We start from the raw sequence: 56,479 nt of genomic DNA on the forward strand, positions 1-56,479 counted from the left end.
AACACGAAGGTCACCCACCCGGTCGGGAGCTGGATTCGTGCCGCCATGCGTCGAACCTCCGCCCGTGACGTCGGGTTCATGCTGCCTGAAGCGGAGCGATCACACATCGTGAGAACGGCCGGCCAGGCTCGGACTCAAAGTGCCACTCAGCCTCGCCTGGGGCAAGGCCGGCCCGCCGCTCGGCGGGTTGCGCGACGAACCTGACGGGTTGTCCGTCGGTCTCGCGGGCCGTCCGTCGATCCTGGCGGGTTGTCCGTCGAGCGTGGTGGGTCCGCGGGGGGATGACCGGGTGCGGCGCCGGCCGCGGTGGACCCGACGCCGGGGTGCGGCGGGTCAGCAGCCGCAGCCGCCACCGCAGCAGCCACCACCGGTGGGAGCCGACGCGCCGGTGGCGGCGCCGGTTCCGCCCCGGCCGGTGACCGCGACGGTGGAGAGGAGCTTGACCGTGTCGCCGTGGCCCTGCGGGCAGGCAGCCGGCTCACCGGCCTGCGCCATCGGGCGGTTGACCTCGAAGGTGTCGCCGCAGGCGCGGCAGCGGAACTCGTACCGGGGCATGGCATCAGGGTACGTCCGGGCCTGACGTTCGGCGGGGCATGGGTGATACTCGACGGGTGGCGGACGGCGAGGACAGATCGACCCTTCGGCCCCTACGACCGGCGGCGCCGCTCGACGGGCCGCTCGCCGAGTCCGGCGCGGCGCCGGAACCGGGGCCGCGGCAGGTGCCCCGGCCCCGCCGACCCTGGCTGCGCGCCAACTCCCCGACCGAGCCGGACAGCGCGTCGAGCGACGCTTCGGCCGGTACCGCGACGACCGGCTCGGCGACAGCCGGCGCTGCCGAGGGCACGGGCGGCGCGACCGACCAGCCGACGGCGGAGAGCGCGGCCAACTCGGCCGAGCCCGGCGCCGGGGACCCGGCGACCGAGACGGCGACCGAGGCCGGCACGGCCACCAGTGAGGCGAAGACCGAGTCCAGCGCGGGCACCACCGACCCGAAGGCCGAGGCCGGCGCGAGCACCGGCGACCCGACGAACGCCTCGGGCGGTCCGAAGACCGAGACCGACGCCGCGACCACCGACCCGAAGACCGAAGCCGGGGCGGGCAGCGCCGGCGCCAAGACGGAAGCCGCCGCGGACAGCGCCGGCGCCAAGGCCGACGCCGGCACGACCGCCGCACCGAAGGCCGACGCCGACCCGGCCGGCACGAGCCCGAAGGCCGCCCCGGACGGGGCGACGGCGGAGCCGGCCACCGGGAAGGCCACCGTGGACGGTCCCGCCGGGCGTACCCGCCGGCACCGGGTTCCGTTCGCGCACGCCGTACGGCTGGGCCCGCGCCGGGCGGCGGTGAGCGCGGCCCGGGCGACCCGGGCCTGGTCCCGACGGCCCAGCGGACGGCTCACCCTGCCCGGGCTGTTCCTGCTGGTACTGGTCGCGGCGACCGCGGCGGCCGGCGCGCTGCTGGTCCCCGCGGCGGTCCGGGCTCCTCGCCCGGTCGCGGTCGACGGCACCACCGCGCCGACCGTTCCGCCGGCCGGGGTGGCGCCGACCGCGGTGCCGTCCGGCCTGCCGGGCGGGGTCCTGCCCACGACGCCCCTGCCCACCGGCGTGGTGCCGCCCACCGGGCCGGTGATCGGGGTGGGTGGCCGGCCGGCCGACGCGCTGGCCGCCTGGGCCCAGCAGGTCGGCCCGAAGGTCGGCATCTCGCCGGTCGCCATGCAGGCGTACGGCTACGCCGAGCTGGTGCTCGCCCAGACCAACCGCAGTTGCGCGCTGAGCTGGACCACGCTGGCCGCCATCGGGTTCGTCGAGTCCTCACACGGCCAGGCCAACGGCGCCCAGCTGGGTCAGGACGGGCGGGCCGTGCCGGAGATCATCGGGCTCCCCCTGGACGGGCGCGACGGCCGGATGCGGATCGTCGACACCGACCGGGGGCAGCTCGACCGCGACACCACCTTCGACCGGGCGATCGGGCCGATGCAGTTCATCCCGACCACCTGGCAGGAGATCGGCGCGGACGCCGACAACGACGGCCGCAAGGACCCGCACGACCTGGACGACGCGGCGCTGGCCGCGGGCAACTACCTCTGCAAGAACGGCCGCAACCTGAGCATCCCCGGCGACTGGTGGAACGCGATCCTGTCGTACAACGATGTGCGCCGTTACGCCCAGGACGTCTACAACACCGCCAACCGGTACGGACAGACGAGCCGTACGTGAAGTGATCGTCCGCATACATTTGGAGAGCTGGACACTTCCCCCGGGCTGCGGTTAGCGGCAAGCTAGACAGGTGATGGTGCGCGAGTGGGACCCCAGGACCGCGTCGTCCGCCGAGATCTCGTCGCTGCTGGAGACGCTCAACGCGGTTCTCGCGGCCGATCTGCCACAGGATCCGCCGTGGCAGGAGAGTTCCCTGCGGGAATACCTCACCGAGGTGATGCCGGGCGAGCGCCGGATCTCCTGGGTCGGGCAGGAGGAGCCGGCCGCCAACGGGGCACCGGGTGCCATCCTCGGCCAGGTGCACGTGCTGCTCCTCGGCGACATCGGCGTGCTGGAGGTGCTGGTGCACCCCTCCGCCCGGCGCACCGGCCTCGGGCGTGACCTGGTCCGGGTCGCCGCCCGCCGGGTCTACCAGGAGGGCTTCTCCTCGATCGGCGTCGAGGTCGTCGGCGACACCCCGGCGGTCGCGTTCTACGAGTCGCTCGGCTTCACCCGGGAATACGTCGAGACCCGCAGCGTGCTCGACCTCGCCGCGGTCGACTTCACCGAGCTCGCCGAGATGTCCACCGGCGTCGGCGCGGGCTACCACGTGGAGTTCCACCCGGGCGGGCCACCGGACGAGTTGATCGAGGCCTACGCCCGGGCCAAGTCCGAGGTGCGCGACGTCGACGACGGTGAGCTGCGGCCCAGCTCCTACGACCCGCAGCGACTGCGCGACAGCCTGGACTGCCTGCACCGGCGGGGCATGAAGCCCTACATCGTGCTCGCCCAGCACGAGCAGTCCGGTGAGGTGGCCGGCCTGACCGAGGTGGTGGTGCCGGCGCAGCACCCGACCCGGGCCGACCAGTACGACACGATCGTCGTGCAGGATCACCGGGGCTACGGCATCGACCGGGCGATCAAGGCGCGGATGCTGCTGGAGCTGCGCTCGGCCGAGCCCCAGCTGGCCGAGGTTCAGACCTGGAACGCCCAGGCCAACGAGGCGATGTTGAAGGTCAACGCCGAGCTGGGCTACCGGCCCGACCGCGACTGGTGCGAATACAGCGTGGACGTGGCCGAGCTGGTGCACCGCCTCGATCCGCCACGCTGACCAGCTGTTCACGAAACGGTCCCGCGGGGGATGGACGCTGGCCACTGTGTGCCCTTAACGTGCGTTAGTTCACCGTCCACCCATCGTGGAGGCTTCATGCGCCCGCGCCGCACTCTCGCCGCGCTCGCGACCGCCGCCGCCGTCACCACCACGGCCATCGGCGTCGCACCAACCGCGGCCAGCGCCGCGCCCACCGATTTGTTCATTTCCGAGTACGTCGAAGGCTCGTCGAACAACAAGGCGATCGAGCTGTTCAACGGCACCGGAAGCGCGGTCGACCTGGCCGCCGGCGGCTACCAGCTCCAGCTCTACTTCAACGGCTCCACCACGGCCACCAACCTCGCGCTGACCGGAACGGTGGCCGCCGGCGACGTGTTCGTCTTCGCCGCCACCTCGGCGGGGCCGGCGATCCTCGCCCAGGCCGACCAGACCACCGGCGCCAGCCTCTTCAACGGCGACGACGCGATCGTGCTGCGCCGCGGCGGAACCGTACTGGATTCGCTCGGCCAGGTCGGCGTCGACCCGGGCACCGAGTGGGGCAGCGGCGTCACCAGCACCGCGGACAACACCCTGCGCCGGCTCGGCACGGTGACCGCCGGCGACACCGACCCGTCAGACGCGTTCGACCCGGCCGGCCAGTGGGCCGGTTTCGCGACCGACACCTTCGACGGTCTCGGCGCACACACCGTCGACGGCGGCGGCCCGGTCGACGCGCCGGCCACCCTGACCTGCGGAGCCGCGCTGGTCACCCCGGCCGGCACCGCGGCGACCCGGGAGGTCACCGCGACCGACCCGGACGACACGATCGTCGACCTGGCGGTCAGCGCGGTCAGCCCGACGCCGAGCACCGGCTCGATCAGCCGCACCGCCCTCACCCCGGCCGACGGGGTGGGCGGGACCGCCCGGGCAACGGTGAGCGCCAGCGCCGACCTGGCCGCCGGGGCGTACACCGTCACGCTGACCAGCACCGACGCCGGCGGCGGCACCGCGACCTGCACCCTGTCCGTGCAGGTGACCCGGGAGCTGACGGTCGGCGAGGTGCAGGGCCCGACCACCGAAGGCGAGTCCGGCCCGGCCGATCGCTCGCCGCTCGCGCCCGCCAGCGGCAACGGCACCAGCAGCAACCTCTACGACGTCCGCGGCGTGATCACCCAGCTCACCCTGGCCCGTACCTCGGCCGGGGCGGAGCAGCGCGGCTTCTTCCTGCAGAGCCGCCGGGACGCCACCGACGGTGACCCGACCAGCTCGGACGGCATCTTCGTCTTCATGGGCGCCTTCACCTCGTTGATCGGCGGCTACGTGCCGACGGTCGGCGACGAGGTGGTGCTCCGGGCCCGGGTGTCGGAGTACTTCACCATGACGCAGCTCTCCGGCGCCTCGCTGGTCCGCAAGCTGGACTCGGGGCTGGATGTCGACGCCGTCGTCGAGGTGACCGACGCGGTGCCGCCGACCGAGCTCGCCGACGCCGCCCGCTTCTGGGAGCGGCACGAGGGAGCCCGGCTGCGGGTCCGGGCCGGCAGCGGCGCGGTGAGCGGGCGGGACGTCTTCGCCTCCACCGCCGACGCGGAGATCTGGGTGGTGGACCGGGACGATCCGCTGCTGGATCGTGCCGACCCGTACGCCCGCCGGGTCTTCCGGGACTCGCACCCGCTGGACAACGACCCGACCCGGCGCTTCGACGACGGCAACGGGCAGCGGATCATGCTGGGCAGCATGGGCGTGAAGGGCACCAGCGGGGACAGCACCACGCTCCTCCCGCCGGCGCACACCTTCGACACCCTCGACCAGGACGCCATCGGCGGGCTGTACTACTCGTTCGAGAAGTACGGGGTGCAGGTCGAGCGGGCCGAGTTCTCGGCCGGCGCGGACCCGTCGAAGAACAACCCGCCGAAGCCGGCCGACCGGTCCGAAGAGGTCGCCGTCGCGACCTACAACGTGGAGAACCTCTACGACTACCGCGACGACCCCTTCGACGGCTGCGACTTCACCGGCAACTCCGGCTGCCCCGGGGTCAGCCCGCCGTTCGACTACGTGCCGGCCAGCGAGTCCGAGTACCGCGAGCAGCTCACCTCGCTCGCCGACCAGATCGTCACCGACCTGCACGCCCCGGACCTGATCCTGGTGCAGGAGGCCGAGGACCAGGACATCTGCACGGTCGCCGGCGCGACCCTGAGCTGCGGCAGCACCGACAACGCCGACGGCGCGCCGGACACCATCCAGGAGTTGGCGCTCGCCGTGGCGGCGGCCGGCGGCCCGGCGTACGCCGCAGCGTACGACCGCACCGGTGCGGACGCCCGCGGCATCACGGCGGCGTTCCTCTACCGCACCGACCGGGTCCGGCTCGCCGAGGCGACCGCCGGTGATCCGGTGCTCGGCTCGGCGCCGACCGTGCAGTACCGGGCGGCCGGGCTACCGGCGAACGCGGACGTGCAGAACCCGAAGGCGCTCAACGCCCTGCTCCCGTCCGACGTGGACACGTCGACCGGGCGCGACGGCGACAACGTCTTCACCCGGGCCCCGCAGGTCGGCCGGTTCAGTGTGGCCGCCGCGCCGGGCTCGGCCGAGCGCTACACCCTCTGGGCGGTCAGCAACCACTACTCGTCCGGCCCGGACAGCCGGGTTGGGCAGCGCCGGGAGCAGGCCGCGTACGGGGCCGCGATCGTGACCGCGATCGAGGCCGCCGACCCGAACGCCCGGGTGGTCTACGGCGGGGACCTGAACGTCTTCCCCCGCCCCGACGACCCGATCGCCACCGCCGCCCAGCCCACCCCGTCCGACCAGTTGGCCCCGCTCTACGCGGCCGGGCTGCACAACCTCTGGGACGACCTGGTCGCCGAGGTGCCGGCGTCGGCCTACTCGTACAGCTTCGAGGGGCAGGCGCAGACGCTGGACCACCTGTTCGTCAACGACGCGATGCACCGGGACCTGGTGCAGGTGCGGGCGGCGCACATCAACGCCGACTGGCCCGCCGAACACGCCGGTGACGGTTCCCGCGGGTCCAGCGACCACGACCCGCAGGTGGCCCGGTTCAGCTCCCGCGCGGCGCTGAGCGTCGCCGACGCCACCGTGGCCGAGGGCGACAAGGGCACCCGGCAGCTCACCTTCACCGCCACCGTGTCGCGGCCGCTGTCGCAGCCGGTGCTGCTCTGCGCCGCCACCTACGGCACCACGGCGCAGGCCGGCTCGGACTACGACCCGTACGTGGGCTGCAAGGTTCTGCCCGCCGGCCGGACGTCGGTGGCGTTCCCGGTGACCGTCAACGGTGACCGGCGACGTGAGGCCGACGAGAAGCTGACCCTGCTGGTCGCCGGCGTGCCCGGCCTCCGGCTGGCCGACCCGCTCGCGGTGGGCACCATCAGCAACGACGACTGACCCCGAACCGGTCGTTGACGGCCCCGTCACCCCGCCACCGCGGGTTGGCGGGGCCGTCAGTCATAGCCACGCGGATCGGGCGGCGGCGGAACGTTGCGGTACTTGCCCACCCGTACCTCCCACTGGCTGCGGCGGCGGCGCACCTCGCGGTCGTACTGCGAGCGGTGGAAGGTCTCCGGCGGGCGGGCCAGCCCGTAGCTCGGCGTCATCGTCCCGGCCTCGACCTTGCCCACGGTCGACGGCGCGACCTTGGCGAACCGGGCCATCTGCCGCTGGCCGAGCCCGGTCATCCGCCGGGCCCGGCGAACAAGGCCGGAGATCGGGAACGGGCCGACGGTCGGCCCGGTGGGCACAGGGTCGAGTGCGGAAGCCATGGCCCGACCCTCCCGGGCCGGCGACCACCCGGGCAACCCCTGTGGACAAACCTGTGGACAGAACCGGCGGGAGCGTTCGCCAGCGATGAAGGCCGCCGGCGCGGGAGGTACCCACGCGGGTCCTTTGCTCTGCTTCAGCCGAGGCAACAGATCATGGTGCTGAGTGTTGCCGGGAGTGAAGCAGAGCAAAGGACGCGAAGCATGCCCGTCCCCGGGACGGGAGCCGGAGGCACGGAAGTCCGGGGCGCGGGAGCCGAGGCACGGAAGCCCGAGGTGCGGGAGTCCGAGGCGCGGGGGCGGTCAGTAGCGCTGGCGGAGGAGCTGCGCGGCCTCGACAGCCCAGTAGGAGAGGATGATCTGGGCGCCGGCGCGCCGGATCGAGGTCAGCGTCTCCAGCATCACCTGCTCCCGGTCGATCCAGCCGTTCGCGGCGGCCGCCTCGACCATCGCGTACTCCCCGGAGACCTGGTAGGCGGCGACCGGGACGTTCACGGCGGCGCGGACCGCGGCGACCACGTCGAGGTACGGCAGGGCCGGCTTGACCATCACCACGTCGGCGCCCTCGGCGACGTCGAGCGCGACCTCGCGGAGCGACTCCCGCAGGTTGGCCGGGTCCTGCTGGTAGGTGCGGCGGTCGCCCTCCAGCGCGGACTCCACCGCGTCCCGGAACGGGCCGAAGAACGCCGAGGCGTACTTGACCGCGTAGGCCAGCACGGCGACGTCCTGGTGACCGGCCGCGTCGAGCGCCCGGCGGACCACCCCGACCTGGCCGTCCATCATCCCGGACGGCCCGACCATCCCGACCCCGGCGTCGGCCTGGGCCACCGCCATCTCGGCGTACGCCGCGAGGGTCGCGTCGTTGTCCACCTCGCCGTTCGGGGTGAGCAGGCCGCAGTGCCCGTGCGAGGTGAACTCGTCCAGGCAGAGGTCGCTCATCACCACGGTGGCGTCGCCGACCTCGGCGACGACGTCCCGGATGGCCACGTTGAGGATGCCGTCCGGGTCGATCCCGCCGGAGCCGGTGGCGTCCCGCGAGGACGGCACCCCGAAGAGCATGATCCCGCCGACCCCGGCCTGCACCGCCTCCACCGCGGCCTTGCGCAGCGAGTCCCGGGAGTGCTGGAGCACCCCCGGGAGCGAGGCGATCGCCCGGGGCTCGGTCAGCCCCTCCTTGACGAACATCGGCACGACCAGCTCGGCCGGGTCGACGCGCGTCTCGGAGACCAGCCGCCGCACCGCCGGGGTACGGCGCAGCCGGCGGGGCCGGATCTCGGGGTACGACATGGAGTGCCTCCTGACGACTACCGGAACCTCAGGGCGGTCGGCCCCTGCACCTTCGAGCCACGGCGCTGCTTGGCCGGCATGGCGGCGAGCTTCTCGCGCAGCTCGACGGCGTAGGCGGCGAGCGCCTCCACCAGGTCGGGCACCGAGGCGTGCGGCGGCTGGACGTCGACCCGCAGGCCGAACTCCGTCGCGGTCTCCGCCGTCTTCGGGCCGATGACGGCTACAACGGTACGCGCGTGCGGCTTCCCGGCGATGCCGACCAGGTTCCGGACCGTCGAGGACGAGGTGAAGAGCACCGCGTCGAACCCGCCCGACTTGATCGCGTCGCGGATCTCGGCGGGCGGCGGCGCGGCCCGGACGGTCCGGTACGCGGTCACGTCGTCGACCTCCCAGCCGCGCTCGGTGAGCCCGGCGGCGAGCGTCTCGGTGGCGATGTCGGCGCGCGGCAGCAGCACCCGGCCCACCGGGTCGAGGATCTCGTCGTGCGGCGAGAACTCGGCCAGCAGCCCCTCGGAGGACTGCTCCCCGGCGGGGATCAACTCCGGCTGGATGCCGAACGCGCGGACCGCGTCGGCGGTCGCCTCGCCGATGCAGGCGATCTTCACACCGCCGAAGTGGCGGGCGTCCAGGCCGTGCTCGGCGAACTTCTCCCAGACCGCGCGGACCGCGTTCACCGAGGTGAAGATCACCCAGGCGTACCGGCCGTCGACGAGGCCCTTGACCGCCCGCTCCATCTGCGCCGGGGTGCGCGGCGGCTCGACCGCGATGGTCGGCACCTCGCACGGGATGGCCCCGTACGCGCGCAGCCGGGCGCTCATCACGCCGGCCTGCTCCTTGGTCCGCGGCACGAGCACCTTCCAGCCGTACAGCGGCCGGTTCTCCCACCAGCTGAGCTTGTCGCGCTGGCCGACACCGACGCCGATGGTGAGCACCACCCGGCCGGTGAAGCCGAGCGCGGCGGCGACGAAGCTGTCCACCGTCGAGGTGGTGGTGTACTGGGTCTCGCCGGTGCCGTCGCCGGTCACCGCGACCGAGGTCGCGCCGTCCACGCCGGCGGCCAGCAGGCCGTCCCGGACGGCGGCGAGGTCGCCGGCGTCCACCGCGACCGCGAGCGAGCCCCGGCCGACGGCCGCGGCCAGCGCCTCGAAGTCCAGCGTGCTGACGTCCTCCACGTCGGCCGCGGTCCGTACGCCCGGCAGCGGCACGCCGGCGTAGGTGGCCACGCCCTCGGCCTGGCCGACACCCGGCACCACCTCGAAGTGGGCGGCGGTGCGGGCCACCGCCTGCACCTCCTTGACCACCGAGTCGTGGCCGAACGGATCACCGGCAACCAGGTGCACGGCGTTCTGCCCGGCGCGGGCCGCGGAGATCAGCACCTTCGCCACGTCCCCGGGCGCACCTTCGGCCGGGGTGAACTCGGCATCCTCGCGGGCCTCGGCACGCACGGCGGCGAGCAACGACTCGGGTACTCCCCGGTCGTACACCACCTGGTCGGCGTCGACCAGGGCGTCGTGCGCCCGGCGGGTCAGCAGGCCCGGGTCGCCGGGACCGGCCCCGACGAACGCGATACGGCCTACGGGCTTACGGGTGCGGGTCATTCTGTGCTCCCAAATTGCTGGGTCCCCGGGCCGGCGTGTCCTTCTTGGCCGAGGATCGAGTCGGCGCCGAGTTCGAGGAGTTCGGCGGCGAGTGCCTTACCGATCTCCGCCGCGTCGGCGGGCGTTCCGGTGCGGGACAGCCGGAGGTCTCGGGAACCGTCCGGGCTGATCACCGCCCCGCGCAGGTAGATCTCATCACCGGCGTCGCCCTCGGCGACCTCGGCAAAGGCGGCGACGGGTGCGCTGCACCCGGCCTCCAGGGTGGCCAGCAACGCCCGCTCCGCGGTGACCGCGGCGCGGGACGGTGCGTGGTCGAGCACTGCGAGCAGCTCGACCAGGTCCGGGTCGTCGATCCGGCACTCCACCGCCAGCGCACCCTGAGCGGGCGCGGGCAGCATCAGCATCGGGTCGAGCGTCTCGGTGATCTCGCCGGCCCGTCCGAGCCGGGCCAGCCCGGCCCGGGCCAGGACGACCGCGTCGAGGTCGGCGTCCGGGCCGAGCACCCGACGGAGGCGGGTGTCGACGTTGCCGCGGATCGGGGTGACCTCCAGCTGCAGCCCGAGCGCGTGCAGCTGGGCGATGCGGCGCAGCGCGCCGGTGCCGACCGTCGCACCGGGCGGCAGCTCGGCGAGGGTACGGCCGTCCCGGGCGACCAGCGCGTCGCGCGGATCCTCCCGGTGCGGCACCGCCGCGATGTGCAGCCCGGCGGCGGTCGCCGTGGGCAGGTCCTTGTACGAGTGGACCGCGAGGTCGATGGTGCGGGCGGTCAGCGCGTCGCGCAGCGCGGAGACGAAGACACCCACCCCGAGCCGGTGCACCGGCGCGTTGGAGCGGTCGCCGGCGGTGACCACCTCGACCAGCTCGACGGGGCGACCGGTGGCCGCGGTGAGGGCCTCGGCGATCTGGCCGGACTGGGCCATCGCCAGGGCGCTGCCTCGGGTACCGAGACGCAGGGGGGCGGTCATCGCTCACCTCCGGTGGACGGGGTGGGGTCGCTCTCCACGACCTCGGGGACGGTGTCGACCGGGGAGGTCTGTGGCACCTGGAGGTCGAACAGCTCGCGCAGCAGGGCGGCGTACTGGTCGCCGCCGGGCTCCGCGGCGAGCTGGCGGACCCGCACCGTCGGCTGGTGCAGCAGCCGCTGCACCACCCGGTGCACCGTCCGGGCCACCTCGGCCCGCTGGTCGTCGCTCAGGTCGGGCCGCCGCTGAGCCAGTCGGCGCAGTTCGGCGGTGACCACGTCGTCGGCGCGGCCGCGCAGGGCGGCCACGGTGGGCGCCACGTCGGCGCCGCGCAGCCAGGTGAGGAAGGCCTCGACCTCGGTGTTGACGATCCGCTCGACGGCGGCGGCGTCGTCGGCGGCGGGGCCGTCGGCGAGCAGCGCGGCCATCCGGTCGATGTCGATGACCTCGACCCCGGGCAGCTCGGCCACGCCGGCCTCGACGTCGCGCGGAACGGCCAGGTCGAGCAGGACCAGCGGCCCTCGGGCCGGGTCCCGCTCGGCGAGCGCCCGGGCCACCACCGGTCGGGTGAGGACCGGTTCGGTGGCCGCGGTGGCGGCCACTACGATGTCCACTGTGGAGAGCGCGGCGGTCAGCTCGGCCATCGGGACGGCGCTGGCCCCGTACGACTCGGCCAGCCGGACGGCCCGGTCGGCCCCCCGGTTGGTCACGGTGAGCGGCCCGGCGCCGAGCCGGGAGAGCGTCGCGACTCCGAGTGAGCCCATCGCGCCGGCCCCGATCACCAGGGCGGGCCGGCCGGTCAAGTCGCCGTCGAGGTGACCGGCGGCCAGCTCCAGCGCGGCGGTGACCACGCTCTGGCCGGCCCGGTCGATGCCGGTCTCGGCGTGCGCCCGCTTGCCGACCCGCAGCGCCTGCTGCATCAGCTCGTGCAGCAGCCGGCTCGCCGAGTCGGCGCCGGTGGCCCAGTGGTACGCGTCACGGAGCTGGCCGAGGATCTGCGCCTCGCCGACCACCATCGAGTCGAGCCCGGTGGCGACGCGGAAGACGTGGTCCACGGCCGCGGCGTCGTAGTGCACGTAAAGGTGGTTGGCGAGCGCCGCCGGCGCGCAGTCGGCCTGCTCGGCCAGGACGGCGCAGACGTCGCCGAGACCGCCGTGGAAACCGGACACGGCGGCGTAGACCTCCACCCGGTTGCAGGTGGAGACGAGCACGGCCTCGCTCACGTAGGGCTGGGCGACCAGGCGGTCCAGGGTCCGGGTGAGCTCGGCGGTGGGCACCGCCAGCTGCTCCAGCGTGGCTACCGGGGCGGTGCGGTAGGACGCGCCGACGACGAGCAGTTTCACGTGCCGATCGCCTCCTGGGTGTCGGTGGCCGCGAGCCCACCGGGCAGAGCGGTGAGGGCGGACCCGCCGGTGGCGGGCAGCGCGGTCAGCGACGCCTTGCGGTGCTCGTGGAAGGACAGGATCTGCAGCTCGATGGCGAGGTCGACCTTGCGCACGTCGACCCCCTCCGGAACCGAGAGTACGCACGGCGCGAAGTTCAGAATGCTGGTCACGCCGACCGCGACCAGTTGGTCGGCCACCCCCTGGGCGGCGCCGGCCGGGGTGGCGATCACGCCGATGGCGATGGACTCCTCGGCGACGACCTGGGGCAGCTCGTCGACGTGTCGGACGATCATGCCGTTGATCTCCTCGCCGACCCGGGCCGGATCAGCGTCGAGGAGCGCGGCGATCCGGAATCCGCGGCTGGCGAACCCGTCGTAGCCGGCCAGGGCGTGACCGAGATTACCCACGCCGACCAGGGCGACGGCCCGACGCTGGGTGAGCCCGAGCACGTACTCGATCTGCTCGATCAGCAGCGCCACGTCGTAGCCGACCCCGCGGGTGCCGTACGAGCCGAGGTGGGAGAGGTCCTTGCGCAGCTTGGCCGAGTTGACCCCGGCGGCGCTGGCCAGCCCCTCGCTGGAGACCGTCTCGTGGCCGCTGTCGGCGACGTTGTGCAGCGCGCGCAGGTATTCCGGGAGCCGCGCGACGGTCGCCTCGGGCAGGTCCGGGAGCGCCGGTACGGCACCGGCGCGGCCGGGCGCGCCAGGGTGACGATGCTGACTCATGAGACTCCGTGCGGTGCGATCCTCGGCCAACTCCGCTGGTCGGCCGCTTCGGGACTCCCGCTGGCGACCGAGATTGCCGGCTGTGCTAGCAGGGCGCGTCGGAATCACAGAGTAGGCGCTTGTGAAGACGTGCACAAATCGCGATCTTGTCAGCTCGCGACGCGGCTTCACCTGGCCCTCCATTCCGCAAGATCGATCCGGCGGCCTTCGCCGGCGCCGCCCGGCAATTATTGCTCAATCCCGACTTCTCTGACCAATCCCGCGCCGGTGGCCAAGACGGGTACGGGCAGCGGTAGGGCCAGCCCTACGACGGAGAGGCTGGCCGACGGGATGGGCCGACAGTTCCCCGCTGCCTAGCCTTTGAGGCATGACCGCCGTTCCCGCCGCCGCCAACCAGCCGACCCTGGCGCCGAGCATCCCCCGCCAGCTCTTCCTCGACTCCGGCTACGTGCTGCTCGGATTTCCGCTGGCGCTGACCAGCTTCGTCGTCCTGCTGGTCGGCCTCTCGCTCGGCGTCGGCCTGGTGGTGACGGTGATCGGGCTGCCGATCCTCAGCGGCACCCTCTACGCCGCCCGGGGCTTCGCCGACATCGAACGGCTGCGGCTGCCGGCCGTGCTGCGCCAGCCGCGGGTCCGCCCGCGCTACCGGCTGGCCGAGCCGGGGGCCAGCGCCTGGCGACGGATCTTCATCCCGATGGGCGACGCGCAGTCCTGGCTCGACCTGGCGCACGGCGTCCTCAAGCTGATCGTGGCGGTTGTCACCTTCGTCCTGACGCTGTCCTGGTGGGCGGGGGCGATCACCGGCACGCTCTACTGGGCGTACGACTGGGCGCTGCCGCGCGGCGGCGACGACAGCGACCTGGCGCAGCTGCTCGGCCTGGGCGACTCAGCCCTGGCCCGGGTCGGCCTGAACACCGCGATCGGGCTCTTCTTCCTGATCACCCTGCCGATCGTGGCCCGCGGCTGCGCGCTGCTGCAGGCCAGCTTCGGCCGGGCGATGCTGACCGGGGTCGCCGAGATGCGCAACCGGATCACCGTGCTGGAGGAGCAGAAGCGGGCCGCGGTCTCCGCCGAGGCCTCCGCGCTGCGCCGGCTCGAGCGGGACATCCACGACGGCCCCCAGCAGCGGCTGGTCCGGCTGGCGATGGACCTCAGCCGGGCCCGTCAGCAGCTCGCCACCGACCCGGAGGCGGCCGGACGGACGCTGGACGAGGCGGTCACCCAGACCCGGGACACCCTGGCCGAGCTGCGCGCGCTCTCCCGCGGTATCGCCCCGCCGATCCTGGTCGACCGGGGCCTGCCCAGCGCCCTGGCCGCGCTGGCCGGGCGCGGGCTGATCCCGATCGAGCTGCGGGTCGACCCCGAGCTGGGCACCCCGGACGGCCGGCTCGACGCGTCGGTGGAGAACACGGCGTACTTCGTCGTCGCGGAGGCGCTGACCAACGTGGCGAAGCACAGCCGGGCGGCCGCGTGCCAGGTCAGCGTGCTCCAGTCGGGGCAGCGGCTGACCGTGAGCGTGGGCGACGACGGCCAGGGCGGCGCGCACCTGGCGAAGGGGCACGGGCTGGTGGGCATCGCCGACCGGGTCCGGGCCGCAGGCGGCGAACTGGTGGTGGTCAGCCCAACCGGCGGGCCCACCGAGATCCGTGCCGACCTCCCGCTCTGAGCCCGCCGTGATAGACAACACCATCATGCAGATCGTCATCGCGGACGACGCCGTCCTGCTCCGGGAGGGGCTGGTCCGGCTACTGACCGAACACGGGCACCAGGTGGTGGCCGTGGTCGGGGACGGCGACGCCCTGGTCGAGGCGGTGGTGGCCCACCGGCCGGACGTGTCGATCGTCGACGTGCGGATGCCGCCGTCGCACACCGACGAGGGGCTGCGGGCGGCGGTGGAGGCGCGACGTCTCGTGCCGCGCAGCCCGATCCTGGTCCTCTCCCAGTACGTCGAGGTCTCGTACGCCGACGACCTGTTGGCCACCACCGGGGGCGCCGGCGGTGGGATCGGCTACCTGCTCAAGGACCGGGTGGCGGCGATCGACGAGTTCCTCGACGCGCTGGCCCGGGTGGCCGCCGGGGGCACCGTGCTCGACCCGGAGGTGGTCGGCCAGCTCTTCGCCCGACGCCGTCGGGACGACCCGCTGCGCGAGCTGACCCCGCGCGAGCGGGAGGTGCTCGCCCTGATGGCCGAGGGGCGCTCCAACACGGCCATCGCGCGCACCCTCGTGGTCAGCGACGGCGCGGTGGAGAAGCACGTCCGCAACATCTTCACCAAGCTCAACCTGCCGCCCGACACCGAGCAGCACCGCCGGGTCCTCGCCGTGCTCGCCTATCTGCGCAACTGACCCCGGCTCAGGAGAGGGCGCGGGCGAGGGTGACGGCCTCGGTGAGGGTGTCGGCGACCGGGTGGCCGGAGGCGCGCAGCCGGGCCGGGTCGGTGAACCCGCCGGTGTAGAGCACGGCCCGGCCGCCCACCGCGGCGGCGGCGTCGGCGTCGTCGATCGAGTCGCCGATCAGCACCACCGAGCCGCCGTCCACGCCCAGCTCGGCGAGGTGCAGCCGGAGAGACTCCGCCTTCCGGTCACCGCCGACCGTGCCGCGCAGCCCGTCCACCCGCACGAAGTGCTCGGTGAGGCCGTAGGTGTGCACGGTCGGCACCAGCTCCTCGTGGAACCACATGGAGAGCAGGGACTGCTCTCCCGGCCACGCCGCCATCGCGTCCCGGGCGTCGGCGGCCAGCTCGCAGGTGGTCAGCCCGCTGCGGTACGCGTCGTGGAAGATCCGGTCCAGCTTGCCGAACTGCTCGTCGTCGACGGCCTGCCCGAGCACCTCGGCGTAGTAGTCGGCGACCGGCCGGCGGAACCGCACCCGGTGCTCGTCGGCGGTGACCGTCGGGCCGCCGACGGTGGCGAAGACGGCGTTGGTGGAGGCCACCACCAGGCTGAGGTCGTTGAGCAGCGTGCCGTTCCAGTCCCACACCAGGTGCGGTCGTACAGGGGTCATCGCCGCACCTTATCGCCCCCGCTCAGAGCTGCGGCGTGGTCAGGTCGCGCAGCAGCCGGTCCTCCTCGACCCGCCAGTAGCCGTGCTCCTTGCCGTCCAGCAGCACCACCGGGAGCCGGTCACCGTACTCGCGCTCCAGCTCCAGGTCGTCGGTGACGTCCCACTCGACCCACTGGTCGCCGGTGACCGCGACCACCCGCCCCAGCGCGTCCCGGGCCTCGTCGCACAGGTGGCAGCCGGGCCGGGTGATGAGGGTCAGCCGAGGGTCAGTGGACATCGGGTACCTCCGTGCGCGGGTCGATCGGGGCGGTCGCCGGGCGGAGCTGGGTCTTGCGGACCTTGCCGATCACCGAGTGTGGCAGGGCGTCGACGAACTCGACGCCGGTGGGGCACTTGAACCGGGCCAGGTTCCGCGCGCAGTGGGCGAGCAGGTCCTCCGCGGTCACCGGCTCACCGGGCGTCCGCACCACGTACGCCCGGACAGTCTCGCCGGTCCGTGGGTGCGGCACACCCAGTACCGCCGACTCGGCCACCCCCGGGTGCGCCCCGAGCGCCAGCTCCACCTCGTGCGGATAGACGTTGAAGCCGTTGACCAGGATCAACTCGCCGAGCCGGTCGACCAGGAAGAGATCGCCGTCGTCGTCGGCGTAGGCCACGTCGCCGGTCGCCCACCAGCCGGCGGCGTCCGGGCCACCCCGGCCGTCCGGCCAGTAGCCGGCGAACAGGTTCGCGCCCCGGACCACGATCTGCCCCGGGTCGGTGCCCGGCGCGACGTCGCTGAGATCCAGCTCGTCCGGGTCGTCGTCCGGCTCCACCGCGCCGTCGCGCCACAGGTCCGTGCCGTCCGCCCCGACGAGGCGCAGTTCCACGCCGGGCAGCGGCCGGCCGATCGAGCCGGTCTTGGGCACCCCACCGACCAGGGTGGAGGTGAGCACCGGCGCCGTCTCGGTGAGGCCGTAGCCGACGTGCACCGGCCGGCCGGCGACCTCGGCGAAGCGGGCCGCGACGGCGGGCTCCAGCGGCGCCGCGCCGCAGACCACCGTCCGGACCGACGCCATCGCCGCGGCGAGCGCGTCGCCGTCCGCCGCGCACCAGGCCAGCACCATCGACGGTACGCCGACAAGCACGCTCGCCCGGTGCCGGGCGATCTCGGCGAGCCCGGCGTCGGGGCCGAGGTCGTCCACGAGCACCCCGGTCGCGCCATGGTGGACCACCGCACCGAGCCCCGAGTTGAGCCCGTACGCGTGAAAGAGCGGTAGTGCCAGCAGCACGGTGTCGGACGGACCGACCACCGGCGGGTCGATGCGGCCGATCTGCTCGTGGTTGGCCAGCAGCACGGCGTGCGAGAGCATCGCCCCCTTGGGCCGGCCCTCGGTACCCGAGGTGTAGAGCAGTACGGCCAGGTCGTCGCCCCCGCGGGCGGGCAACCCGGCGGCGTCGGGCACCGCGACCGTCGGCGGGCTGCCGTGTACGGCGGTGAGCGCCGGCAGCTCTCCGGCCACCGCGGCGACCAGGTCACGGACCCGGTCGGTGGCGATCAGCACCGACGCGCCCGAGTCGGCGAGCACGTGCCGTAGCTCGGGGGTGGTGAAGCCGGGATTGACCGGCACCGCGATCAGGCCGGCGCGCAGGGCGCCGAGGTAGCTGACCACGAAGTCGGGCGAGTTGGGCAGGGCGATGGCCACCCGGGCCGGATGGCCGGCGGCGTCCGTGGCCGGCGTGGCGGCGGCCAGGGCAACGGCCACCCCGCTCACCAGGTCGTCCAGTTCGGACCAGTCGATCGTCCGGTCGCGCCAGTGCAGCGCGGGTCGGTCGCCGTGGGCGACGGCCGCCTGGCGGACCCGGTCGGCGAGGTTCGGCGCGGGGCTGCTCGCTGCGTCCTGCACGGTCGCTGAGTCTGGCACAGCGGACGGCCGACGGCCATGCCCCACCGTCGGCCGCCGTCCGGCCGGACGGTCCCGTACACGGGACACATTGGTGTGCCGCCGGTGGTGCAATCAGGTCTCGTCGATGGGACGTGCGACACGCCGGGGGACGGCCCTCTTCAGTGCTGTCGGCTAGCTGACCGATCCGCCCGGGCCACGCCCGCCATCGCGGCACTGACCTGGCCTTCCATTGCAGACCACCGGAACCGTCGAAAGTCAACCATCCGCGACGGACAACCGGTCCGCCATCGGTGCGACACAGCGGGAAATACTTCCGCCCTGTGTAACGGACTTGCCACGCGCGGGTGACGTTGGCCCTATCATCACTCGGGTCGGCTCACCCCATTTTGCCGTGAGTCGACACCCCTCAGCCCGAGGAGGCCCCCGTGCCCGTGAGCGCATTGGACCAGCACCTCCAGGGGAAATGCCGCCCGTCGGCATACCCCGGAACCGCCCTGCCCGACCGCGGTGTACCCGCTCGGGCCGCCCGCGCGGCGTGTCGACCGGCTCGGCCGGCGACCAGCGGGACGGAGGCGGCGCGGTGACCACCTTCGGCTACGCGGAACGACCGCTCGGCCTGACCGGCCCGACGGTTCGCGCCACGGTCAACGAACGACCGGCGCCGGAAGACCCGGGCGGCACCGCCGTACGGAGCGACGCGGGCAAGCGCCTCCGCAGCCGGCCGCACCACAACGAGCCGCCGGCCCGCCCCGCGGTGCCCGGCGGGAACGCCATGCCGACCGGCGGACGGGTGGCGGTGCCGGCCCGGCCGACCATGCCGGCCCAGAGCCGCCGGGTCGGCGACTCACCAGCCGTGACCGACCCGTCCGCGAGCGAGACCGCCGTGCTGCCCGCGGTGCCGGCCGCCGCCGCGCCGGTGACCGCCACGCCCGCCGGGACCGGCAGCACCACCGGCTACCCGAGCCGCCCCGACCCGTCCGACCCGGCGACCGAGGTCTGGGGGCTGGTCGAGCGCGCCCAGGCCGGCGAGGCCGAGGCGTTCGGCCTGATCTACGACCGCTACGTCGACACCGTCTTCCGGTTCGTCTACTTCCGGGTCGGCAACCGGCAACTGGCCGAGGACCTGACCTCCGACACCTTCCTGCGGGCGCTCAAGCGGATCGGCAGCTTTACCTGGCAGGGCCGCGACCTGGGAGCCTGGCTGGTCACCATCGCCCGCAACCTGGTCGCCGACCACTTCAAGTCCGGCCGGTACCGGCTGGAGGTGACCACCGGCGACGTGCTCGACGCCGACCGCGAGGATCGCGGTCCGGAGGGCAGCCCGGAAGCCGCGGTGGTCGAGCACATCACCAACGTCGCCCTGCTCACCGCCGTCAAGCAGCTCAACCCGGAACAGCAGGAGTGCATCGTGCTCCGGTTCCTGCAGGGCTTCTCGGTCGCCGAGACGGCGCGGGCGATGGGCAAGAACGAGGGCGCGATCAAGGCGCTGCAGTACCGGGCGGTCCGGGCGCTGGCCCGGCTCCTGCCGGACGGTTTCCAGCCGTAGTCCCGTAGCCGGGACCGGTGACGAGGCTCGATTTTGCGAAATCGCAGGTCAGGCCCTGTCACGTGGGGTGACGCCGGTCACTTTCTGTGATTTCCGCCCCGCCGGCCCCGTAACCCGTGCCCGGCAAGGACCGTTTCTCCGGGTGCGACCGGTGGTTGCCCCGGCATCCCCCCGGGCTCCCGAGGTCGACGGCGCACCCGCGCCGCGACCTCGCCTCCCGCGGCGTCACGTTGCCGCCGGTCGCTGGCTACGACGGCGGCCGACCGGCCGTGACCAGCGAGAGGAGGTGCCCGCGGTGGATAACATCCTCTTCTCCCGCCGGCGCGCCGAGCGCTTCGCGCAGCTGCTCGACGAGGCCAACGGCGGCCGGCGGCATCACGTCCGGTCCCGGGTCGACGACCAGCTCGCCCCGCTCGTCGCGGTTGGGCAGCGGCTCAGCGCCGAGCGCCCCAGCGTCGAGGTGGACCCGGAGTTCCGCACCGGCCTACGGGCGATGCTCCTGGCCACCGCGGAGCGCGAGGGCCTCGGCACACCGGCGGCCAGCACGGCGGCCGACCCGGACGGCAAGCGCACCACGGGGAGCACCCGTGGCTCGTTGGTGCCCGCGGTCACCGCGCGTCGGGCTCGGGCCCGGGGCGCCATCCTGGTCGGCATCGCGGCCGGTGCCGTCGCCGTCTCCGGCATCTCCGCGGCCAGCGAGAACGCGGTGCCGGGTGACGCCCTCTACGGGATGAAGCGCTCCACCGAACGCGCCCAGCTCGCCCTGGCCAGCTCGGACATCAGCCGCGGCCAGCTCTTCCTCGACTTCGCCCGGACCCGCCTCGGCGAGGCCGCCGAGCTGCGCGGCGACCAGGTCGGGTTCAGTGCCGTGCTCGACGACATGGACGCCGACACCCGTCAGGGCGTACGGCTGCTGACCACCACCGCCGTGCAGCGTTCCGACGCGGCCGGCCTGGACGCGGTCAACACCTTCGTCACCGGGCAGCGGCGTGCGGTGAGCGATCTGCTCGACGGCGCCGGCCGGGCCGACCGGGAACGCACCCGCCGTTCGCTGACCCTGCTCGACGCGGTCCGCGAACGCTCCGACGCGCTGCGCGCCGCCATCGGCTGCGGCCTCCCCGCGCCGGTGGCCAGCGACACCCTGGGTCCGGCCCCGGCCAGCTGCCCCGCCGACCGCTGAGCCGCCGGCTCGCCCGGACTTCCCGCCCCCACCGCGAGGTCCGGCTACCCTCGATCGAGGCGCAGGTCGCGCCGGTCGAGGGAGGGTGGTCGCGTGGCCCGCAGCCGCAAGGTGACGGTGAGCACCGACGCCCACGGTCACACCGCCGGCTGGGCCGAGGCCGGGCCGGCGGCGACACCGCCGGAGCCCGACCCGACCGCGGCGGCCTTCTTCGACGTGGACAACACGATGATGCGGGGCGCCTCGATCTACTGGTTCGCCCGCGGGCTCGCCGCCCGCGACTACTTCACCACCGGCGACCTGGCCCGGTTCGGCTGGCAGCAGCTCCGGTTCCGCCTGCTGGCGCGGGAGCACGTCGGCGACATGTCACAGGCCAAGCAGGCCGCGCTCGCCTTCATCGAGGGTTGGCGGGTGGACGACGTGGAGCGGCTCGCCGAGGAGATCTTCGACGAGTTGATGGCGCCGCGGATCTGGGCCGGCACCCGTGGGCTCGCCCAACGCCACCTGGACTCCGGTGAGCGGGTCTGGCTGGTCAGCGCCGCCCCGGTGGAGATCGGCCGGGTCATCGCGACGCGGCTCGGGCTGACCGGCGCGATCGGCACGGTCGCGGAGATCGTCGACGGCGCCTACACCGGCCGGCTGGTCGGCGATCTCATGCACGGGCCGGCGAAGGCCGAAGCGGTGGCCCAGCTCGCCGCGGTGGAAGGGCTCGACCTTGCCCGGTGCGCCGCCTACAGCGACTCCGCCAACGATTTGCCGCTGCTCTCCACCGTCGGCCGGGCGGTCGCGGTGAACCCCGACGGCGTGCTGCTGCGGCGGGCCCGGGAGCACGGCTGGGAGGTACGCGACTTCCGCACCGGGCGGCGGGCGGTCAAGGTCGCCGTCCCGTCGACCGCGGCGGCCGGGCTGCTGGCCGGTGCGGTCAGCGCCGGCCTGGCGCTGCACCGCCGTCGCCGCGCCGACTGAGCCGGCTCACGGGCCGAACGGGTCCGGGCGCCGCTCCAGCAGCCGGTGCAGCGTCTGCTGGATGGTCTCCCGCACCTGGTCGGCGAGGTTGAACACGACCAGCGGGTCGTCGGCCGAGTCGGTCAGGTGCGCCGTCGGGATCGGCGGGCAGAACTCGATCAGCCACTTGCTCGGCAGCGGGACCATGCCCAGCGGCCCGAGCCAGGGGAAGGTCGGGGTGACCGGGAAGTAGGGCAGCTTCAGCAGCCGCGCGAGGGGCTTGATGTCGGCGAGCATCGGATAGATCTCCTCGCCCCCGACGATCGCCACCGGCACGATCGGGGTGCCGGTACGCAGCGCGGCCGAGACGAACCCGCCCCGGCCGAAGCGTTGCAGCTTGTAGCGCTCGGAGTAGAGCTTGCCGATGCCCTTGAAGCCCTCGGGGAAGACGCCGACCAGCTCGCCGGTGCCGAGCAGGCGCTCGGCGTCCGGGTTGCAGGCCACCGTGCCACCCGACTTGCGCGCCAGCTCGGAGACGATCGGCATCCGGAAGACCAGGTCCGCGCCGAGCAGCCGGAGGAAGCGGTGTGCGGGGTGCTGGTCGTGCAGGGCGGCCGAGAGGATCAGCGCGTCCAGCGCCACGGTGCCCGAGTGATTGCCGACGATCAGGCCGGCGCCGTCGGCGGGCACATGTTCGATGCCGGTGACCTCCGTGCGGAACCAGTCCCGGTAGAGCAGCCGCAGCACGGGGTGGAAGACGGACTCGGTCAGCTCCGGGTCGAAGCCGAACTCGTCGACCTCGTAGTCGCCGGCGAGCCGGCGGCGCAGGAACGCCAGGCCGCTCGCCACCTTGCGGTCCCAGGGGTCCCCCGGCCGGTCGGCCACCGCCGGTCCGTCCGGCCGCGACGCCGCGCCGGAGGCGGCCGGGCCGGCGTGCCGGTGCCCGTTGCGCCGCGCCGGCTCCGCGTCCGGGCCGGGCGGGTTCGGCGGTACGTCGAACCGGCCGCCGAGCTCGGCGCCGTCGCGCCCCGGCCCGTTCACGACCGCTCCCGTACGGCGGCCCGCACCTGCCGGAGGCCGTCCAGCACCAGTTGCTCGGCGATGGCCAGGTGACCGCGGGTCACCACCGCGCCGCCGTGGTGCGCTCGAATGAAGTCGTCGAACGCGGCGGCGGTGGAGCGCGGGGTGAAGCCGTACTCGCGCTCCAGCCGGCTGGTGTCGACCACCCGGCCGTGCACGAAGAGGTCGACCTGGTCGAGGCCGTAGCGGCCGAAGCCGAGGTTGCGGGCGAGCGCGGCGGCCCCGGAGAGGCCGGGCTCCAGCACCGGCAGGGTCACCCGGCCGGCCCGCCGGATCGCCTGGGTGAGGTTGAGTACGCCGGGGCCGGCCACGTTGTAGGTGCCCGGGTGCTCCTCGACGACCGACCGGTGCAGCACCTCGAGCGCGTCGTCGAAGTGCAGGAACTGCAGCCGCGGGTCACGGCCGAAGACGGTGGGCACCACCGGTTGGGAGAAGTAGCGGGTCAGCGTGGTGTCGGCGGTCGAGCCGATGAACGGCGCGAAGCGCAGCACCGTCGCGGTGACGTCGGGCCGGCGCCGGCGGAAGCCGCGGACGTACCCCTCGATGTCGAGGATGTCGCGGCCGAAGCCGCCGCGCGGCACCTCGCGCGGCTCGGTCTCCTCGGTGAAAACGGCCGGGTCGCGGAAGGACGCCCCGTACGCGGCGGTCGAGGAGCGGACGACCAGCTTGCGCAGCCGGGGCGCGCGCTGACAGGCGGCGAGCAGCTGCATGGTGCCGATGACGTTCTGGTCCTTCATGGCGGACCGGCCGCCGTGCTGCTGGTCGGGGGCGGTGACCAGCGCGAGGTGCACCACCGCGTCGACCTCGAGGTCGGCGAGGAGGCCGCCGAGCGAGCCGGGGTCGATCCGGATCCGCTCGACCCCGTCGAGCAGCTCGGCGAACTCGTTGCCGGACTCGGCCGGGTCGATGCCGATCACCCGCTCGATCCGCTCGTCGCCGGCGAGCCGCGCGGCCACGTGCGCGCCGAGGTAGCGGCCCACCCCGGTCACGACGACGACCCCCGGGGCACCTGGGGTGCCACCGGGGGTCATCCTCCGCACCTTCCCCGGCAGGCGTGATCGAGCCGGGACATCCGCGGCCTGATCACCTGAGCCTCCGAGGGTCGACAGTTGGCAAGTGACGCCGTTGCCGGGCCGTGGGCCCGGCGTGGGTCACTTGCCGAGACGGCGACGCTGGACGCGGGTCTTGCGCAGCAGCTTGCGGTGCTTCTTCTTAGCCATGCGCTTGCGGCGCTTCTTGACCACCGAGCCCATACGACAGCCTTTCGATACAACGTGCGGGGCGGACCGGGTGACGCCACGCGGGTGGCATCGGCGACCGCTTGCGGACAACGGACCGGACCAGGTCGGGCGGCAGGGCGCACGGGGTGCGGTCACGGTCGGGGTCCAGGGTAGCGGGAGAGCCTCATCAGGACCAACGCGCCCCCGTCGATGCACCCGCCGGAGCGATCCCGCATTCAGGGCCGTGGGCCCGCGCGGTCACTCCTCGCGCTCATCGGAGCCTGCGTGGCTCGCGACTGCGGGGCTCGCAAGCTCACTCCTCGCGCTCGCGGGGAGCCGGCCTGGCTCGCGACTGCGGGGGCCCGTCAGGTTGGGGGCGAGGGGCTGTCCGGTGGCTCAGGCGGTTTCCTGAAAGGCGCCCCGGAGATATTCGTGCACCGCGTGTTCAGGCACCCGGAACGACCGGCCGACCCGCACCGCGGTGAGTTCACCGCTGTGCACCAGGCGGTAGACCGTCATCTTCGACACCCGCATGACCGTCGCCACCTCGGCGACGGTCAGGAACTTGACCTCCGACAGCCGACCGTCGGACTGCGACCCGGCCATGGCTCACCGACCCATCCCATGCCCGGCGCGTGCCAATCCGACGGTTGCTCCCGCTCGCACCGGCGACGCGCGTGTTACCAGTACGGTAGCGGGGCCGCTGTTACCGGCGCGATCCCTTCGTACAACTGATCATGAATCGGGCCTCGGTTCACCCGTTCTGAGCTGCCGATACCTCCCTTCCTGCGTCGTGCGTCCCGTTGCCGGAACCGCTGGCCCGGGACACGGAGCGCGACCGGCGGGCGTCTCCCGCTCGACGCGGCTGGGGCTTCACTCGGCGCGAAGCGCGACCACCGGGTCGAGCTTTCCAGCCCGCTGCGCCGGGACCACCCCGAAGATGATCCCCACCGCCGCGGACACCCCGAAGGCGAGCGCCAGCGACCACCAGGTGATCGCCGCCGGGATCGGCGACACTGCGTCCACCAGCAACGCGGTGCCGACCCCGAGCGCCATGCCGGTGAGCCCGCCGATCGAGGTGAGCAGCACCGCCTCCAGCAGGAACTGCACGCCGATGTCCCGTGGTCGGGCGCCGACCGCCTTGCGCAGCCCGATCTCCCGGGTCCGTTCCCGGACGCCGACCAGCATGATGTTGGAGACGCCGACCCCGCCGACCAGCAGCGAGATGCCCGCGATGGCGGCCAGCACGCCGGTCAGCACACCGAGGATGTCGCCCAGCACGCCGAGGATCTGCTCCTGGGTGACCGCGCTGAACTCGGTGCCCGGATGCCGGCGGGCCAGCTCGGCCACGATCCGGTCGCCCAGCTCGTCGATCCGCTCCCGGTCCGGCGCCTTCACCGCGATCCCGTCGACCCGCTGGGTGCCGTAGAGCCGCTGCGCCGCGGTGACCGGGATGTGCACCTCGTCGTCGCGGTCCACGCCGAGGCTCTGACCGAGCGGCGCGAAGACGCCGACGACCCGGAACCGCACCCCGGCCACGGCGATCTGCTGGCCCAGCGGGTCCCGGTCGGGAAAGAGCGCGCCGGCCACGGCGGCCCCGAGCACCGCCACCCGGCGGCCGGTGTCCACATCGGATCCGCTCAGGTAGCGGCCCCGGGCCAGCTCCCGGGTGAAGACCTGCGGGGTGGTCTCCAGCACCCCCTGCACCGTGCTGAAGTCGCTGCGGTTCCCGGCGCGCACGGTGGCGCCGGAGGCGACGGTGACCGCGACCCGGTTCGGGTCGCCGACCACCCGGGTGACCGCGTCGACGTCGGCGAGGGTGAGCGGGGAGACCGCCGGGGCGGCGCCGACATCCAGCCGGCCGGGAACCACCAGGAGCAGGTTCGAGCCGAGCCCCTCGACCTGCCGCTCGACCTGCTCCTTGGTGCCGGTGCCGATGGCCACCAGCACCACCACCGAGGCGACGCCGATGATCACCCCGAGCATGGTGAGCGCGCTGCGCAGCCGGTTCGCGCGCAGCGCGTCCAGCGCCACCCGCCACGCCTCGGCCAGCCTCACCGGTCGTCCCCGTCCGGTACGTCGGCCCTGGCGGCGGTCGGTCGCGGAAGGCGCCCGGTGGCTCCGGTGGCGCCACCGGAGCCACCGGGCGGGCACCCCGAGCCGCTTCCGGACGCGGACCGGGGCTCCGCGCTGGGAGCGGGGACCAGTGTCTCAGGTACGCCGGAGCCGCCGGACAGCGGTGGATCATGAAGGTCGGATCGGGCACTGTCGGCGACCACCACGCCGTCGCGCAGGGTTATCCGTCGCCGGGCCCGGGCCGCGACCTCCTGATCGTGGGTCACCATCACCAGGGCGACGCCGGAGTCGGTGTTCAGCTCCTCCAGCAACTCCAGCACCGCCGCGCCGGTCACGCTGTCCAGGTTGCCGGTCGGCTCGTCGGCGAGCAGCACAGCCGGGTCGGTGACCAGCGCGCGGGCGATGGCGACCCGCTGCTGCTCGCCGCCGGAGAGCTGGTTGGGCCGGTGGTCGAGCCGGTGCCCGAGCCCGACCCGGCCCAGCATGGCCGCCGCCCGCTGCCGCCGCTGCCGGGCGCCGACGCCCCGGTAGACCAGCGGCAGCGCGACATTGTCCACCGCGGACGTCCGGGGCAGCAGGTGGAACGCCTGGAAGACGAAGCCGATGGTCTCGTTGCGCAGGGTGGCCAGCTCCGGCGCGCTGAGGCCGGCCACCTCCCGGCCGCCGATCGCCAACCGGCCGCCGGTCGGCCGGTCCAACCCGCCGAGCAGGTGCATCAGCGTCGACTTGCCGGAACCGGACGGCCCGACCAGAGCCACGTAGTCGCCGGACGCGACGGTCAGCGTCACCGCGCGCAGCGCGGGCACCGACACCCCGTCGAGCTGGTACGTCCGGGACACGTCGACCGCCTCGATCGCCGGCACCGTCGAGCTCATCCGACTTCCTGGCCCTCGCGGACCTGGTCGGCGCCGCGGACCACGATCCGGTCGCCGGCCTGCACCCCGCTGACGATCTGCACGAGGTCCTGCCCCTGCACGCCCACCGTCACCGCCGCCCGGTCGGCCCGGCCCTCCCGGACCACCCACACCGCGTCCCGGCCGTCCACCGAGAAGACCGCCGAGGCGGGTACGGTCACCGCGTCGGTGGCCTCACGGACCCGCAGGTGGACCACGGCGTTCATGCCGGGGCGGGGCGTCGGGGCGGCTTCACCCTCGCCGAGCCGACCCGCGCCGAGGGTGAGCCGCACCCGGTAGGACACTCCGCCGCGGGCCGAGTTGGTCGGCAGGACGTCCACCGAGCGCACCGTCGCGTCGTACGTCGCACCGGTCACCGCGTCCAACTCGACCTCGGCGGTGAGCCCGGCCCGGACCAGCAGCACGTCGGTCTCGTCCACCTCGGCGAGCAGGCCCAGCTCGCCGAGGTCCACCACGGTCAGGACCGGCGTGCCGGCGGTGACCCGCCCGCCGACGGGGACCGCGCCGTCCACGCCGGGCGGCGGCCCGGTCGGCGCGGGGGCGAGTGCCCCGGGGGCGAGGCCGGCCGGCACGCCACCGGCACCGAGCAGCCCGGCCAGCGCGTCGGCCGAGCTGCCGCCACCGCTCGTCCCGCCGGGCTGCACCACGCCGCCGATCGGGGCGCGCAGGGTGAGCGCGTCGACGGTCGCCTTCGCCAGGTCGTACGCCTGCTGGGCTTGCAGCCGTTGCGCGGCGGAGAGCGCGCCGACCGCGGAGTTCAACCCGCTGATGCCCTGCTGCACCGCCCGGACCGCCTGGTCCGCGGTGCGCGCGGCGGCGGCGTACTGCCGCTGGGCGGCCTCGACCTGGCGCAGCAGCGCGTCGCGCAGACGCGGGTCGCCGACCTTTCCGGCGGCGGTCCGCGCCGCGTCGAACGCCTCGGCGGCGGCCCGGTCGGTGCCGCGCCGGCTGCCACCCAGCTCGCCGACCCCGACGCCGCGCCCGGCCCGCTTCGCGGCGGTCAGTGCCGCCCGGGCCTGCCGGAGCCGGTCCTGAGCGGACGGGGAGCTGATGACGGCCAGCACCTGACCCTTGCGGACCCGCTGGCCGGGCTGGACACGCAGGCTGGTGAGCGTGCCGTCGGCGGGCGCGGTGAGGGTGGCCGCCGCCCGTGCGGTGACGGTCGCCGGAGCATCCACCACCTCGGTGACGGCGGACCGGCCGACCGCGGCGAGCGCGAAGGGCGGCGGATCGTCGCCGCAGGACGCGGCGGTGGTGCCGGTGAGGACGACCGTGGCGAGCAGGGCGACGAGCAGGCGGGGCCGCATGGCTGCGCGCAGCCGCGGCGGATCGGTGCGGCGCACGCGGCCCATGCTACGAGCCGAGGTCGACGCCCGCCGATGTGGCCGCCTCGGCGGGCACCAGCTGAGGCGGCAGGCCGCCGGATCAGGTGACGAGGGCCCGGATGTACGCGACGCACTCGTCGTGCAGGGCGGGCCAGGGCTCGCCGAGGGCTCGCTCGGCGGCCTGCTCTATCGGCCTGCCCTCGTGCACCACGGCGGCGAAGAAGGCGAGTACCCGCTGCTCACCGAACCGGTCGACGAGGTGCCGGACGGCCAGATAGCCCAGGCCGTAGCTGCTGGCGACCCGCTCGGCGGACGCGTCGTCGGCGGGCGCGATCCCGTCCAGCTTCCCGTTCCAGCCGCTCCGGACCAGCTGCCGCACCTCGGTCAGCCCGCTGTACCGGCCGACCGGCTCGCCGTCCGCCCCGGCGTACTCGGCCAGCCCCTCCACCAGCCACCAGTCGTCCGCGCCCGGGTAACCCCGCTCGGGCAGGGACGAGGCGTGGGTCAGCTCGTGCCGGAGGAGGTCGTCCGTGCCGGCGGGGGTCAGCCCGTCGGCGTTGAGCACCACCTCCTGGTGCCCACCGCCAACGGTGACCGCGTACCCGCCCGTCCACTTCGGCCGCCCGCCGCCGTACCAGCTCTCCCACTCGGTCCGCCCGGCGTAGAAGATCCGGTAGCGGTCGGGGACCGCACCGGTCGGCGCGTACCGGTCGGCCACCTTCGCCGCCGCCTCGGCCTGGGCCAGCAGGTTCGGCAGCTTGCCGCGCAGCGCGGGTGTGGTGGCGACGATGGTGCGCGGTCCGGTCGCGACGGCCAGTTCGCTGATCTCCCACGGCCGGGTACCGGTCTGCGCCGACTTGGATTCCTCGACCGCGACCAGCCGGGGAACTCCTCCGGCGTCCCGCCAGCGGGTGCCGGCCAGCACCGGGCTGGGCCGGCAGCCGGCCACCACGAAGCAGTACTGGAATCGCACCAGCAGCCGCCACTCGCCGGCCCGGTCGGGCGTCGGGGTGGGCAGGCCGGTCACCTCGGCCCGCCAGGTGGTCACCTTGAGCGCGCGAAGGGCGGCGAACCGGCGCTTCAGGTCGGCGTGTGCGGCCGGCTCGGCGACCGCGAGGAAGCCGGCCCGGTCGCCGGCCAGCAGGGCCGCGGACTGCCGGTCCAACTCGGTCGCTATCCGATCGGCGAGCTGACGCCCGGCCCGGGTCGCCGGATCGTCGGCCGTCGGGTCGGCCCGGCTCAGCACCGCCCGGTGGGTCCCATCGCGGAGCACCCCGACCACCAGCACCGCCGGCAGTCCGCAGGTGAGCAACAGCACGAGCACCCCGAGCACCGTCCACACCGGCCAGAGTCGGCGCGGGGGACGCGGCTCGTCCAAACCGTCAGTCACGGGCGAAGGGTAACGACCAACCGGCCGATCGGGCGAGGGGTCACCACCGATCGGTTCGCCCGGCCGCTACTCCGGGTCGCCCGAACGACACCTACGCCGGGCGGCCGGTGCGGCGGAGCAGGGTGACGGTGACGGCCCAGACGGCGACCAGCGCGACCCCGAGCAGCGGCCGGCCGAGCACGGCGAGCAGGCCGCCGCCCAGCACGAACCAGCCGGCCTGGAAGGTGTGCTTGGCCGGCGCCGACAGCGATACCCGGGCCTTCGGCGAGCCGAAAACCCCCCAGAGCGCGGCGAGCAGCAATGGCGCCGCGGCGGCGGCGAGCAGCCGGACCGGGGTGGCCGCGTCCAGCGCCCAACCCCACCGGACGCCGACCACCAGCACGGCGAGCTCCAGCAGGAAGATCAGGAGCAGCCCGAGGGCGCGCATCATCGCCGCCGCCCGGACCATGCCTGGAAGGCGGTGTCCAGCGCGGCGATCAGCTCGTCGTACGAGCGGTCGACGTCGCGGGGCAGGCCGAAGCCACCGGCCGCCTCCAACGCGACGAACCCGTGCAGCGCGCTGCGCAGCATCCGGGTGGCGTCGACCGCATCGTCGCCGGTGAGCCCGTAGCCGCGCAGCACCGCATAGATGGCGCCGACCGCCCGCTCCCCTGCGGCCACGTGCTCCGGGTCGGCCGGGTCCGGCACCCGCTGGGCGGCGGGATAGCGGCCGGGGTGCCGGTGGGCATACGCCCGGTAGGCGGTGGCGATGGCGCGCAGGGCGTCCACCCCGGCCCGGCCGACGGCGGCGCCGGTCAGCTCGGTGGCCAGCTCGGCGGTGGCCAGCGCGGAGAGCTTCTGGGTGAGCGCGTCGGCGCCCCGGACGTGCTTGTAGAGGCTGGGCAGCGCGACGCCGAGGCGGGCGGCCAACGCGGCGAGGGTGAGCTGCTGGTAGCCGACCTCGTCGGCCAGCCGGGCGGCCTCACGCACCACGGTCTGCTGGTTGAGACCGACCCTAGGCACCGGAGGTCACCGCCAGGAACGCGGTCAGCTGCTCGGCCGTGCGCGCCGGCTGGTCGGCGTGCGGGTAGTGGCCGGAGTCGGCGATCATCCGGGCCTCGGCGGTGGCGAAGAGCCGGCGCGCGGCGCGCGCCTCGGCGCCCGGGTCCTTGAAATCCGGGTCGCGCGCGCCCATCAGCACCAGGACCGGCTGCCGGACCTCCCGGGCGCGGGCCGTCCAGTGCGGCTCGACCGGCTCGACGACCCCGCGCATGGCCGCCATCCGGCCGGGCTCCCGCAGGTTGGCGACCATCGCCCGGCGGAACGCGGCGTCGTCTGCCGGCCGCGTGACCGGGAACAGGGTCCGGTGGAACATCCCGAAGAGTCTCGGGCTGCGCATCACGGCCACCAGGGCGAGCCGCAGCGCCGGGTTGAGCTTGGGCTGCGTCACGAACGCGCCGATCTGCACGATGCCGGCGACCAGCTCGGGCGCCTCGGTCGCCGCGAAGACCACAGCCGCGGCGGCCGACGAACTGCCGACCAGGACGGCCGGACCGCCGCCCAGGTCGCGGACCACCGCCAGCAGGTCGCCGCCGACCTCCGCCGGGGCGTACGTCGACCAGCCGACGCTGGACGCGCCGTGCCCCCGGACGTCCGTCGACGCCACCCGGTAGCCGGCCGCGACGAGCAGCGGCACCAGATGGCGGTAGGAGCCGCGGTTCTCACCCATGCCGTGGGCGAGGACCACCAGCGGCCCGGCACCGTGCACCTCGTAGGCGATCCGACCGCCGACCCGATCAACGTAGCTAATGTCCATAACCAAAAAGCTAACCCTATTAGCCGCCGGCGTCAAGCCGAAACGACGGACGGGCCGGCGGGACGACATCCCACCGGCCCGTCCGGGCGATCGGTTGCGGCTACTTCTTGGAGATCAGGGCGCGGCCGAAGAAGACCAGGTTGGCCGGGCGCTCGGCGAGCCGGCGCATCAGGTAGCCGTACCACTCGTCGCCGTACGGGACGTAGGTGCGCACGGTGTAACCCTCGGCGACCAGCCGGGCCTGCTCCTCCGGGCGGATGCCGTAGAGCATCTGGAACTCGAATCGCTCCGGCCCCCGGTCGAACCAGCGGGCCCGGTCCTCGCCGATGGCGATCAACCGCGGGTCGTGGGTGGCCAGCATCGGGTAGCCGTCGCCGGACATCAGCACGTTCATGCAGCGGACGTAGGACTTGTCCACCTCGCGGGCGGACTGGTAGGCCACCGACTCCGGCTCCTTGTACGCCCCCTTGCAGAGCCGCACCCGCGAACCGGCAGTGGCCAGCTCACGGCAGTCCGACTCGGTCCGTCGCAGGTACGCCTGGAGGACCGCCCCGGTCGACGGGAAGTCCTTGCGGAGCTTGGCCAGGACGTCCAGGGTCGAGTCGGTGGTGGTGTGGTCCTCCATGTCCAGGGTGACCGTGGTGCCCGCCGCGTCCGCCGCCGCGCAGATCGCCCGGGCGTTGTCGTACGCCAACTGCTCGTCGAACTTCTGCCCGAGCGCGGAGAGCTTCACGCTGACCTCGGCGGCCGGAGTGAGCCCCGCACCGGCGAGCAGCCGCAGCAGCCTCAGGTACTCGTCCCGGGTGGCGTTGGCCTGCTCGGGGGTGACGGTGTCCTCACCGAGGTTGTCGAGGGTGACCGCGAGACCGTCGTCGACGAGTGCGCGGGTGGCGCGCAGCGCGTCGTCGGTCTTGGCGCCGGCGACGAACCGGCGGACGACGTCCCGGGTGAACGGGGCAGTCGCGACGAGCCGCTCGACCTGGGATGACCGGGAGGCGGCGAGGATGACGGAACGGAGCATGAGCCGAGCGTAACGCCCGTGCACGGGCCCGCGCCGAGGGGCGGCGGCCTTGCCCGGGAGCCGCCCCGGGGCACACGGACGTGGCACGGATCGGCTACAACGATGCCGTGGAACGACACCCCCGCCGCCGGCTCCGGTCGGCCTCCGTGCAGCTCGGCGCGCTCACCGCCCTGGCCCTCGCTCTGTCCGGCTGCAACCTGACCTCCGACGACGACGATGACGACGACTGCGCGCTCGGGCCCGGGGGCGGCGGCGACACCGTGGCGCTGGCGATGCGGGTCGCCGGCCCGTCCACGGCGCGCAGCGCCCCCGAGCCGGCCGCCGCGGCCGTGCCCGATCGGGGCGGCTTCGGCACGCACCTCGCCTCCTGCGGCGGCTGAGGTGCGCCGAAAGTCGGTCACCCCCCGACCGGACTGGGACGCCACCATCCGCGCCCAGGGGCTGGTGTACGTGGACACCGAGTTGCCCGACGGCGGGGTCATGTCGTACTGGGACGAGACCGCCGCCTACGCCTTCGACCTCGCCGAGGTGCTGCGGCTGGAGGAGGCGACCGAGGAGCTGCACCGGATGTCGGTGGCCGCCGCCGAGCACGTGGTGGCGCGCGGGCGGTACGCCGAGTTCGGCATCCCGACCTGGGCGGCCGAGGCGGTGGCCCGGTCGCTGCGCGAGGGGCCGCCGACCCTCTACGGCCGCTTCGACCTCGCCTACGACGGCAGCTGGCCCCCGAAGCTGCTGGAGTACAACGCCGACACCCCGACCTCACTGGTGGAGGCGGCGATCGTGCAGTGGTACTGGCTGGAGCAGACCCGCCCGGAGCTGGACCAGTGGAACAGCCTGCACGAGCGGCTGGTCGGGGCGTGGGCGGCGGTCGGCGCCGGACTGCACGATCGCCGGGTGCACGTGGCCTGGTCGAGTGAGGAGGAGTCGGGCGAGGATCACATGACGGCCGGCTACCTGGCCGAGACGGCCCGCCAGGCCGGGCTGGGCGTCGAGCTGCTGCCGATCCAGGAGATCGGCTGGGACGGCCGGCGCTTCGTCGACGCGGCCGACCAGCCGGTCACCACCTGCTTCAAGCTCTATCCGTGGGAGTGGATGCTCGACGAGCCGTACGGCCGGCTCGCGCTCGAACCGGGCACGCCGACCACCTGGATCGAACCGGCCTGGAAGCTGCTGCTCTCCAACAAGGCGCTGCTCGCCGTGCTCTGGGAGCTCTACCCGGGGCACGAGTACCTGCTCCCCGCGTACCTGGACTCGCCGCGCGGGATGTCCGAGTACGTGGCCAAGCCGCTGCTCGGCCGGGAGGGCGGCTCGGTGCGGATCGTCACGCCCACCGAGGAGATCACCAACCCCGGGATCTACGGCGACGAGGGCTGGTGTTACCAGGAGTTCCGCCCGCTACCCGAGTTCGACGGCAACCGGACGGTGCTGGGGAGCTGGATCGTCGCCGGTGAGTCGGCCGGCGCCGGGGTACGGGAGAGCGTCAGTCTGATCACCGACGGTTACGCGAGGTTCCTGCCGCACTACATCGACGCGCCGCGTCCCGCCTGAGTCGTCTACCTTTGTGGGGTGAACTTCGACGCGTACGCGCGAACCGGCGTTGACCTCGTCAACGCCCGCCTGGACGACCTCGACGACCTGCGGGCCCTCTTCCCCGAGACCAGCGCCTGGATGCGCGAGGAGGCCGCGGAACGGGACCTGGCGATCTTCCGGCGGGCGCAGAAGCGCCTACGCGACGTCTTCGACTACGGCACATCCGGGCGGGACGCCCAGGCGGTCGCCGAGCTCAACGCCCTGCTGGAGGCCTACCCGGTGCAGCCGCGCATCTCGGGTCACGACTCCAGCGACTGGCACATGCACGTGACCAGCCGGGGCGCCTCGGTGAGCGCGGAATACCTCGCCGGCGCGGTCTGGGGCCTCTCGGTCTGGCTCTGCGAATACGGCAGCGCGCGGTTCGGTGTCTGCGCCGACGAGCGCTGCGGCAACGTCTACCTGGACACCTCGTCCAACTGCTGCCGGCGGTTCTGCTCGGAGCGCTGCGCCACCCGCTCGCACGTGGCCGCCCACCGGGCGCGCAAGCGGGCGGCGGTCGGCGAGCAGGTCCCCGTCGCCGCCCAGCCGACGGCGACCACCGAGTCGCTCACCCCGGTCAGCTGACCCGACCGGCCGGCCGGTCAGGCCGGCACGGGTCAGCCGGCTCCGGTCGTGCCGCGCAACGGTCAGGCGTCGACCGGGGACGGCGTGCTCAGGTGCTGGCGGGCGAAGTCCAGGGCGGCCCGAAGGTCCGCCTCGCGCACCGCGCGGCTCTTCGCGCCCCGGGTGGACACCTCCACCGCCACCGAGCCGGTGAAGCCCCGCCCGGCCAGCGATCGCAGCAGCTCGGCGCAGGGCTGGGTGCCCCGGCCCGGGACCAGGTGCTCGTCGCGACCCTCACCAGTGCCGTCGCCCAGGTGCACGTGCGCCAGCGCGTCGCCCATCCGGTCGGCCATCTCCAGCGAGTCGGTGTGCGAGGCGGCGCAGTGTGAGAGGTCGAGCGTGTAGGCCGGGTAGCCGGTCTCGGTCGGATCCCAGCCGGGGACGTAGGGGACGAACTGCCGGCCGGCCATCCGCACCGGGTACATGTTCTCGACCGCGATGCGCAGCCCTGGGTACTGGCCCGCGATGGCGTCCAGCCCGTCACCGAAGGTCCGCGCGTAGTCGCGCTGCCAGGTGAACGGTGGGTGCACCACCACCGTGGGCGCCTCCAGCGTCTCGGCCAGCTCGGCCGAACGGCGCAGCCGCTCCCACGGGTCGGGGCTCCACACCCGCTGGGTGACCAGCAGGCAGGGCGCGTGCACGGAGAGCACCGGCACCCCGTAGTGCTGGGAGAGGCCGCGCAGCGCGCCTGCGTCCTGGCTGACCGCGTCCGTCCAGACCATCACCTCGACGCCGTCGTAGCCGAGCGCCGCGGCCAGCTGGAATGCCGCCGCGGTCCGCTCGGGGAAGACCGAGGAGGTGGACAGGAGCACCGGGACGCGGGAAGTCACACCAGCCAGGGTAGCCCGGTCGCGCCGGAGCATCGTGACGAGAAGTCGTAAAGCGGCCGGAACCGTCCCCGCCGGCTCAGCCGGGACCGAGCTGGTCGAGTCGGCTCAGGATCACGCCCTCCCGCAGCGCCCAGGGGCAGATGTCCAGCGCGTCCACGTCCAGCCGGCGCATCACCGCCTCGGCGACGATCGCGCCTGCCATCAGCTGGTGGGCCCGGCCCATGCTGACCCCCTCCAGCTCCGACAGGTGCCCCGGCGGGATGTGCCGGATGAAGCCGATCACCTGGCGCAGACCGGTGCGGGTGAGGCGGCGTCGGGCCCAGAGTCCCGCGCCGGACGGGGCCGCCCCGGCCAGCCGGGCGAGGGTGCGGAACGTCTTCGAGGTGGCGACCGGCCGATCCCAGCCCACCTCGGTCATCTCCTTGACCACCGGGTCGAGCACCCCGTCGACGTACTCCCGCAGTTCGTCGACGGCTTCGGTGGTGGGGGGCGCGGTGTGACCGGGCGCCACCCGCAGCCGCTCCCGGGTCAACCGGCCGGCACCGAGGGGCAGCGAGACGGCCAGGCTGGGGTCCTCGTCGATCCCGGCGGCGATCTCCAGCGAGCCGCCGCCGATGTCCAGCACCAGCAGCCGCCCGGCGGACCAGCCGAACCAGCGTCGCACCGCGAGGAACGTCATCCGCGCCTCGTCCGCGCCGGAGAGCACCTCGAGGCGTACGCCGGTCTCCTCCCGGACGCGGGCCAGCACCTCGGCCGCGTTGATGGCCTCCCGAACCGCGGAGGTGGCGAACGCGATCAGGTCGTCGGTGTCCAGGCCGGCGGCCGCCGCCTTGGCCATGCTGACCGCCTTGACCAGCCCGTCGGCACCGGCCTCGGTGAGCGCGCCGTCCGGGCCGAGCTGTTCGGCCAGTCGCAGCACCACCTTCTCCGAGTGCGCCGGCCAGGGGTGCGCGCCGTGGTGGGCGTCCACCACAAGCAGGTGCACCGTGTTGGAGCCGACGTCGAGGACACCCAGTCGCATGCCCTGACCCTAGGGGCAACACGTTTGCGCGGCTCGCCGGCCCGCGCGGTGTCCCCCGCGTAGGCTGGTCCGGGTGACGATGGAGCTCCGCGTGCTGGTGGACGAGCCCGACGACCCGCGCAGTCGTGAGGTGCCGCTGGACTTCCCTCGGGAGTGGGTCGAGTTCGCCGACCCGGCGGACGAGAACCACCAGATCCGCGCCGACCTGACCTGGCTGCTCTCCCGGTGGACCTGCATCTTCGGTCAGGGCTGCCACGGCATCATCGCCGGCCGGGCCGCCGACGGTTGCTGCTCGCACGGCGCCTTCTTCACCGATTCCGACGACGAGAAGCGGGTGCGCGCCGCTGCCAAGCGACTCACCCCGTCGACCTGGCAGCACTTTCGCCGGGGCTTCAAGAACTGGACCGAGAACGACACCATCGACGGGAAGAACCCGGCCCGGCGGACCGCCACCCAGGACGCCGACGGCCCCTGTGTCTTCCTGAACGACGCCGACTTCCCCGGTGGCGGCGGCTGCGCGCTGCACGCCCAGGCGCTACGCGACGGGGTGCACCCGTTGGAATACAAGCCGGACGTCTGCTGGCAGTTGCCGATCCGGCGGGATCAGGACTGGGCCAAGCGACCGGACAACACGAAGGTGCTGGTCTCCACGCTGTCGGAGTTCGACCGGCGCGGCTGGGGCGCGGGCGGGCACGACCTGCACTGGTGGTGCACCTCCTCGACGGACGCGCACGTCGGCACCGAGCCGATGTACATCTCGTACGGCCCGGAGCTGACCGCGCTGATCGGAGCGCCCGCGTACGCGAAGCTGGCCGAACTCTGCGCGGCCCGCGTCCGCCAGGGGCTGGTCGCCCCGCACCCCGCCGACGCCTCCTGACCCAGACCGGCCGATCAGGCCGAGCTGGTCACGCGCCGTCACAGCCGTTCCGGCGAGTGGGGGTCCGGCTCCGTCCTTTGCTCTGCTTCACCACAGGAAACAGTCACCCCGATTCGCGGCGGGCCCGCGGTCAGGTGGAGCCGACGTACCGACGAGGGCCCCGGCAGAGCCGTGGGCCCTCGTCGCGTCCGTCGATCACGGCTCGAACTTGTAGCCCAGGCCTCGGACGGTCACGATGTAGCGCGGCGCGGACGGCTCCGGCTCGATCTTGGAACGCAGCCGCTTGACGTGCACGTCCAGCGTCTTGGTGTCGCCGACGTAGTCGGCGCCCCAGACCCGGTCGATGAGCTGACCCCGGGTGAGCACCCGTCCGGCGTTGCGCAGCAGGAGCTCCAGCAGCTCGAACTCCTTCAGCGGCAACTGCACGGCCCCGCCGTCGACCGTCACCACGTGCCGCTCGATGTCCATCCGGACCGGGCCGGCGGCCAGCGTCGGCGCACCCGACTCGGCCACCTCGGGGGTCTGCCGGCGCAGCACCGCCCGGATCCGGGCCACCAGCTCCCGCGGCGAGTACGGCTTGGTCACGTAGTCGTCGGCGCCGATCTCCAGGCCGACCACCTTGTCGATCTCACTGTCCCGCGCGGTGACCATGATGATCGGCACGTGCGAGCGCTGCCGGAGCTGCCGGCACACCTCGGTCCCCGACATTTCGGGCAGCATCAGGTCGAGCAGCACGATGTCGGCGCCGGTCCGGTCGAACTCGGTGAGGGCGGAGGGACCGGTCGCGGCGACCGAGACCTCGAAGCCCTCCTTGCGGAGCATGTACGACAGGGCGTCGGAGAACGACTCCTCGTCTTCGACCACCAGAACGCGGCTCAACGGAGATTTCCTTTCCATTGCTGTCAGACCTGCCGAAGCTCGGCCGGACCGGGCTCGATCCCAACCGGCGGCAGTGTCGCCAGGAGGTCGTCCGGGGGACGGGCAGGCAGCCGGATGGTGAACGTCGATCCACCACCAAGAGTGCTCGCGACATCGACCCGTCCGCCATGGTTGCTCGCGATGTGCTTCACGATGGCCAGACCGAGCCCGGTGCCGCCGGTCGCCCGCGAGCGCGCCTGGTCCGCGCGGTAGAACCGCTCGAAGATCCGGTCGACGTCGCTGGGGGCGATACCGATGCCCTGGTCGGTGACGGAGATCTCGACGTGCTCCTCGCCGCCCTGAGCGGTGACCCGTACCGTGGTGTCCTCGCCCGAGTAGTTGATGGCGTTCTCGACCAGGTTGGCCACCGCGGTCGCCAACTGGGTGTCACTGCCGTACGCGGTCAGGCCGCGCTCCCCGGACACCACCACCTCGATCCCCCGGGCCGAGGCCGTGGTCCTGGTCCGGTCGACAACCTCGGCGACCACCCAGTCGATCGAGACCGGCTCCGGTGCCGGCTGCGGCTCGGCGCCCTGCAACCGGGTCAGCTCGAGCAGTTCCTGCACCAACCGGCCGAGCCGGGTCGACTCGTGCTGGATCCGCTCCGCGAAGCGGCGGGCGGCGACCAGGTCCTCGGAGAGGTCCGGGGCGACCTCGCTGGCCGGCTCGGTGGCGTCCAGCAACGCCTCGGCCAGCAGCTGCAGGGCGCCGATCGGGGTCTTCAGCTCGTGGCTGACGTTCGCCACGAAGTCCCGCCGCACCCGGGCCAGCCGGTGCGACTCGGTCACGTCAGCCGCCTCCACGGCGATGTAGCCGGCACCGACCCCCATCGCCCGCAGGTGCACGCCGAGCGGATTGTCCCCCGCGTTGTCGCGACCCCGGGGCAGGTCCAGCTCGATCTCGCGCCGGATGCCGGTCCGTCGGACCTGCCCGGCGAGGGTACGAATGAGAGGATGGGCGGCGATCGAGCCCGGGCTGGTCCCGGTGCGGAGCAGGCCCATCGCCCGGGCCGCCGGGTTGACCAGTACGGGAACATCGTCGGGATCCAGCACCACCACGCCGGCCCGGAGCGAGTCGATCGTACGGCGGCCGAGCCCGACCTGCGGATCGTCGGCTATCGCGGGCCTCCCCATGTTCCAGAGGGAGCTGCCGCTCCCGGTCGACGCGACGCGACGGCGCAGCGCCGGCACGATCCGGGGCAGCATGAACCCGGCGACCACTCCGGTCGCCAGTGCTACGGCCACCACGACCGCCACCGCCCAATCCACCTGGCGATCGTAGGGTCATTGTTAACCTGGCTACCGCCCAGACCAGGACGAACCAGGCTCGCTTCCGGCAAAGTTCACCCGTGCGTCCGGCGTCGTTCACCGGGGTTCATGTCGGGGCCGTCCGTCCCGCCTACCGTGGTCGTCGCACCGCCCACCCGGCGCCGGCCCCGGCCGGCGGCAATCCGACCACAGGACGTGACAATGCGCGACGAGTTCCGGGCCGACCTGCAGATCGTCAGCCAGCTGCTGGTGGACATGGCCGAGGGGATCCGGTCCGCCATGCGCCAGGCCACCCGCGCCCTGCTCACCGCCGACCGGCAGGCCGCCGAGACGGTGATCGAGCGGGACGCCGAGATCGACGACCTCTACCGGCACGTCGAGGAGCGGGTCTGCGACCTGCTGGCCCGGCAGGCGCCGGTCGCCTCCGACCTGCGTGCCATGATCACCGCCCTGCACGTCGCCGCCGACCTGGAGCGGATGGGCGATCTGGCCGACCACGTGGCGAAGACGGCGCTGCGGCGGCACCCCTCGCCGGCGGTGCCGGCCGAGCTGCGTCAGATCTTCACCGACATGGCCGCCATCGCCGACCGGATGGCCGTGAAGATCGGCTCGGTGCTGGCCAAGCCCGACGCCGACCTCGCCGCCGAACTGGACCGCGACGACGACGCGATGGACGACCTGCACAAGACCCTGTTCAGCGTGCTGCTCGGCGACGACTGGCCGTACGGGGTGGAGACCGCGATCGACGCCACCCTGCTGGGCCGCTTCTACGAGCGCTTCGCCGACCACGCGGTGAACGCCGGCGAGCACGTGGTCTACCTGATCACCGGGGAGCAGGCGCCGAGCGCCAGCTGAGCACCGCACGACGAAGGCCCCCGGTCCGCGGACCGGGGGCCTTCGCGCAGGTCAGCGGCCCTGGTTGGCGACCGCGGCGGCGGCCGCCTTCGCGGCGGCCGGGTCGAGGTAGGTGCCACCCAGGGTGAGCGGGCGCAGCTGCGGGTCGAGGTCGTAGCGCAGCGGGATCCCGGTCGGGATGTTCAGCTTCGCGATCGCCTCGTCGGAGATCTGGTCGAGGTGCTTGACCAGCGCGCGCAGCGAGTTGCCGTGCGCGGCCACCAGCACGGTACGGCCGGCCAGGATGTCCGGGACGATCGAGTCGTACCAGTACGGCAGCATCCGCTCGACGACGTCCTTCAGGCACTCGGTGCGCGGCATCAGCTCGGTCGGCAGCAGCGCGTACCGGGAGTCGCCCACCTGGGACCACTCGTCGTTGTCGTCGATCGGCGGCGGAGGCGTGTCGTACGAGCGGCGCCAGAGCATGAACTGCTCCTCGCCGTACTCGTCGAGGGTCTGCTTCTTGTTCTTGCCCTGCAGGGCGCCGTAGTGGCGCTCGTTGAGCCGCCACGACCGGCGCACCGCGATCCAGTGCCGGTCGGCGGCGTTCAGCGCCAGCTCGGCGGTGCGGATCGCGCGGCGCAGCACGCTGGTGTGCACCACGTCCGGCATCAGGCTGTGCTCACGGAGCAGCTCGCCGCCGCGCCGCGCCTCCTCCTCACCCTTGGTCGTCAGGTCGACGTCGACCCAGCCGGTGAAGAGGTTCTTCGCGTTCCAGTCGCTCTCGCCGTGCCGCAGCAGGACCAGCGTCCCGATGGTGGGCCCCTCGCTAGCAGTCATGCGGATCATCCTGCCGTACGGCGCGGCCGGACACGCGGTGACCTGTCGTGACGACCACCACGTGGAAAAGCTGATGACCTGCGTTCCGGCCGACGACTAGGTTGTAAGGCGCTTGGGATAGACCGGTCATTACCAAACGGGGGCGGCGGATGCGGACGGTGCACGGCTGGTTGCAGGACACGGCGGGTGGACTGCCGCGGCGGTTCTGGTACCTCTGGGCCGGCACCCTGATCAACCGACTCGGCTCGTTCGTGCTGGTCTTCCTGGCCATCTACCTCACCCAGGAACGTGGCTTCTCCGCCTCGCAGGCCGGCCTGGTGATCGGGCTCTGGGGCGTCGGCGGCGCCGTCGGCACCACCGTCGGCGGCACCCTGACCGACCGCTGGGGACGCCGGCCCACCCTGCTCGTCGCCCACCTCGGCGCGGCCACCATGATGCTGGCGCTCGGCCTGGCCCGACCGCTCTGGGCGGTCGCCCTCGGCGCGCTGCTGCTCGGCACGTTCGCCGAGGCGGCCCGGCCGGCGTTCGGCGCCATGATGATCGACGTGGTGCCGGAGAAGGACCGGTTGCGCGCCTTCTCGCTGAACTACTGGGCGATCAATCTCGGCTTCGCCTGCGCGGCCGTGCTCGCCGGCTTCGCCGCCCAGGCCGGCTACCTGCTGCTCTTCGTGGTCGACGCGATCACCACGCTGGTCACCGCGCTGATCATCTTCATCCGGGTGGGTGAGACCCGGCGGGCCGCCAGCCCCACCGCGAAGGGCGCGCCGGCACCGGCGGGCGCGCTGCGCACCATCCTCAGCGACCCGATCTACCTCGGCTTCGTCGCGCTCAATCTCTTCAGCGCGCTGGTCTTCCTCCAGCACATCTCGATGCTGCCGATCGCGATGGGCGACTCCGGCCTGACCCCCGCCACGTACGGCTCGGTGATCGCTCTCAACGGCGTACTGATCGTGGTGGGTCAACTCTTCGTCCCCCGGCTGATCCGAGGCCGGAGCCGGTCACACGTGCTCGCGCTGGCCGCCGTGGTGATGGGCGTGGGCTTCGGGCTCACCGCGTTCGCCGAGGCCGCCTGGTTCTACGGGCTGACCGTGCTGATCTGGACGGTCGGCGAGATGCTCAACTCGCCCTCCAACGCCACTCTCGTCGCCGAACTCTCCCCCGCCGCGCTGCGCGGTCGCTACCAGGGCGTGTTCTCGCTCTCCTGGCAGATCGCCGGGGCCAGTGCGCCGATCCTCGGCGGGCTGGTGCGCGAACACATCGGCAACAGCGCGCTCTGGCTGGGCTGCGCCGCGATCGGTGGGCTGATGGCGGTGGCCCACCTGATCTCCGGACCGGCCCGGGAGCGCCGCGCCACCATGCTGCGCCGGACCGCCGAGCCGGCCGTCCCGCTGACCGACGTCCGCCCGCCGGTGCCGCAGGCCGCCGAGCCGGCGGCGACCGCGCCGACCGAGCCGATCGGGACCGTCGAACCGGCCCGGGCAAGCTGAACCAGGGGCGGTCGAGGGCGGGGTCCGCGCTCCCCGCCCGCCCGAGGTCCGATAGCGTCGGGACCGGTAACGGTTAACAAAGCGAACTGTCGGGAGGGGCGCTTGCGCGGCCTGCAGCGCTGGTGGCAGGAGACGGCGGGCGGGCTCCCCGCCACCTTCTGGTATCTCTGGGCCGGCATCCTGATCAACCGGGCCGGCGCCTTCGCGATGCTCTTCCTGTCGCTCTACCTGACCGATGCGCGGGGCGCCAGCGAAGCGCTCGCCGGCACGGTCGTCGGGGCGTACGGCGCCGGCGGGGCGATCGGTGTGCTGCTCGGTGGGGTGTTGGCCGACCGATGGGGGCGGCGGGCCACCCTGGTCACCGCCCATCTGATCGCCGGCGGCCTGATGGTGGCGCTGGCCCTGAGCCGGCATCTGGTGCTCATCGCGGCGCTCGCCGCGCTGGTCGGGGTGGTGCACTCGATGCCCGGCCCGGCGTTCGTGGCGGCGATCGTCGACCTGGTGCCCGAGCAGCGCCGGTCGCGCGCCTTCAACCTCCAGTTCTGGGCCTTCAACCTGGGCATGGCGGTCGCCTCGCTGCTGGCCGGGGTGCTCGCCGAGGCGAGCTTCCTGGCCCTGTTCCTGGTCGACGCCGCCGCCACGCTGGCCACCGCGTTGGTGATCGCGTGGAAGGTGCCGGAGACGCTGGGCCGGGCAACCACCCCGCCGGCCGGCCGAGCCGAGGCGGGCGGGCGGCGGCCGGGGCTGCGCACGGCACTCACCGACCGGATCTTCCTGACCTTCGTCGCGCTCACCTTCGTGCTGGCCGTGCTGACCATGCAGACTTCGACGATCATGCCGCTGGCGATGCGCGCGGACGGGCTCGGGCCGTCGTCGTACGGTCTGGTGGTGGCGCTCGGCGGCGCGCTGATCGTGCTCGGCCAACTGTTCGTGCCACGGCTGATCGACGGCCACCGCAAGGACGTGGTGCTCGCCGCCTCCACCGCGCTGATGGCGCTCGGCTTCGGTGCGCTCGCGCTCGCCAACGGGCTGGCGGTCTACCTGGTCGCGGCGGTCGTCTGGACGGTCGGGTCGATGCTGGCCGCCCCACCCAACGCCCAGATCAACGCGGACCTGGCGCCACCCGCGCTGCGCGGTCGCTACCAGTCGGTGTTCTACCTGACCTTCCCGGCCGCGTCGTTCGTGGCGCCGACGCTGGGCGGGGTGAGTCTGCAGTACCTGGGCGCCGGGCACTGGCTGATCGTGGGTGCGCTCGGGTTGCTCGCCGCGGGGGCCCACCTGCTCGCCGGTCCGCCCCGGGAGCGCCGGGTGGCCGCGCTACGCCGGGCCACCGCCGCGGCGTCCCGAGCGGTCTCGACCGTAGGGGCGTCAGGGCGGGCCGCGGATCCGGCCGCCGGCGAGCGGAGTGCCGCCGGCTGATCGCGCGGTGGCTCACAACCCACATTCCTTGGACAAAACGGCCATAAGGCGCAGATATGCGAAGTGCCCACCACGCCCCGAATGGCAGTGGTGGGCACCTCGCGCACTGTGGGGCCGGCGGCGGCGGGCAACACTCACCCCCGTAAGCGTCGCCCGCTCGCGCCGCCGGTCCAAACAGGTGGGCACCGTCCCCCAACGGTTGGTCCACCCGTCTCATCGCACCTCGCCCGGTGCGCGGATCTGATCGATCCGCCGCTCCCCCGAACGTTTCCGAGCGTGGTGCGGTGCAATAAAGTTAGTTCGCCCAGATTCCGGATTCAACCCGCATCGGCTGTCTCGCCGGTCACAGAAACCGGCCTCCCGCTACTCCGGGCCTCGGTGTTCCCAACACCGGCTACCCGCCGACGATTCCCGCAAACGGTCAGCCGTCCTCACGATCGGGTGACTCGGTCCGGAAGAAGTTGCTCTGCCGACCGTCGCGCATCTGCTCCTGGTAGATGAGGTTCAGTCGGCGCAGGTCGAAGGTGTGGAACCAGTCGTCCCAGGTGATCTCGCGGATCCGGCTGCTCTCCCGGTAGCCCGGGATGTTGAACGTGAGCACGCCGGCCCGACCTTCCCGCTCGGTGCCCGCGATCGTGGCCGGCCTGGCCCCCCGTTCCCGGGCCCACCGCTGGATCACCTCGTGATTGCTGGTCACCAGGCTGCGGCCCGGCCGCTCCGGCCGGTCGGCGAGCGAGGAGATCGCCTGGGACGACCGTGCCGACCGGGAAGTGCTGCGCCCGGTCCGCAACCCGCCGCCGGCCGGGGCCGCCGCCGTACCGCCGCGCGCCGCCGTCGGCCGGTTCGCCGGGGCGGTCTTCTTCGCCGCGGCGGTCGCGCGCGCCGACGTGGTCTTCTTCGCGGGGGCGGCCCGCTTCGCCGCCGTCGTCTTCCGGGCGGCCGTCGTGCGCTTGGCCGCGGTCGTGGTCCGGGCGGTCGTCGTCTTCCGCGCCGGCGCCGTCTTCCGAGCCGCAGCCGTCTTCTTGGCCGCGGTCGTCTTCCGCGCCGCGGTCGTCTTCCGCGCCGGTGCCGTCTTTCGCGCCGCCGTCGTCTTCTTGGCCGCGGTCGTCTTCTTCGCCGCCGTCGTCTTCTTGGCCGCGGTGGTCTTCTTGGCCGCCGTCGCCTTCCGGGCGGTCGACTTCGCCGCCGCCTTCTTCACGGCCGCCTTCTTCGCCGGCGCGGTCTTGTTCGCCGGGACCGCAATGGCCCGGCTCGGCGCGGCCTTGCCCGCCCGGCCGCCGGCGGCCTTCTTCGTGGCCGCGGCGCGGCCGGCCGTCCTGGTGCCGGTCGCCCGGCCGGCCGGCCCGGTGCTCGTCCGGGCGGCGCCGCCGCGGCGCATCGTCCGCACCAACTCCTTCACCAGGTCCGGCTTGCGCATCGCGGATATGCCGGATACGCCGTACCGGCGAAGCTGCCCGCGGATGTCGTCCACCCGCATCCGGCCGATCTCGGTCTCCGAGATCCCCGGGGTGTTCGGGGTCCGGTTCCCCGCCTGCCGCCTGGTACTGGTCGCAGTCCCGCCGCGACCTGAGCTGTTCCGCTGAGCCATGGCACGCTCCTCGACAGTCCGTCCTCGGCGCGCGGCGGGTCCCCAAACTGCCGCACCGCGCGGGGCGGCATACCCGTCAGGACGGCTCCGAACCTCCGGACGGCTCGAAGAGGTGGGCGAACGCGGCAAGGTTCGCGGTCGACTCACCGCGCTTGACCCGCCACTCCCACTCCCGCCGGATCGAGCTGCCGAAGCCGATCTCCAGCATGGTGTCGAAGGACTCGTCGGAGTACGACAGCACCGCGCCGAAGATGCGGTCCAGCTCCTCGGCGTCGACGCCGGCCGGGTTGACCCGGCCGGTCAGGTAGACGTCGCCGACCGCGTCGATGGAGAAGGACACCGCGTACATCCGGGCGTTGCGCTGCAACAGCCAGGCCCACAGCTCCTCGCGCCGCTCGTCGGGCTGGCGCATGACGAACGCCTCGACCCGTAGCGCGTGCTCGCCGACGATCAGGTTGCAGATGGTCTTCAGCTTGTGGGTGCCGGGCAGGGTCACCGCGTACGACTGCGGCCCGGTCCGCTCCCAGGCCAGCTCCCGCTCGTCGCAGACCGACTCGATCAGGCTGCCAAGATCGCTCTTCCCGCTCACCGAACCCACTCTACGGTCGCAGCCGCCCGGCCACCGGATGGGCAGCCGGGCGGGGGTGGGCCCCGTCAGAGCGGAGTCACCACGAGCAGGAGAGGGCGGGGTCACCGGCGAGTTCGGCGGCGAGACGCTCCCGGTGCGCGACCATCGCCTCGCCGTACACGCTCAGCAGCCTGGTGACCGTGCGGTCCCAGGAGAAGCTGTGCGCGTGCCGTTCGGCGCCCCGGGCCAGCGTGGCGCGGCGCAGCCGGTCCGGCAGCAACTGGCCGAGCGTACGGGCCCAGTCGACCGGGTCGTGGCCGTCGATCAGCACCCCGCTCACCTGGTCGCGGACCGCGGTGACCAGGCCGCCCACGGCGGCGGCCAGCACGGGCGTACCGCACGCCTGGGCCTCCAGCGCGACCAGGCCGAACGACTCGTTGTGCGACGGCACCGCGACCAGGTCGGCGGCCCGGTAGAGGGCCGGCAGGTCGTCGCCGGTCTGCGGCGGCAGGAAGCACACCCGGTCGGCGACGCCGAGCGAGGCGGCCAGCTCGATCAGGGCGGTGGGCCGGTCCAGCCCGCTGCCGCTCGGGCCACCGCAGATCACCACGGTCAGCTCCTCGGCCAGCGCCGGGTCGCGCTCGCGGAGCGCGGCGACGGCCCGCACCAGCACGTCCGGCGCCTTCAGCGGCTGGATCCGGCCGACGAACGCCACCACGTACCCCCGGGTGGGCAGGCCCAGCCGGCGGCGGGCGGCGACGGTGGCGCTGGCCCGGTCCCCGGTGGCCGGGCGGAACCGGTCCAGGTCGACGCCGGGCTGCACGACCGCGACGCGGGCCGGGTCGGCCGCGTACCGCTCGATGAGGTCACGGGCCTCGACCCGGGTGTTGGCCACCAGCCGGTCGGCCTCGGCGACCACCTGCTCCTCGCCGATCACCCGCGCCTTCGGCTCCGGCCGGTCACCGACGGCGAGCTGGGCGTTCTTCACCTTGGCCAGCGTGTGGGCGGTGTGCACCAGGGGCACCCCCCATCGCTCCTTGGCCAGCCACCCGACCTGGCCGGAGAGCCAGTAGTGCGAGTGGATCAGGTCGTAGTGGCCGGGCGGGCGGGCAGCCTCGGCGCGGAGCACCCCGGCGGTGAAGGCGCAGAGCTGGCCCGGCAGCTCCTCCTTCGTCAGCCCCTCCAGCGGGCCGGAGGTGACGTGCCGGACCTGCACGCCGGGGGCCATCTCGACCACCGGGGGCAGGTCGCCCGAGGTGGCCCGGGTGAAGATCTCGACCTCGACGTTCGCCTCGGCGAGCCGACGGGCGACCTCCAGGATGTAGACGTTCATGCCGCCGGCGTCGCCGGTGCCGGGCTGGTGCAGCGGTGAGGTGTGCACCGACAGGGTGGCGATCCGTCGGGGCCGCGGCCACGGTCGGGCACCTCGCTGACGACCCACGCCGGTGTGCAGTTCCGCCACGTCCGCTCCTTCTGTCACGGTTGATGCCGTCTGGCACGACCGGCGCTTCGGTCAACCTTTACGCCGGTTGACATCTTCCCCATCGGGCTTCGGAAATGCCTCGCGGCGGCCGACCGGCGTGACGGACCTCATCGCGGACGCCCACCCGCCCGCCCGGATCGACGGCACGGGCGGGGGTGACAATGGCCGGATGACCTCTGTCGCCATCGTCACCGGAGCGTCCAGCGGGATCGGCGCGGCCACCGCTCGCCGACTCGCCGCCGAGGGTTTCCACGTGCTCGCCGCTGCCCGACGCACCGATCGGCTCACCGACCTGGTCAAGGAGATCACCGCCGCCGGTGGCCAGGCCACCGCGGTGGCCTGCGACGTCACCTCGGACGAGTCGGTCGCCGCGCTGGCCGAGGCGGCTGCGGCCGCGCCAGGGCCGGTCACCCTGCTGGTGAACAACGCCGGCGGCGCGCGAGGGCTGGACCCGGTGGAGTCCGGGTCGCTCGGCGACTGGCAGTGGATGTACGACGTCAACGTGCTCGGCACGCTGCGGGTCACCCAGGCCCTGCTGCCCGCGCTGGAGGCGTCCGGGGCCGGCACCATCGTGATCGTCTCGTCCACCGCCGGATTCACCGTCTACGAGGGCGGCGGTGGCTACACCGCGGCCAAGCACGCGCAGACCGCGATCGCCGGGACGCTGCGGCTGGAGCTCAACGGGCGGCCCGTCCGGGTGATCGAGGTCGACCCGGGGATGGTGAAGACCGAGGAGTTCGGGCTGGTCCGCTTCGACGGCGACACCGAACGGGCGGCGGCGGTCTACGCCGGGGTGGCCGAGCCACTGGTCGCCGAGGACGTGGCCGACTGCATCGCCTGGTGCGCCACCCGCCCGCACCACGTCAACGTGGACCGGCTGGTGGTCCGCCCGCTCGCGCAGGCCGCTCAGCACAAGGTGCACCGGGTCGGCCAGTGAAGACCGGATGACCGGACCGACGCGGCGCCGGCCGTACGGCGTGGTCACCCGGGGCACCACCAACCCCAACCGGCTCCGCCGGGTGGACAACTGGATCGTGGCCAACTGCGGCGACCTGCTCCGCGCCGCGGCCGACCCGCTGGTGGTGGACCTCGGCTACGGGGCGACCCCGGTCACCGCGGTGGAGTTGCGCGCCCGGCTCGCCACCGGGGTCCGCGCCGACGTCCGGCTGGTCGGGCTGGAGATCGATCCGGCCCGGGTGGCCGCCGCGACGCCGGCCGCCGACCCGCCGGGGCTCACCTTCGGCCGGGGCGGGTTCGAGCTGGCCGGTCTGCGCCCGGTGCTGGTCCGCGCGCTCAACGTTCTCCGCCAGTACGACGAAAGCGAGGTGGCCGGAGCCTGGCGGACGATGACGGCCGCGCTGGCCCCCGGCGGTGTGCTGGTGGAGGGCACCTGCGACGAGCTGGGCCGGTTGGGCGGCTGGCTGCTGATCGACGCCGAGGGGCCGCGTTCGCTGACCCTGGCCGCGCGGCTCGCCACCCTGACCAGCCCGGCCGAGCTGGCCGAGCGGCTGCCGAAGGCGCTGATCCACCGCAACGTCCCCGGTGAGCCGGTGCACGACCTGATCCGCGCCCTGGACGACGCCTGGCAGGCCGCGGCCGGCTACGCGACCTTCGGCCCGAGGCAGCGCTGGCTGCACGCCGTCCAGTCCCTCAAGGACACCGGCTGGCCGGTCCTGGACCGCCCTGCCCGCTGGCGCCTGGGCGAACTAACCGTCCCCTGGCCCGCCGTAACCCCCCGCTAACCCCCCGCGCCCGCCCTGACGCGGTCGATCATGGACTTGTGGTGCCTGGATTACGGGCCTTCGGGGGTTTTGTCACCCACCACAACTGCATGATCGACGCGGGTCAGCAGGGTTCGTGCGAGCGCGAGGGTTCGGGGGTCAGATGGTGCAGTTGATGAGGACGGGTTCGGGGTGGAGGGTGACGGCGAAGCGGGCGTGTACGCCGTCACGGATCTCGCGGGCCAGGGCGACCAGGTCGGCGGTGCTGGCCCGGCCACTGCGGTTGGTCAACGCCAGCGTGTGCTTGCTGGAGATGGCGACGCCACCGGGACCCGGGTGGCCCTTGCCGAAGCCGGCCTTGTCGATCAGCCAGGCGGCGCTCACCTTGACCACGTCGCCGGCACCCGGCCAGGACGGCGGCTCGCCCAGGTCGGCGGCGCGCTCACGGAGCAGCTCGTACGCCGCGCGGTCCAGCACCGGGTTGGTGAAGAACGAGCCGACCGAGCGGGTGTCCGGGTCGGTCGGGTCGAGCACCATGCCCTTGCCGCCCCGCAGTCGCAGCACGGCCGCGCGGGCGTCGGCCAGCGGCACCCGGTCGCCGACCTCGACGCCGAGCGCGCGGGCCAGTTCGGCGTAGCGCACCGGGCCGGAGAGCGGCGAGCGGGTCAGCCGGAAGTCAACCGACAGCACCACCCAGCGGTCGCTGTACTTGAAGATGCTTCCCCGGTAGGCGAAGCCGCAGTCCGCGGCGGCGATCCGGCCGGTGGTCCCCTCGACCCGGTCGTGCACCTCGACGCCGGTGATCGTCTCGGCGACCTCCTGGCCGTACGCGCCGACGTTCTGGATCGGGGTGGCGCCGGTGGAGCCCGGGATGCCGGAGAGGCACTCCAACCCGGACCAGCCGTTGGCCACGGTCGCGGCGACCAGGTCGTCCCACGGCTCGCCGGCCTCGACCCGTACGGTCACCGTGTCGGCGTCCTCGGCGACCACCCGCAGCCCGCGGGAGCGGACCAGCACCACCGTGCCGGGGAACCCGGCGTCGCCGATCACCACGTTGCTGCCCCCGGCGAGGATCAGCACCTGCTCGTCCCGACCGCCGGCCTCCCGGACCGCCCGTACGATCTCGTCGGCGCTGGTCGCCGGCACGATCCGGGCGGCCGGCCCGCCCGTCCGCAGGGTGGTGTAGCTGGCCAGGAGACTCACGTCGGCCGGGTCGGTTCCGGTTGTCGGCTGGGCGTAGACGTCTGACACACCTTTCACCCTAGGCTGAGGGGTAGCCGCGGCACCCACTGGTGGCCGGGTCACCCCCGGGAGGATGGCGATGAGCAGACTGCATGGCACGAAGGACTTCTGGATCGGCGCTCTCCGGGCGGAGGGCCCGTCGTTCGCCGCGGCGGTGGCCGAGGCCCCGGCCGAGACACCGGTGCTCTCCTGCCCTGGCTGGACCGTCGCCGACCTGACCCTGCACCTGGGTAGCTGCTACCACTGGGTGTCCTCGTTCGCCGGCTCCGGGTCGACGACCGCCCCGGCCAAGCGTCCCGAGCCGGTCGATCCCGGCCCGGGCGTCACCCCGCTCGAGTACTGGCAGCGCGGATACGACCAGCTGATGGCCCTGTTCGAGGGCCTCGACCCGGAGGCCCCGGCGTGGAACTGGGCGCCGCAGCCGAAGCGGGCCGGCTTCTGGCCCCGCCGGATGGCGCACGAGACCGCGGTGCACCGCTGGGACGCCCAGCTCGCCATCGCCGCCGGTGAGCCGATCGAGGCGAAGCTCGCGGCCGACGGGGTGAGCGAGGTGCTGGACACCTGGCTCCCGGCGGGCCGGCGGCGCGCCGAGGGGCAGTGGCACGGGGTGGTGCAGCTCGCCGCGGTGGACGCGGCGCAGTCCTGGTATCTGCGGCTGCGCGGCGAGGGGGTGGCGCTGCTGGACACCGACACCATCCTCGACCACGACGACCACCACGCCCGGGCGCAGGTCACCGGCACGGCCAGCGACCTGCTGCTGGCGCTCTGGGGCCGGATCAGCTTCGACACCCTGGACATCACCGGCGACCCCACCCTGCTGGACGGCCTCCGGCTCAGCTGACCCGGGCCCGATCCGGCAGCCTTTCCCGCGCAGCAGCGGCCATTCCCACCGGAATGGCCGCTGCTGTCGTCTTCGGGCTCCGGAACGGATCGCTGAGAGCGCTCTCTTGACATGTGTCGAAGCGCACACCACCCTGTCGTGAGAGCGCTCTCTCGGATTCGTACCCACCACCACCCACCCGACCTGAGAGGGGTCCGATACTGATGGGTGTCATTGCGCGTCGCCGCCTCGCGGCGGTGGCCCTCGCCGCCACCACCGCCCTGGTCGTCACCGCCGGCTGCGGCGGCGGCGACGCCGCCGAGGACGGCCCGATCACGCTCACCGTGGACGTGTTCGGCCAGTTCGGCTACGAACAGCTCTACCAGGAGTACATGGCCGCCCACCCGGACGTGAAGATCGTCGAGCGGGGGACCGGGGGCAACCTCGACGAGTACTCACCGAAGCTCACCCAGTGGCTCGCCGCCGGCAAGGGCGCCGGCGACATCGTCGCCATCGAGGAGGGGCTGCTGGTCGAGTACAAGGCCAACCCGGACAACTTCGTCAACCTGCTCGACCACGGCGCGGCAGAGCTCAAGGGCAACTTCCTGGAGTGGAAGTGGAACCAGGGAATGACCGCCGACGGCAAGCAGCTGATCGGGCTCGGCACCGACGTCGGCGGCATCGCGATGTGCTACCGCAAGGACCTCTTCGCCAAGGCCGGCCTGCCGACCGAGCGTGACGCGGTGTCCAAGCTCTGGCCGACCTGGCAGGACTACATCGCCACCGGCGAGAAGTTCAAGGCCGCGAACACCGGGGCGTCGTTCCTGGACGGTGCCACCAACACCTTCAACACGATCCTGCTCCAGACCGCCGGCAACACCTCGGGCTACAGCTACTACGACACCAACAACAACCTGGTCGTCGACAGCAACCCGGCCGTGAAGCAGGCCTACGACACCACGGTGGACATCATCGACTCCGGCCTGTCCGGCAAGTACGGCTCCTGGTCGGAGGAGTGGGTCTCCGCGTTCAAGCAGTCGAAGTTCGCCACCATCGCCTGCCCCGCCTGGATGACCGGGGTCATCGAGGGCAACTCCGGGCCGGCCGCCAAGGACAAGTGGGACATCGCCAAGGTGCCCGGCAACGGCGGCAACTGGGGCGGATCGTTCCTCGCCGTACCCAAGCAGAGCGAGCAGCGGGCCGAGGCGATCGAGCTGGCCAAGTTCCTCACCAGCGCCAAGGGTCAGATCGGCGCGTTCAAGGCCAAGGGCCCGCTGCCCTCGTCGCCGCAGGCACTCGACGACCCGGCCATCGCGAACGCGACAAACGCGTACCTGTCCGGGGCGCCGGTCGGGCAGATCTTCGCCGCCGGCGCGAAGAGCCTGAAGCCGGTCTACATGGGCCCCAAGAACCAGGCCGTGCGCACCGAGGTGGAGAACGCGGTGCGGACCGTCGACCTGGGCCAGCGCAGCCCCGAACAGGGCTGGACCGACGCGGTGACCAACGCGAAGAAGGCCGCCGACAAGTAGCCCGAGCCAGCGGGCGGGCGGGCTCCGGACACCGGAGTCCCGCCCGCGCCGTGGAGAGGAGTCCCCGGGCATGACCGTCCAGCTCGACGCCCGCCCGCCGGCCGCGCCCGCGCCCGGCCCCCGGCACCGGTCGCGGGAGGGCCGGCTCAGCCGGCTCGACACGCGCTACTCGCCGTACCTCTACATCGCGCCGTTCTTCCTGCTCTTCGCGATCTTCGGGGTGTACCCGCTGGGCTACACCCTCTGGGTCTCGCTGCACGACTGGGACCTGCTCGGCAGCGACCACCCGTTCGTCGGGGCGGAGAACTACACCCGGCTGCTGGCCGATGCCGACTTCTGGCACGCGGTGGTCAACACCCTGGGCATCTTCGTCATCTCGACCGTTCCGCAGCTGCTCGCCGCGCTCTGGTTGGCCAACCTGCTCAACCGGCGGCTCCGGTTCCGCACCGGCTGGCGGATGGCGGTGCTGATCCCCAACGTCACGTCCACCGCCGCGGTGGCGATCGTGTTCGGAGTGCTCTTCGGCCGTGAGTTCGGCATGGTCAACTGGCTGCTCGACGTGGTCGGGCTGGACGCGGTGGACTGGAAGTCCAACCGGGTCGCCTCCTGGGTGGCCATCTCGGCCATGGTCGACTGGCGGTGGACCGGCTACAACGCGCTGATCTTCCTGGCCGCGATGCAGGCGATCCCGCGCGACCTCTACGAGTCGGCGGCGATCGACGGGGCGAACCGGGCGCGGCAGTTCTGGTCGATCACCGTGCCGCTGCTGAAGCCGACGATCATCTTCTGCGTCATCATCTCCACCATCGGCGGGTTGCAGCTCTTCACCGAGCCCCGGCTCTTCCACTCCGGCACCAACCCGATCCGGGGCGGGCCACTGCGCGAATCACAGACGGTGACCATGTACATGTTCGAGAACGCCTTCGCGCCGCACTACAACTTCGGCTACGGCTCGGCGGTCGCCTGGCTGCTCTTCGCTCTGATCGCCGTCGTCGCGGCGATCAACGTACTGGTCATCCGGCGGCTCGGCGGAACGCCGGGCGCCCGAGCGATGAAGCGGGGCCTGCGATGAGCCGCCTCTGGCGGGCCAGCCCGCTGACGTACGGCGCCCTGATCCTCGCCGCGGTCATGTCGATCTTCCCGATCTACTGGATGTTCGTGGTGGCCAGCCGCTCCAGCGACGCCATGGGTCAGGTGCCACCACCGGTCACCCCCGGCGGCAACCTGGGCGCGAACATCGCGCGGCTCTTCGACAACACCGACGCGTACTTCCTGACCGGCCTGATCAACTCGACGATCGTGGCGACCACCGTCACCGTCTCGGTGGTCTTCTTCTCCAGCCTGGCCGGGTTCGCCTTCGCCAAGCTGCGCTTCCGCGGTCGCAACGCGCTGTTGCTGGTGATCATCGCGACCATGATGGTGCCGACCCAGCTCGGCGTCATTCCGCTCTACCTGCTGATGACCAAGCTGAACTGGAACGACCGGCTGCCGGCCGTGATCGTGCCCGCGCTGGTCACCGGGTTCGGGGTGTTCATGATGCGGCAGTACGCCGGCCAGGCGGTCAGCGACGAGCTGATCGAGGCGGCCCGGATGGACGGCTGCGGCACCGCCCGGATCTGGTGGAACGTGGTGGTGCCCGCGCTTCGCCCGGCCGCCGCCGTGCTCGGGCTGCTCACCTTCATGACCACCTGGAACGACTTCCTCTGGCCGTACGCTGTGCTGAACGACCCGGAGAACCCGACCGTTCAGCTCTCCCTGCGGGCGCTCTCGGACGGGTACTACCAGGACATGTCGCAGGTCTTCACCGGGACGGCCCTCGCGACGCTGCCGCTGCTGCTGGTCTTCGTCCTGTTCGGCCGCCAGATCATCGGCGGGATCATGGAAGGTGCGGTCAAGGCGTGACTGAACTCCGATTTCCCGAGAACTTCCTCTGGGGCGCCGCCACCGCCGCGTACCAGATCGAGGGCGCGACCCACGACGACGGTCGGGGCCCATCCATCTGGGACACCTTCAGCCGCACCCCGGGAAAGGTGTATCAGGGGCACACCGGAGACGTCGCCTGCGACCACTACCACCGGTACGCCGACGACGTGGCGCTGATGGCCGAGCTGGGGCTGCGGGCGTACCGCTTCTCGGTTGCCTGGCCCCGGATCCAGCCCGACGGCACCGGCCCGGTCAACCCGCGCGGGCTGGACTTCTACGACCGGCTGGTGGACGCCCTGCTCGACCGGGGGATCGACCCGATCGTGACGCTCTACCACTGGGACCTGCCGCAGACGCTGGGTGACCGGGGTGGCTGGACCAACCGGGAGACCGCCGAACACTTCGCGACCTACGCCACCGCGATGTACGCGCGCCTGGGCGACCGGGTGGACGTCTGGACCACGCTCAACGAGCCGTGGTGCTCGGCGTACCTCGGATACGGCAGCGGTGTGCACGCTCCCGGCGAGCAGCACCCGGCTGCCGCCTTCACGGCCGTACACCACCTGCTGCTCGGACACGGCCTGGCGGCCCGGGCGCTGCGCGCGGCCGGCGCGCGCACCGTCGGGATCACCCTGAATCCGGCCGACGTACGCCCCGCGGACGAGTCCAGCGCCGCCGACGCCGCGGCAGTACGCCTGGTCGACGGGCTGCACAACCGGATCTTCCTGGATCCGCTGCTGGCCGGTGGCTACCCGGAGGACGTGCTGGAGCACCTGAGCCGGATCGTCGAGCCGACCTTCATCCGGGACGGCGACGAGAAGCTGATCGCCGCCCCGATCGACCTGCTCGGCATCAACTACTACCAGCCGACCTACGTCGCCGGCCGGCCGGACGGCGCCGGCGGCGGTGGCACCTACCCGGGCACCGACGGCGCGGTGGAGTTCCTGCCACCGGTCGGGCCGCTCACCGAGATGGGCTGGATGGTGGAGCCGGCCGGGCTGACCCGCCTGCTGGAGCGGATCGCCACCGACTACCCGGGCGTGCCGCTGCTGATCACCGAGAACGGCGCGGCGTACCCGGACAAGCCCGGCACCGACCCGACCGACGGTCCGGGCCGGGTCGCCGACACCGACCGGATCGCCTACCTCGACGGTCACCTGCGCGCGGCGCACGAGGCGATCTCCCGGGGCGTGGATCTCCGCGGTTATCTCGTATGGTCGTTCCTGGACAACTTCGAGTGGGCTGAGGGCTACCGCAAACGGTTCGGGATCGTGCACGTCGACTACCTGAGCCAGCGTCGCACACCGAAGTCCAGCGCCCGGTGGTACCAGGAGGTGATCTCCCGGAACGGGCTGTGACGGGGGGTTGGCGGCGATGACGACGGCGCAACGGCCGACGCTCGAAGAGGTGGCCCGGCGGGCCGGGGTGTCCCGGGCCACCGTTTCACGGGTGGTGAACGGCTCCACCACGGTGGCCGAACCGATCCGGGAGGCGGTCCAGCGGGCCGTGGCCGAGCTGGGCTACGTGCCGAACC

The 56,479-nt window shown here is 73.2% G+C and carries 55 protein-coding genes and 1 pseudogene (2 of these 56 running past the window's edge); 24 read left to right on the plus strand and 32 right to left on the minus strand.

Going from position 1 to position 56,479, the window contains the following annotated elements:
- On the minus strand, positions 1-47 hold the beginning of the coding sequence (locus tag ACIP9D_RS17180) for an ATP-binding protein (protein ID WP_400450217.1). It extends 2,797 nt beyond the left edge of the window; 47 of the gene's 2,844 nt are visible here — the first part of the coding sequence; its start codon is at positions 45-47; its stop codon lies off the left edge, out of view.
- 286 nt (positions 48-333) lie between these two features.
- Positions 334-555 carry a zinc ribbon domain-containing protein gene (locus ACIP9D_RS17185; RefSeq protein ID WP_350875657.1) on the minus strand — a complete coding sequence of 74 codons (222 nt, stop codon included), beginning with the start codon at positions 553-555 and terminating at the stop codon, positions 334-336.
- 396 nt (positions 556-951) lie between these two features.
- On the opposite strand from ACIP9D_RS17185, the pseudogene ACIP9D_RS17190 reads away from it, so the two are divergent.
- The 3 genes and pseudogenes from ACIP9D_RS17190 to ACIP9D_RS17200 all read left to right on the plus strand — a co-directional run bounded on the left by ACIP9D_RS17190 (position 952) and on the right by ACIP9D_RS17200 (position 6,675).
- Positions 952-2,213, plus strand: a pseudogene (locus ACIP9D_RS17190) (lytic transglycosylase domain-containing protein).
- Between the two features lie 73 nt (positions 2,214-2,286).
- Entirely contained in the window at positions 2,287-3,303 is a 1,017-nt protein-coding gene (locus tag ACIP9D_RS17195) for a GNAT family N-acetyltransferase (protein WP_350875829.1), read from the plus strand.
- A 96-nt stretch (positions 3,304-3,399) separates the two neighbouring features.
- On the plus strand, positions 3,400-6,675 hold the full coding sequence (locus tag ACIP9D_RS17200) for a lamin tail domain-containing protein (RefSeq protein WP_350875661.1): 3,276 nt from the start codon (positions 3,400-3,402) through the stop codon (positions 6,673-6,675).
- A 56-nt stretch (positions 6,676-6,731) separates the two neighbouring features.
- Here ACIP9D_RS17200 and ACIP9D_RS17205 read toward each other — a convergent pair whose 3' ends face one another.
- The 6 genes from ACIP9D_RS17205 to ACIP9D_RS17230 all read right to left on the minus strand — a co-directional run bounded on the left by ACIP9D_RS17205 (position 6,732) and on the right by ACIP9D_RS17230 (position 13,003).
- The gene (locus ACIP9D_RS17205; RefSeq protein WP_350875662.1) at positions 6,732-7,049 is read right to left on the minus strand and encodes a helix-turn-helix transcriptional regulator; all 318 of its coding nucleotides are present in this window, start codon (positions 7,047-7,049) and stop codon (positions 6,732-6,734) included.
- Positions 7,050-7,349: 300 nt separating this feature from the next.
- Positions 7,350-8,333 carry a porphobilinogen synthase gene (gene hemB, locus ACIP9D_RS17210; protein ID WP_350875664.1) on the minus strand — a complete coding sequence of 328 codons (984 nt, stop codon included), beginning with the start codon at positions 8,331-8,333 and terminating at the stop codon, positions 7,350-7,352.
- Positions 8,334-8,350: 17 nt separating this feature from the next.
- The gene (locus ACIP9D_RS17215) at positions 8,351-9,931 is read right to left on the minus strand and encodes a uroporphyrinogen-III synthase (protein ID WP_350875666.1); all 1,581 of its coding nucleotides are present in this window, start codon (positions 9,929-9,931) and stop codon (positions 8,351-8,353) included.
- Positions 9,928-10,896 carry a hydroxymethylbilane synthase gene (hemC, locus tag ACIP9D_RS17220; protein ID WP_350875668.1) on the minus strand — a complete coding sequence of 323 codons (969 nt, stop codon included), beginning with the start codon at positions 10,894-10,896 and terminating at the stop codon, positions 9,928-9,930. The genes ACIP9D_RS17215 and hemC overlap by 4 nt, the downstream gene beginning before the upstream one ends.
- Entirely contained in the window at positions 10,893-12,236 is a 1,344-nt protein-coding gene (locus ACIP9D_RS17225; protein WP_350875670.1) for a glutamyl-tRNA reductase, read from the minus strand. The genes hemC and ACIP9D_RS17225 overlap by 4 nt, the downstream gene beginning before the upstream one ends.
- Positions 12,233-13,003 (minus strand): redox-sensing transcriptional repressor Rex, encoded by a 771-nt coding sequence (locus ACIP9D_RS17230; RefSeq protein WP_350875672.1) that lies wholly within the window; start codon positions 13,001-13,003, stop codon positions 12,233-12,235. The genes ACIP9D_RS17225 and ACIP9D_RS17230 overlap by 4 nt, the downstream gene beginning before the upstream one ends.
- A gap of 367 nt (positions 13,004-13,370) precedes the next feature.
- On the opposite strand from ACIP9D_RS17230, the gene ACIP9D_RS17235 reads away from it, so the two are divergent.
- Both ACIP9D_RS17235 and ACIP9D_RS17240 read left to right on the plus strand, forming a co-directional pair.
- The gene (locus tag ACIP9D_RS17235) at positions 13,371-14,669 is read left to right on the plus strand and encodes a sensor histidine kinase (protein ID WP_350875674.1); all 1,299 of its coding nucleotides are present in this window, start codon (positions 13,371-13,373) and stop codon (positions 14,667-14,669) included.
- 25 nt (positions 14,670-14,694) lie between these two features.
- Positions 14,695-15,348, plus strand: coding sequence for a response regulator transcription factor (locus ACIP9D_RS17240; RefSeq protein WP_350875676.1), 654 nt, complete (start codon positions 14,695-14,697; stop codon positions 15,346-15,348).
- Positions 15,349-15,355: 7 nt separating this feature from the next.
- On the opposite strand, the gene ACIP9D_RS17245 is transcribed toward ACIP9D_RS17240, so the two are convergent.
- From ACIP9D_RS17245 to ACIP9D_RS17255, 3 genes are read right to left on the minus strand one after another with little or no spacing between them, the layout of a single operon-like run.
- Complete coding sequence (locus ACIP9D_RS17245; protein ID WP_350875678.1) at positions 15,356-16,006, minus strand: HAD hydrolase-like protein; 651 nt, start codon at positions 16,004-16,006, stop codon at positions 15,356-15,358.
- 22 nt (positions 16,007-16,028) lie between these two features.
- Entirely contained in the window at positions 16,029-16,283 is a 255-nt protein-coding gene (locus tag ACIP9D_RS17250; protein ID WP_350875680.1) for a glutaredoxin family protein, read from the minus strand.
- Complete coding sequence (locus ACIP9D_RS17255; RefSeq protein ID WP_350875682.1) at positions 16,273-17,892, minus strand: AMP-binding protein; 1,620 nt, start codon at positions 17,890-17,892, stop codon at positions 16,273-16,275. Before ACIP9D_RS17255 ends, ACIP9D_RS17250 begins: the two co-directional genes overlap by 11 nt.
- A 580-nt stretch (positions 17,893-18,472) precedes the next feature.
- Here ACIP9D_RS17255 and ACIP9D_RS17260 point away from each other — a divergent pair.
- The 3 genes from ACIP9D_RS17260 (at position 18,473) to ACIP9D_RS17270 (ending at position 21,584) form a co-directional block, all read left to right on the plus strand.
- Complete coding sequence (locus tag ACIP9D_RS17260; protein ID WP_350875684.1) at positions 18,473-19,438, plus strand: ECF subfamily RNA polymerase sigma factor, BldN family; 966 nt, start codon at positions 18,473-18,475, stop codon at positions 19,436-19,438.
- 286 nt (positions 19,439-19,724) lie between these two features.
- Positions 19,725-20,618, plus strand: a complete 894-nt coding sequence (locus tag ACIP9D_RS17265) for a DUF5667 domain-containing protein (protein ID WP_400450224.1) — start codon at positions 19,725-19,727, stop codon at positions 20,616-20,618.
- A gap of 93 nt (positions 20,619-20,711) precedes the next feature.
- Positions 20,712-21,584: an HAD-IB family hydrolase gene (locus ACIP9D_RS17270; protein WP_350875687.1), complete on the plus strand. Its 873-nt coding sequence runs from the start codon at positions 20,712-20,714 to the stop codon at positions 21,582-21,584.
- 6 nt (positions 21,585-21,590) lie between these two features.
- Here the strand turns inward: ACIP9D_RS17270 and ACIP9D_RS17275 are convergent, their stop codons facing one another.
- From ACIP9D_RS17275 to ACIP9D_RS17330, 12 genes are all read right to left on the minus strand, one after another.
- On the minus strand, positions 21,591-22,448 hold the full coding sequence (locus tag ACIP9D_RS17275) for a lysophospholipid acyltransferase family protein (protein WP_350875831.1): 858 nt from the start codon (positions 22,446-22,448) through the stop codon (positions 21,591-21,593).
- Positions 22,449-22,600: 152 nt separating this feature from the next.
- Positions 22,601-23,674, minus strand: coding sequence for an NAD-dependent epimerase/dehydratase family protein (locus ACIP9D_RS17280; RefSeq protein WP_350875689.1), 1,074 nt, complete (start codon positions 23,672-23,674; stop codon positions 22,601-22,603).
- A 120-nt stretch (positions 23,675-23,794) separates the two neighbouring features.
- Positions 23,795-23,896: a 30S ribosomal protein bS22 gene (locus tag ACIP9D_RS17285; protein ID WP_007465623.1), complete on the minus strand. Its 102-nt coding sequence runs from the start codon at positions 23,894-23,896 to the stop codon at positions 23,795-23,797.
- 363 nt (positions 23,897-24,259) lie between these two features.
- A complete protein-coding gene (locus ACIP9D_RS17290; RefSeq protein ID WP_007465625.1) occupies positions 24,260-24,469 on the minus strand; it encodes a helix-turn-helix domain-containing protein in 210 nt (69 codons plus the stop codon).
- 267 nt (positions 24,470-24,736) lie between these two features.
- Positions 24,737-25,921, minus strand: coding sequence for an ABC transporter permease (locus ACIP9D_RS17295; RefSeq protein ID WP_350875692.1), 1,185 nt, complete (start codon positions 25,919-25,921; stop codon positions 24,737-24,739).
- On the minus strand, positions 25,918-26,814 hold the full coding sequence (locus tag ACIP9D_RS17300; RefSeq protein WP_350875694.1) for an ABC transporter ATP-binding protein: 897 nt from the start codon (positions 26,812-26,814) through the stop codon (positions 25,918-25,920). Before ACIP9D_RS17300 ends, ACIP9D_RS17295 begins: the two co-directional genes overlap by 4 nt.
- The gene (locus ACIP9D_RS17305; RefSeq protein WP_350875696.1) at positions 26,811-28,205 is read right to left on the minus strand and encodes an efflux RND transporter periplasmic adaptor subunit; all 1,395 of its coding nucleotides are present in this window, start codon (positions 28,203-28,205) and stop codon (positions 26,811-26,813) included. The genes ACIP9D_RS17300 and ACIP9D_RS17305 overlap by 4 nt, the downstream gene beginning before the upstream one ends.
- Positions 28,206-28,278: 73 nt before the next feature.
- The gene (locus ACIP9D_RS17310; protein WP_350875698.1) at positions 28,279-29,568 is read right to left on the minus strand and encodes a hypothetical protein; all 1,290 of its coding nucleotides are present in this window, start codon (positions 29,566-29,568) and stop codon (positions 28,279-28,281) included.
- Positions 29,569-29,659: 91 nt separating this feature from the next.
- Positions 29,660-30,016: a DUF2568 domain-containing protein gene (locus ACIP9D_RS17315; RefSeq protein WP_350875700.1), complete on the minus strand. Its 357-nt coding sequence runs from the start codon at positions 30,014-30,016 to the stop codon at positions 29,660-29,662.
- Complete coding sequence (locus ACIP9D_RS17320) at positions 29,995-30,570, minus strand: TetR-like C-terminal domain-containing protein (protein WP_350875702.1); 576 nt, start codon at positions 30,568-30,570, stop codon at positions 29,995-29,997. The genes ACIP9D_RS17315 and ACIP9D_RS17320 overlap by 22 nt, the downstream gene beginning before the upstream one ends.
- Complete coding sequence (locus ACIP9D_RS17325) at positions 30,563-31,363, minus strand: alpha/beta hydrolase (protein WP_350875704.1); 801 nt, start codon at positions 31,361-31,363, stop codon at positions 30,563-30,565. The genes ACIP9D_RS17320 and ACIP9D_RS17325 overlap by 8 nt, the downstream gene beginning before the upstream one ends.
- A 100-nt stretch (positions 31,364-31,463) precedes the next feature.
- Positions 31,464-32,384: a proline dehydrogenase family protein gene (locus tag ACIP9D_RS17330; RefSeq protein WP_350875706.1), complete on the minus strand. Its 921-nt coding sequence runs from the start codon at positions 32,382-32,384 to the stop codon at positions 31,464-31,466.
- A 107-nt stretch (positions 32,385-32,491) separates the two neighbouring features.
- On the opposite strand from ACIP9D_RS17330, the gene ACIP9D_RS17335 reads away from it, so the two are divergent.
- Genes ACIP9D_RS17335 through ACIP9D_RS17345 form a run of 3 tightly spaced genes read left to right on the plus strand, consistent with a single transcriptional unit; the run spans position 32,492 to position 34,538 of the window.
- A complete protein-coding gene (locus ACIP9D_RS17335) occupies positions 32,492-32,764 on the plus strand; it encodes a hypothetical protein (RefSeq protein ID WP_350875707.1) in 273 nt (90 codons plus the stop codon).
- Between the two features lies 1 nt (position 32,765).
- Positions 32,766-33,932: a glutathionylspermidine synthase family protein gene (locus ACIP9D_RS17340; protein ID WP_350875708.1), complete on the plus strand. Its 1,167-nt coding sequence runs from the start codon at positions 32,766-32,768 to the stop codon at positions 33,930-33,932.
- Positions 33,933-33,950: 18 nt separating this feature from the next.
- Positions 33,951-34,538 carry a CGNR zinc finger domain-containing protein gene (locus ACIP9D_RS17345; RefSeq protein WP_350875709.1) on the plus strand — a complete coding sequence of 196 codons (588 nt, stop codon included), beginning with the start codon at positions 33,951-33,953 and terminating at the stop codon, positions 34,536-34,538.
- 62 nt (positions 34,539-34,600) lie between these two features.
- Here ACIP9D_RS17345 and ACIP9D_RS17350 read toward each other — a convergent pair whose 3' ends face one another.
- Complete coding sequence (locus ACIP9D_RS17350; protein WP_350875710.1) at positions 34,601-35,407, minus strand: sugar phosphate isomerase/epimerase; 807 nt, start codon at positions 35,405-35,407, stop codon at positions 34,601-34,603.
- A gap of 76 nt (positions 35,408-35,483) precedes the next feature.
- Complete coding sequence (locus ACIP9D_RS17355; RefSeq protein WP_350875711.1) at positions 35,484-36,428, minus strand: Ppx/GppA phosphatase family protein; 945 nt, start codon at positions 36,426-36,428, stop codon at positions 35,484-35,486.
- Positions 36,429-36,507: 79 nt separating this feature from the next.
- Between ACIP9D_RS17355 and ACIP9D_RS17360 the strand changes: the two genes are divergently transcribed.
- On the plus strand, positions 36,508-37,305 hold the full coding sequence (locus ACIP9D_RS17360) for a hypothetical protein (RefSeq protein WP_350875832.1): 798 nt from the start codon (positions 36,508-36,510) through the stop codon (positions 37,303-37,305).
- 195 nt (positions 37,306-37,500) lie between these two features.
- Here the strand turns inward: ACIP9D_RS17360 and ACIP9D_RS17365 are convergent, their stop codons facing one another.
- Together ACIP9D_RS17365 and ACIP9D_RS17370 are read right to left on the minus strand one after the other, a co-directional pair.
- Positions 37,501-38,184 (minus strand): response regulator transcription factor, encoded by a 684-nt coding sequence (locus ACIP9D_RS17365; protein WP_350875712.1) that lies wholly within the window; start codon positions 38,182-38,184, stop codon positions 37,501-37,503.
- A 23-nt stretch (positions 38,185-38,207) separates the two neighbouring features.
- The gene (locus ACIP9D_RS17370) at positions 38,208-39,491 is read right to left on the minus strand and encodes an ATP-binding protein (RefSeq protein WP_350875714.1); all 1,284 of its coding nucleotides are present in this window, start codon (positions 39,489-39,491) and stop codon (positions 38,208-38,210) included.
- Between the two features lie 201 nt (positions 39,492-39,692).
- Between ACIP9D_RS17370 and phoU the strand changes: the two genes are divergently transcribed.
- Positions 39,693-40,346 (plus strand): phosphate signaling complex protein PhoU, encoded by a 654-nt coding sequence (gene phoU, locus ACIP9D_RS17375; RefSeq protein ID WP_350875717.1) that lies wholly within the window; start codon positions 39,693-39,695, stop codon positions 40,344-40,346.
- Positions 40,347-40,397: 51 nt separating this feature from the next.
- Here the strand turns inward: phoU and ACIP9D_RS17380 are convergent, their stop codons facing one another.
- Positions 40,398-41,165, minus strand: coding sequence for a phosphoglyceromutase (locus tag ACIP9D_RS17380; protein ID WP_350875719.1), 768 nt, complete (start codon positions 41,163-41,165; stop codon positions 40,398-40,400).
- A 149-nt stretch (positions 41,166-41,314) separates the two neighbouring features.
- Here ACIP9D_RS17380 and ACIP9D_RS17385 point away from each other — a divergent pair, with 149 nt between their 5' ends.
- Both ACIP9D_RS17385 and ACIP9D_RS17390 read left to right on the plus strand, forming a co-directional pair.
- Entirely contained in the window at positions 41,315-42,652 is a 1,338-nt protein-coding gene (locus ACIP9D_RS17385) for an MFS transporter (RefSeq protein WP_350875721.1), read from the plus strand.
- Positions 42,653-42,754: 102 nt separating this feature from the next.
- Positions 42,755-44,071, plus strand: a complete 1,317-nt coding sequence (locus tag ACIP9D_RS17390) for an MFS transporter (RefSeq protein ID WP_350875723.1) — start codon at positions 42,755-42,757, stop codon at positions 44,069-44,071.
- 421 nt (positions 44,072-44,492) lie between these two features.
- On the opposite strand, the gene ACIP9D_RS17395 is transcribed toward ACIP9D_RS17390, so the two are convergent.
- Complete coding sequence (locus tag ACIP9D_RS17395; RefSeq protein ID WP_400450235.1) at positions 44,493-44,768, minus strand: hypothetical protein; 276 nt, start codon at positions 44,766-44,768, stop codon at positions 44,493-44,495.
- On the opposite strand from ACIP9D_RS17395, the gene ACIP9D_RS17400 reads away from it, so the two are divergent.
- Positions 44,758-45,654, plus strand: a complete 897-nt coding sequence (locus ACIP9D_RS17400; RefSeq protein ID WP_400450237.1) for a hypothetical protein — start codon at positions 44,758-44,760, stop codon at positions 45,652-45,654. The genes ACIP9D_RS17395 and ACIP9D_RS17400 overlap by 11 nt on opposite strands.
- An 81-nt stretch (positions 45,655-45,735) precedes the next feature.
- Here ACIP9D_RS17400 and ACIP9D_RS17405 read toward each other — a convergent pair whose 3' ends face one another.
- Complete coding sequence (locus ACIP9D_RS17405) at positions 45,736-46,248, minus strand: YbjN domain-containing protein (protein ID WP_350875724.1); 513 nt, start codon at positions 46,246-46,248, stop codon at positions 45,736-45,738.
- A 76-nt stretch (positions 46,249-46,324) separates the two neighbouring features.
- Positions 46,325-47,689 (minus strand): D-inositol-3-phosphate glycosyltransferase, encoded by a 1,365-nt coding sequence (gene mshA / locus ACIP9D_RS17410; RefSeq protein WP_350875726.1) that lies wholly within the window; start codon positions 47,687-47,689, stop codon positions 46,325-46,327.
- A gap of 190 nt (positions 47,690-47,879) precedes the next feature.
- On the opposite strand from mshA, the gene ACIP9D_RS17415 reads away from it, so the two are divergent.
- The gene (locus ACIP9D_RS17415; protein ID WP_350875728.1) at positions 47,880-48,647 is read left to right on the plus strand and encodes an SDR family oxidoreductase; all 768 of its coding nucleotides are present in this window, start codon (positions 47,880-47,882) and stop codon (positions 48,645-48,647) included.
- Between the two features lie 7 nt (positions 48,648-48,654).
- The gene (locus ACIP9D_RS17420; RefSeq protein ID WP_350875730.1) at positions 48,655-49,452 is read left to right on the plus strand and encodes a class I SAM-dependent methyltransferase; all 798 of its coding nucleotides are present in this window, start codon (positions 48,655-48,657) and stop codon (positions 49,450-49,452) included.
- 138 nt (positions 49,453-49,590) lie between these two features.
- On the opposite strand, the gene ACIP9D_RS17425 is transcribed toward ACIP9D_RS17420, so the two are convergent.
- Complete coding sequence (locus tag ACIP9D_RS17425; RefSeq protein ID WP_350875732.1) at positions 49,591-50,682, minus strand: UDP-N-acetylmuramate dehydrogenase; 1,092 nt, start codon at positions 50,680-50,682, stop codon at positions 49,591-49,593.
- Positions 50,683-50,752: 70 nt separating this feature from the next.
- Between ACIP9D_RS17425 and ACIP9D_RS17430 the strand changes: the two genes are divergently transcribed.
- From ACIP9D_RS17430 to ACIP9D_RS17455, 6 genes are all read left to right on the plus strand, one after another.
- Positions 50,753-51,514, plus strand: coding sequence for a maleylpyruvate isomerase family mycothiol-dependent enzyme (locus ACIP9D_RS17430; RefSeq protein WP_350875734.1), 762 nt, complete (start codon positions 50,753-50,755; stop codon positions 51,512-51,514).
- A gap of 203 nt (positions 51,515-51,717) precedes the next feature.
- Positions 51,718-53,022 (plus strand): extracellular solute-binding protein, encoded by a 1,305-nt coding sequence (locus ACIP9D_RS17435; protein ID WP_350875736.1) that lies wholly within the window; start codon positions 51,718-51,720, stop codon positions 53,020-53,022.
- Positions 53,023-53,092: 70 nt separating this feature from the next.
- Entirely contained in the window at positions 53,093-54,094 is a 1,002-nt protein-coding gene (locus ACIP9D_RS17440) for a sugar ABC transporter permease (RefSeq protein WP_350875738.1), read from the plus strand.
- Positions 54,091-54,924: a carbohydrate ABC transporter permease gene (locus tag ACIP9D_RS17445; protein ID WP_350875740.1), complete on the plus strand. Its 834-nt coding sequence runs from the start codon at positions 54,091-54,093 to the stop codon at positions 54,922-54,924. Before ACIP9D_RS17440 ends, ACIP9D_RS17445 begins: the two co-directional genes overlap by 4 nt.
- Positions 54,921-56,303, plus strand: coding sequence for a GH1 family beta-glucosidase (locus tag ACIP9D_RS17450; RefSeq protein WP_350875742.1), 1,383 nt, complete (start codon positions 54,921-54,923; stop codon positions 56,301-56,303). Before ACIP9D_RS17445 ends, ACIP9D_RS17450 begins: the two co-directional genes overlap by 4 nt.
- Positions 56,304-56,319: 16 nt before the next feature.
- Positions 56,320-56,479, plus strand: the start of a protein-coding gene (locus tag ACIP9D_RS17455) for a LacI family DNA-binding transcriptional regulator (RefSeq protein WP_350875744.1). The gene runs 848 nt beyond the window's last position; 160 of the gene's 1,008 nt are visible here — the first part of the coding sequence; it begins with the start codon at positions 56,320-56,322; its stop codon lies beyond the right edge, outside the window.

Origin of the sequence: Micromonospora sp. NPDC093243 (genome assembly GCF_044753725.1) — a bacterium.
Taxonomy (GTDB): Bacteria; Actinomycetota; Actinomycetes; order Mycobacteriales; family Micromonosporaceae; genus Micromonospora.

Coding starts and splice junctions, on each gene's coding strand:
- ACIP9D_RS17185 (WP_350875657.1), bottom strand. CDS start 555: ATGCCCCGGTACGAGTTCCGCTGCCGCGCCTGCGGCGACACCTTCGAG.
- ACIP9D_RS17195 (WP_350875829.1), top strand. CDS start 2,287: ATGGTGCGCGAGTGGGACCCCAGGACCGCGTCGTCCGCCGAGATCTCG.
- ACIP9D_RS17200 (WP_350875661.1), top strand. CDS start 3,400: ATGCGCCCGCGCCGCACTCTCGCCGCGCTCGCGACCGCCGCCGCCGTC.
- ACIP9D_RS17205 (WP_350875662.1), bottom strand. CDS start 7,049: ATGGCTTCCGCACTCGACCCTGTGCCCACCGGGCCGACCGTCGGCCCG.
- hemB (WP_350875664.1), bottom strand. CDS start 8,333: ATGTCGTACCCCGAGATCCGGCCCCGCCGGCTGCGCCGTACCCCGGCG.
- ACIP9D_RS17215 (WP_350875666.1), bottom strand. CDS start 9,931: ATGACCCGCACCCGTAAGCCCGTAGGCCGTATCGCGTTCGTCGGGGCC.
- hemC (WP_350875668.1), bottom strand. CDS start 10,896: ATGACCGCCCCCCTGCGTCTCGGTACCCGAGGCAGCGCCCTGGCGATG.
- ACIP9D_RS17230 (WP_350875672.1), bottom strand. CDS start 13,003: ATGAGTCAGCATCGTCACCCTGGCGCGCCCGGCCGCGCCGGTGCCGTA.
- ACIP9D_RS17235 (WP_350875674.1), top strand. CDS start 13,371: ATGACCGCCGTTCCCGCCGCCGCCAACCAGCCGACCCTGGCGCCGAGC.
- ACIP9D_RS17240 (WP_350875676.1), top strand. CDS start 14,695: ATGCAGATCGTCATCGCGGACGACGCCGTCCTGCTCCGGGAGGGGCTG.
- ACIP9D_RS17245 (WP_350875678.1), bottom strand. CDS start 16,006: ATGACCCCTGTACGACCGCACCTGGTGTGGGACTGGAACGGCACGCTG.
- ACIP9D_RS17250 (WP_350875680.1), bottom strand. CDS start 16,283: ATGTCCACTGACCCTCGGCTGACCCTCATCACCCGGCCCGGCTGCCAC.
- ACIP9D_RS17280 (WP_350875689.1), bottom strand. CDS start 23,674: ATGACCCCCGGTGGCACCCCAGGTGCCCCGGGGGTCGTCGTCGTGACC.
- ACIP9D_RS17285 (WP_007465623.1), bottom strand. CDS start 23,896: ATGGGCTCGGTGGTCAAGAAGCGCCGCAAGCGCATGGCTAAGAAGAAG.
- ACIP9D_RS17290 (WP_007465625.1), bottom strand. CDS start 24,469: ATGGCCGGGTCGCAGTCCGACGGTCGGCTGTCGGAGGTCAAGTTCCTG.
- ACIP9D_RS17300 (WP_350875694.1), bottom strand. CDS start 26,814: ATGAGCTCGACGGTGCCGGCGATCGAGGCGGTCGACGTGTCCCGGACG.
- ACIP9D_RS17305 (WP_350875696.1), bottom strand. CDS start 28,205: ATGGGCCGCGTGCGCCGCACCGATCCGCCGCGGCTGCGCGCAGCCATG.
- ACIP9D_RS17315 (WP_350875700.1), bottom strand. CDS start 30,016: ATGGTCCGGGCGGCGGCGATGATGCGCGCCCTCGGGCTGCTCCTGATC.
- ACIP9D_RS17325 (WP_350875704.1), bottom strand. CDS start 31,363: ATGGACATTAGCTACGTTGATCGGGTCGGCGGTCGGATCGCCTACGAG.
- ACIP9D_RS17330 (WP_350875706.1), bottom strand. CDS start 32,384: ATGCTCCGTTCCGTCATCCTCGCCGCCTCCCGGTCATCCCAGGTCGAG.
- ACIP9D_RS17355 (WP_350875711.1), bottom strand. CDS start 36,428: ATGCGACTGGGTGTCCTCGACGTCGGCTCCAACACGGTGCACCTGCTT.
- ACIP9D_RS17360 (WP_350875832.1), top strand. CDS start 36,508: ATGGAGCTCCGCGTGCTGGTGGACGAGCCCGACGACCCGCGCAGTCGT.
- phoU (WP_350875717.1), top strand. CDS start 39,693: ATGCGCGACGAGTTCCGGGCCGACCTGCAGATCGTCAGCCAGCTGCTG.
- ACIP9D_RS17380 (WP_350875719.1), bottom strand. CDS start 41,165: ATGACTGCTAGCGAGGGGCCCACCATCGGGACGCTGGTCCTGCTGCGG.
- ACIP9D_RS17385 (WP_350875721.1), top strand. CDS start 41,315: ATGCGGACGGTGCACGGCTGGTTGCAGGACACGGCGGGTGGACTGCCG.
- ACIP9D_RS17415 (WP_350875728.1), top strand. CDS start 47,880: ATGACCTCTGTCGCCATCGTCACCGGAGCGTCCAGCGGGATCGGCGCG.
- ACIP9D_RS17420 (WP_350875730.1), top strand. CDS start 48,655: ATGACCGGACCGACGCGGCGCCGGCCGTACGGCGTGGTCACCCGGGGC.
- ACIP9D_RS17430 (WP_350875734.1), top strand. CDS start 50,753: ATGAGCAGACTGCATGGCACGAAGGACTTCTGGATCGGCGCTCTCCGG.
- ACIP9D_RS17435 (WP_350875736.1), top strand. CDS start 51,718: ATGGGTGTCATTGCGCGTCGCCGCCTCGCGGCGGTGGCCCTCGCCGCC.
- ACIP9D_RS17440 (WP_350875738.1), top strand. CDS start 53,093: ATGACCGTCCAGCTCGACGCCCGCCCGCCGGCCGCGCCCGCGCCCGGC.
- ACIP9D_RS17445 (WP_350875740.1), top strand. CDS start 54,091: ATGAGCCGCCTCTGGCGGGCCAGCCCGCTGACGTACGGCGCCCTGATC.